The sequence below is a fragment of the Paenarthrobacter sp. NPDC089675 genome (assembly GCF_044749185.1).
GTDB lineage: Bacteria > Actinomycetota > Actinomycetes > Actinomycetales > Micrococcaceae > Arthrobacter.
Genome location: NZ_JBIVHM010000013.1, coordinates 1 through 54,708 on the forward strand (window position 1 = coordinate 1; position 54,708 = coordinate 54,708).

56 protein-coding genes, 4 tRNA genes, 1 pseudogene and 1 riboswitch (1 of these 62 only partly in view) are annotated in these 54,708 nt (G+C 64.0%); of the genes and pseudogenes, 30 read left to right on the forward strand and 31 right to left on the reverse strand.

The window, feature by feature from the left end; all coding sequences use genetic code 11:
* From ACIPY2_RS20050 to ACIPY2_RS20060, 3 genes and pseudogenes are all read left to right on the forward strand, one after another.
* Positions 1–672: pseudogene (locus tag ACIPY2_RS20050) on the forward strand (urocanate hydratase); the annotation flags it as partial.
* A gap of 4 nt (positions 673–676) precedes the next feature.
* Positions 677–2,269 (forward strand): histidine ammonia-lyase, encoded by a 1,593-nt coding sequence (gene hutH, locus ACIPY2_RS20055; RefSeq protein ID WP_400268160.1) that lies wholly within the window; start codon positions 677–679, stop codon positions 2,267–2,269.
* A gap of 189 nt (positions 2,270–2,458) precedes the next feature.
* Positions 2,459–2,707 carry a hypothetical protein gene (locus tag ACIPY2_RS20060; RefSeq protein ID WP_400268161.1) on the forward strand — a complete coding sequence of 83 codons (249 nt, stop codon included), beginning with the start codon at positions 2,459–2,461 and terminating at the stop codon, positions 2,705–2,707.
* A 115-nt stretch (positions 2,708–2,822) separates the two neighbouring features.
* On the opposite strand, the gene ACIPY2_RS20065 is transcribed toward ACIPY2_RS20060, so the two are convergent.
* From ACIPY2_RS20065 to ACIPY2_RS20090, 6 genes are all read right to left on the reverse strand, one after another.
* Positions 2,823–3,044: a hypothetical protein gene (locus tag ACIPY2_RS20065; protein WP_400268162.1), complete on the reverse strand. Its 222-nt coding sequence runs from the start codon at positions 3,042–3,044 to the stop codon at positions 2,823–2,825.
* 100 nt (positions 3,045–3,144) lie between these two features.
* Complete coding sequence (locus ACIPY2_RS20070; protein WP_400268163.1) at positions 3,145–7,956, reverse strand: NAD-glutamate dehydrogenase; 4,812 nt, start codon at positions 7,954–7,956, stop codon at positions 3,145–3,147.
* 130 nt (positions 7,957–8,086) lie between these two features.
* A tRNA-Cys gene (locus ACIPY2_RS20075) sits at positions 8,087–8,157 on the reverse strand.
* A gap of 84 nt (positions 8,158–8,241) precedes the next feature.
* The gene (locus ACIPY2_RS20080; protein ID WP_400268164.1) at positions 8,242–8,727 is read right to left on the reverse strand and encodes a hypothetical protein; all 486 of its coding nucleotides are present in this window, start codon (positions 8,725–8,727) and stop codon (positions 8,242–8,244) included.
* 80 nt (positions 8,728–8,807) lie between these two features.
* Positions 8,808–9,758: a formimidoylglutamase gene (gene hutG, locus ACIPY2_RS20085; protein WP_400268165.1), complete on the reverse strand. Its 951-nt coding sequence runs from the start codon at positions 9,756–9,758 to the stop codon at positions 8,808–8,810.
* A 74-nt stretch (positions 9,759–9,832) separates the two neighbouring features.
* The gene (locus ACIPY2_RS20090; RefSeq protein WP_400268166.1) at positions 9,833–11,275 is read right to left on the reverse strand and encodes an NCS2 family permease; all 1,443 of its coding nucleotides are present in this window, start codon (positions 11,273–11,275) and stop codon (positions 9,833–9,835) included.
* A 112-nt stretch (positions 11,276–11,387) separates the two neighbouring features.
* On the opposite strand from ACIPY2_RS20090, the gene ACIPY2_RS20095 reads away from it, so the two are divergent.
* A complete protein-coding gene (locus tag ACIPY2_RS20095) occupies positions 11,388–12,020 on the forward strand; it encodes a copper resistance protein CopC (RefSeq protein WP_400268167.1) in 633 nt (210 codons plus the stop codon).
* A gap of 150 nt (positions 12,021–12,170) precedes the next feature.
* Positions 12,171–12,363, forward strand: a riboswitch (cyclic di-AMP (ydaO/yuaA leader).
* A 3-nt stretch (positions 12,364–12,366) separates the two neighbouring features.
* Positions 12,367–13,149 (forward strand): NlpC/P60 family protein, encoded by a 783-nt coding sequence (locus tag ACIPY2_RS20100; protein WP_400268168.1) that lies wholly within the window; start codon positions 12,367–12,369, stop codon positions 13,147–13,149.
* 96 nt (positions 13,150–13,245) lie between these two features.
* On the opposite strand, the gene ACIPY2_RS20105 is transcribed toward ACIPY2_RS20100, so the two are convergent.
* Positions 13,246–13,869: an FAD-dependent monooxygenase gene (locus ACIPY2_RS20105; protein ID WP_400268169.1), complete on the reverse strand. Its 624-nt coding sequence runs from the start codon at positions 13,867–13,869 to the stop codon at positions 13,246–13,248.
* A gap of 413 nt (positions 13,870–14,282) precedes the next feature.
* Here ACIPY2_RS20105 and ACIPY2_RS20110 point away from each other — a divergent pair, with 413 nt between their 5' ends.
* Both ACIPY2_RS20110 and ACIPY2_RS20115 read left to right on the forward strand, forming a co-directional pair.
* Entirely contained in the window at positions 14,283–15,320 is a 1,038-nt protein-coding gene (locus ACIPY2_RS20110) for a universal stress protein (protein ID WP_400268170.1), read from the forward strand.
* A gap of 56 nt (positions 15,321–15,376) precedes the next feature.
* On the forward strand, positions 15,377–18,091 hold the full coding sequence (locus ACIPY2_RS20115) for a PEP/pyruvate-binding domain-containing protein (RefSeq protein WP_400268244.1): 2,715 nt from the start codon (positions 15,377–15,379) through the stop codon (positions 18,089–18,091).
* Here ACIPY2_RS20115 and ACIPY2_RS20120 read toward each other — a convergent pair.
* Complete coding sequence (locus tag ACIPY2_RS20120) at positions 18,088–19,008, reverse strand: cation diffusion facilitator family transporter (RefSeq protein WP_400268171.1); 921 nt, start codon at positions 19,006–19,008, stop codon at positions 18,088–18,090. The genes ACIPY2_RS20115 and ACIPY2_RS20120 overlap by 4 nt on opposite strands.
* 10 nt (positions 19,009–19,018) lie before the next feature.
* Complete coding sequence (locus ACIPY2_RS20125; RefSeq protein WP_400268172.1) at positions 19,019–19,549, reverse strand: metallopeptidase family protein; 531 nt, start codon at positions 19,547–19,549, stop codon at positions 19,019–19,021.
* 114 nt (positions 19,550–19,663) lie between these two features.
* Here ACIPY2_RS20125 and ACIPY2_RS20130 point away from each other — a divergent pair, with 114 nt between their 5' ends.
* Together ACIPY2_RS20130 and ACIPY2_RS20135 are read left to right on the forward strand one after the other, a co-directional pair.
* On the forward strand, positions 19,664–20,728 hold the full coding sequence (locus tag ACIPY2_RS20130) for a LacI family DNA-binding transcriptional regulator (RefSeq protein WP_400268173.1): 1,065 nt from the start codon (positions 19,664–19,666) through the stop codon (positions 20,726–20,728).
* The gene (locus tag ACIPY2_RS20135) at positions 20,725–21,648 is read left to right on the forward strand and encodes a carbohydrate kinase (RefSeq protein ID WP_400268174.1); all 924 of its coding nucleotides are present in this window, start codon (positions 20,725–20,727) and stop codon (positions 21,646–21,648) included. The genes ACIPY2_RS20130 and ACIPY2_RS20135 overlap by 4 nt, the downstream gene beginning before the upstream one ends.
* On the opposite strand, the gene ACIPY2_RS20140 is transcribed toward ACIPY2_RS20135, so the two are convergent.
* Positions 21,645–22,646: a DMT family transporter gene (locus tag ACIPY2_RS20140; RefSeq protein ID WP_400268175.1), complete on the reverse strand. Its 1,002-nt coding sequence runs from the start codon at positions 22,644–22,646 to the stop codon at positions 21,645–21,647. The two genes, ACIPY2_RS20135 and ACIPY2_RS20140, sit on opposite strands and share 4 nt — an antisense overlap.
* Positions 22,647–22,880: 234 nt before the next feature.
* Here ACIPY2_RS20140 and ACIPY2_RS20145 point away from each other — a divergent pair.
* The 4 genes from ACIPY2_RS20145 (at position 22,881) to ACIPY2_RS20160 (ending at position 23,647) form a co-directional block, all read left to right on the forward strand.
* Positions 22,881–22,953, forward strand: a tRNA-Glu gene (locus tag ACIPY2_RS20145).
* 84 nt (positions 22,954–23,037) lie between these two features.
* Positions 23,038–23,111, forward strand: a tRNA-Asp gene (locus tag ACIPY2_RS20150).
* 48 nt (positions 23,112–23,159) lie between these two features.
* Positions 23,160–23,235 (forward strand) — tRNA-Phe (locus tag ACIPY2_RS20155).
* A gap of 244 nt (positions 23,236–23,479) precedes the next feature.
* Positions 23,480–23,647, forward strand: a complete 168-nt coding sequence (locus ACIPY2_RS20160; protein ID WP_400268176.1) for a hypothetical protein — start codon at positions 23,480–23,482, stop codon at positions 23,645–23,647.
* A 1-nt stretch (position 23,648) separates the two neighbouring features.
* Here the strand turns inward: ACIPY2_RS20160 and ACIPY2_RS20165 are convergent, their stop codons facing one another.
* The 4 genes from ACIPY2_RS20165 to ACIPY2_RS20180 form a co-directional block, all read right to left on the reverse strand.
* The gene (locus ACIPY2_RS20165) at positions 23,649–23,948 is read right to left on the reverse strand and encodes a DUF4193 domain-containing protein (RefSeq protein WP_400268177.1); all 300 of its coding nucleotides are present in this window, start codon (positions 23,946–23,948) and stop codon (positions 23,649–23,651) included.
* A 146-nt stretch (positions 23,949–24,094) separates the two neighbouring features.
* Positions 24,095–25,015: a hypothetical protein gene (locus ACIPY2_RS20170; RefSeq protein ID WP_400268178.1), complete on the reverse strand. Its 921-nt coding sequence runs from the start codon at positions 25,013–25,015 to the stop codon at positions 24,095–24,097.
* 107 nt (positions 25,016–25,122) lie between these two features.
* A complete protein-coding gene (locus tag ACIPY2_RS20175) occupies positions 25,123–25,464 on the reverse strand; it encodes a DUF6318 family protein (protein ID WP_400268245.1) in 342 nt (113 codons plus the stop codon).
* The gene (locus ACIPY2_RS20180) at positions 25,464–25,715 is read right to left on the reverse strand and encodes a hypothetical protein (RefSeq protein WP_400268179.1); all 252 of its coding nucleotides are present in this window, start codon (positions 25,713–25,715) and stop codon (positions 25,464–25,466) included. The genes ACIPY2_RS20175 and ACIPY2_RS20180 overlap by 1 nt, the downstream gene beginning before the upstream one ends.
* Before the next feature lie 176 nt (positions 25,716–25,891).
* Between ACIPY2_RS20180 and ACIPY2_RS20185 the strand changes: the two genes are divergently transcribed.
* The 8 genes from ACIPY2_RS20185 to ACIPY2_RS20220 all read left to right on the forward strand — a co-directional run bounded on the left by ACIPY2_RS20185 (position 25,892) and on the right by ACIPY2_RS20220 (position 30,107).
* Complete coding sequence (locus tag ACIPY2_RS20185; protein ID WP_400268180.1) at positions 25,892–26,407, forward strand: hypothetical protein; 516 nt, start codon at positions 25,892–25,894, stop codon at positions 26,405–26,407.
* Positions 26,408–26,485: 78 nt separating this feature from the next.
* Positions 26,486–26,962: an Asp23/Gls24 family envelope stress response protein gene (locus ACIPY2_RS20190; protein ID WP_400268181.1), complete on the forward strand. Its 477-nt coding sequence runs from the start codon at positions 26,486–26,488 to the stop codon at positions 26,960–26,962.
* Positions 26,959–27,150, forward strand: a complete 192-nt coding sequence (locus ACIPY2_RS20195; RefSeq protein WP_021471114.1) for a DUF2273 domain-containing protein — start codon at positions 26,959–26,961, stop codon at positions 27,148–27,150. Before ACIPY2_RS20190 ends, ACIPY2_RS20195 begins: the two co-directional genes overlap by 4 nt.
* Positions 27,147–27,527: a hypothetical protein gene (locus tag ACIPY2_RS20200; RefSeq protein ID WP_400268182.1), complete on the forward strand. Its 381-nt coding sequence runs from the start codon at positions 27,147–27,149 to the stop codon at positions 27,525–27,527. Before ACIPY2_RS20195 ends, ACIPY2_RS20200 begins: the two co-directional genes overlap by 4 nt.
* The gene (locus tag ACIPY2_RS20205; protein ID WP_400268183.1) at positions 27,524–28,174 is read left to right on the forward strand and encodes a DUF6286 domain-containing protein; all 651 of its coding nucleotides are present in this window, start codon (positions 27,524–27,526) and stop codon (positions 28,172–28,174) included. Before ACIPY2_RS20200 ends, ACIPY2_RS20205 begins: the two co-directional genes overlap by 4 nt.
* Positions 28,171–28,782, forward strand: coding sequence for a hypothetical protein (locus ACIPY2_RS20210; protein ID WP_400268184.1), 612 nt, complete (start codon positions 28,171–28,173; stop codon positions 28,780–28,782). The genes ACIPY2_RS20205 and ACIPY2_RS20210 overlap by 4 nt, the downstream gene beginning before the upstream one ends.
* A 170-nt stretch (positions 28,783–28,952) precedes the next feature.
* Positions 28,953–29,255, forward strand: a complete 303-nt coding sequence (locus ACIPY2_RS20215; protein ID WP_400268185.1) for a hypothetical protein — start codon at positions 28,953–28,955, stop codon at positions 29,253–29,255.
* 141 nt (positions 29,256–29,396) lie between these two features.
* A complete protein-coding gene (locus ACIPY2_RS20220; RefSeq protein WP_400268186.1) occupies positions 29,397–30,107 on the forward strand; it encodes a DNA alkylation repair protein in 711 nt (236 codons plus the stop codon).
* 16 nt (positions 30,108–30,123) lie between these two features.
* Here ACIPY2_RS20220 and ACIPY2_RS20225 read toward each other — a convergent pair whose 3' ends face one another.
* On the reverse strand, positions 30,124–30,528 hold the full coding sequence (locus ACIPY2_RS20225; protein WP_400268187.1) for a multiprotein-bridging factor 1 family protein: 405 nt from the start codon (positions 30,526–30,528) through the stop codon (positions 30,124–30,126).
* Between the two features lie 257 nt (positions 30,529–30,785).
* Between ACIPY2_RS20225 and ACIPY2_RS20230 the strand changes: the two genes are divergently transcribed.
* From ACIPY2_RS20230 to ACIPY2_RS20250, 5 genes are all read left to right on the forward strand, one after another.
* Positions 30,786–32,078 (forward strand): ABC transporter substrate-binding protein, encoded by a 1,293-nt coding sequence (locus tag ACIPY2_RS20230; protein WP_400268188.1) that lies wholly within the window; start codon positions 30,786–30,788, stop codon positions 32,076–32,078.
* Between the two features lie 86 nt (positions 32,079–32,164).
* Positions 32,165–33,184: a carbohydrate ABC transporter permease gene (locus tag ACIPY2_RS20235; protein ID WP_400268189.1), complete on the forward strand. Its 1,020-nt coding sequence runs from the start codon at positions 32,165–32,167 to the stop codon at positions 33,182–33,184.
* A gap of 1 nt (position 33,185) precedes the next feature.
* Positions 33,186–34,070 carry a carbohydrate ABC transporter permease gene (locus ACIPY2_RS20240; protein WP_400268190.1) on the forward strand — a complete coding sequence of 295 codons (885 nt, stop codon included), beginning with the start codon at positions 33,186–33,188 and terminating at the stop codon, positions 34,068–34,070.
* The gene (locus ACIPY2_RS20245; protein ID WP_400268191.1) at positions 34,067–34,342 is read left to right on the forward strand and encodes a hypothetical protein; all 276 of its coding nucleotides are present in this window, start codon (positions 34,067–34,069) and stop codon (positions 34,340–34,342) included. The genes ACIPY2_RS20240 and ACIPY2_RS20245 overlap by 4 nt, the downstream gene beginning before the upstream one ends.
* A gap of 150 nt (positions 34,343–34,492) precedes the next feature.
* Entirely contained in the window at positions 34,493–35,545 is a 1,053-nt protein-coding gene (locus tag ACIPY2_RS20250; RefSeq protein WP_400268192.1) for a LacI family DNA-binding transcriptional regulator, read from the forward strand.
* A 21-nt stretch (positions 35,546–35,566) separates the two neighbouring features.
* On the opposite strand, the gene ACIPY2_RS20255 is transcribed toward ACIPY2_RS20250, so the two are convergent.
* The 6 genes from ACIPY2_RS20255 to ACIPY2_RS20280 form a co-directional block, all read right to left on the reverse strand.
* Entirely contained in the window at positions 35,567–35,932 is a 366-nt protein-coding gene (locus ACIPY2_RS20255; RefSeq protein ID WP_400268193.1) for a hypothetical protein, read from the reverse strand.
* Positions 35,933–35,997: 65 nt separating this feature from the next.
* Positions 35,998–36,894 carry a hypothetical protein gene (locus ACIPY2_RS20260; RefSeq protein ID WP_400268194.1) on the reverse strand — a complete coding sequence of 299 codons (897 nt, stop codon included), beginning with the start codon at positions 36,892–36,894 and terminating at the stop codon, positions 35,998–36,000.
* A 36-nt stretch (positions 36,895–36,930) separates the two neighbouring features.
* Complete coding sequence (locus ACIPY2_RS20265) at positions 36,931–37,737, reverse strand: exodeoxyribonuclease III (protein WP_400268195.1); 807 nt, start codon at positions 37,735–37,737, stop codon at positions 36,931–36,933.
* A gap of 58 nt (positions 37,738–37,795) precedes the next feature.
* A complete protein-coding gene (locus ACIPY2_RS20270) occupies positions 37,796–38,362 on the reverse strand; it encodes an HdeD family acid-resistance protein (protein ID WP_400268196.1) in 567 nt (188 codons plus the stop codon).
* A gap of 42 nt (positions 38,363–38,404) precedes the next feature.
* On the reverse strand, positions 38,405–39,025 hold the full coding sequence (locus tag ACIPY2_RS20275) for a response regulator (protein ID WP_400268197.1): 621 nt from the start codon (positions 39,023–39,025) through the stop codon (positions 38,405–38,407).
* Positions 39,022–40,230 (reverse strand): sensor histidine kinase, encoded by a 1,209-nt coding sequence (locus tag ACIPY2_RS20280; RefSeq protein ID WP_400268198.1) that lies wholly within the window; start codon positions 40,228–40,230, stop codon positions 39,022–39,024. The genes ACIPY2_RS20275 and ACIPY2_RS20280 overlap by 4 nt, the downstream gene beginning before the upstream one ends.
* A 186-nt stretch (positions 40,231–40,416) precedes the next feature.
* Here ACIPY2_RS20280 and ACIPY2_RS20285 point away from each other — a divergent pair, with 186 nt between their 5' ends.
* Both ACIPY2_RS20285 and ACIPY2_RS20290 read left to right on the forward strand, forming a co-directional pair.
* Positions 40,417–40,989 carry a heme-binding protein gene (locus ACIPY2_RS20285; RefSeq protein WP_400268199.1) on the forward strand — a complete coding sequence of 191 codons (573 nt, stop codon included), beginning with the start codon at positions 40,417–40,419 and terminating at the stop codon, positions 40,987–40,989.
* Positions 40,990–40,999: 10 nt separating this feature from the next.
* Positions 41,000–41,704 (forward strand): ankyrin repeat domain-containing protein, encoded by a 705-nt coding sequence (locus tag ACIPY2_RS20290; RefSeq protein WP_400268200.1) that lies wholly within the window; start codon positions 41,000–41,002, stop codon positions 41,702–41,704.
* Between the two features lie 9 nt (positions 41,705–41,713).
* Here ACIPY2_RS20290 and ACIPY2_RS20295 read toward each other — a convergent pair whose 3' ends face one another.
* Genes ACIPY2_RS20295 through ACIPY2_RS20305 form a run of 3 tightly spaced genes read right to left on the reverse strand, consistent with a single transcriptional unit; the run spans position 41,714 to position 44,381 of the window.
* Entirely contained in the window at positions 41,714–42,928 is a 1,215-nt protein-coding gene (locus ACIPY2_RS20295; protein WP_400268201.1) for an acetyl-CoA acetyltransferase, read from the reverse strand.
* A complete protein-coding gene (locus ACIPY2_RS20300; protein ID WP_400268202.1) occupies positions 42,925–43,629 on the reverse strand; it encodes a CoA transferase subunit B in 705 nt (234 codons plus the stop codon). The genes ACIPY2_RS20295 and ACIPY2_RS20300 overlap by 4 nt, the downstream gene beginning before the upstream one ends.
* A gap of 35 nt (positions 43,630–43,664) precedes the next feature.
* Entirely contained in the window at positions 43,665–44,381 is a 717-nt protein-coding gene (locus ACIPY2_RS20305) for a CoA transferase subunit A (protein WP_400268203.1), read from the reverse strand.
* A 173-nt stretch (positions 44,382–44,554) separates the two neighbouring features.
* Between ACIPY2_RS20305 and ACIPY2_RS20310 the strand changes: the two genes are divergently transcribed.
* On the forward strand, positions 44,555–45,319 hold the full coding sequence (locus ACIPY2_RS20310) for an IclR family transcriptional regulator (protein WP_400268204.1): 765 nt from the start codon (positions 44,555–44,557) through the stop codon (positions 45,317–45,319).
* A gap of 21 nt (positions 45,320–45,340) precedes the next feature.
* Here the strand turns inward: ACIPY2_RS20310 and ACIPY2_RS20315 are convergent, their stop codons facing one another.
* Positions 45,341–45,913: a GNAT family N-acetyltransferase gene (locus tag ACIPY2_RS20315; protein WP_400268205.1), complete on the reverse strand. Its 573-nt coding sequence runs from the start codon at positions 45,911–45,913 to the stop codon at positions 45,341–45,343.
* Between the two features lie 249 nt (positions 45,914–46,162).
* Here ACIPY2_RS20315 and ACIPY2_RS20320 point away from each other — a divergent pair, with 249 nt between their 5' ends.
* Positions 46,163–46,861, forward strand: coding sequence for a fasciclin domain-containing protein (locus ACIPY2_RS20320; RefSeq protein ID WP_400268206.1), 699 nt, complete (start codon positions 46,163–46,165; stop codon positions 46,859–46,861).
* Positions 46,862–46,947: 86 nt separating this feature from the next.
* Here ACIPY2_RS20320 and ACIPY2_RS20325 read toward each other — a convergent pair whose 3' ends face one another.
* From ACIPY2_RS20325 to ACIPY2_RS20350, 6 genes are all read right to left on the reverse strand, one after another.
* On the reverse strand, positions 46,948–47,130 hold the full coding sequence (locus tag ACIPY2_RS20325; RefSeq protein WP_400268207.1) for a hypothetical protein: 183 nt from the start codon (positions 47,128–47,130) through the stop codon (positions 46,948–46,950).
* 19 nt (positions 47,131–47,149) lie between these two features.
* Positions 47,150–49,117 carry a BCCT family transporter gene (locus ACIPY2_RS20330; RefSeq protein ID WP_400268208.1) on the reverse strand — a complete coding sequence of 656 codons (1,968 nt, stop codon included), beginning with the start codon at positions 49,115–49,117 and terminating at the stop codon, positions 47,150–47,152.
* A 291-nt stretch (positions 49,118–49,408) separates the two neighbouring features.
* Positions 49,409–50,215, reverse strand: a complete 807-nt coding sequence (locus tag ACIPY2_RS20335) for an IclR family transcriptional regulator (RefSeq protein ID WP_400268209.1) — start codon at positions 50,213–50,215, stop codon at positions 49,409–49,411.
* 42 nt (positions 50,216–50,257) lie between these two features.
* Positions 50,258–51,484 carry a molybdopterin molybdotransferase MoeA gene (locus ACIPY2_RS20340; protein WP_400268210.1) on the reverse strand — a complete coding sequence of 409 codons (1,227 nt, stop codon included), beginning with the start codon at positions 51,482–51,484 and terminating at the stop codon, positions 50,258–50,260.
* Positions 51,485–51,603: 119 nt separating this feature from the next.
* Positions 51,604–52,821, reverse strand: coding sequence for a formaldehyde dehydrogenase, glutathione-independent (gene fdhA / locus ACIPY2_RS20345; protein ID WP_400268211.1), 1,218 nt, complete (start codon positions 52,819–52,821; stop codon positions 51,604–51,606).
* A 218-nt stretch (positions 52,822–53,039) separates the two neighbouring features.
* Positions 53,040–54,708 carry the 3' portion of an FdhF/YdeP family oxidoreductase gene (locus ACIPY2_RS20350; protein WP_400268212.1) on the reverse strand. Its footprint extends 653 nt past the window's final position, so the window shows 1,669 of its 2,322 coding nt (coding positions 654–2,322); its start codon lies beyond the right edge, outside the window; it ends in the stop codon at positions 53,040–53,042.

The window sequence follows — 54,708 nt, forward strand, 5'->3', positions numbered from 1 at the left end:
TATGACCGGGCGTTCGAGTTCCCCGGCTTCGTCCCGGCCTATATCCGTCCGCTGTTCTGCGAGGGCCTGGGCCCGTTCCGGTGGGTGGCGCTCTCCGGTGACCCGGAGGACATCCGCGTCACGGATGAGGCGATCAAGGAACTCTTCCCGGAGAACAAGCACCTGCACAAGTGGATCGACGCCGCGGCCGAGCGGGTGGAGTTCGAGGGCCTGCCGGCCCGGATTTGCTGGCTCGGGTACGGCGAACGGCACCAGGCCGGGCTGTTGTTCAACAAACTCGTTGCCGAGGGCAAGGTCAAGGCCCCGATCGTGATCGGCCGTGACCACCTGGATTCGGGTTCGGTCGCGTCCCCGTACCGTGAAACCGAAGCGATGAAGGACGGCTCGGACGCGATCGCTGACTGGCCGCTGCTGAACGCCCTGACCGCGGCGTCCTCGGGTGCTACCTGGGTGTCGATCCATCACGGCGGCGGCGTCGGAATCGGCCGGTCCATCCACACCGGACAGGTCTCCGTGGCCGACGGCACCGACCTGGCCGCCGCGAAACTGACAGCGCTGCTGACCAACGACCCCGGCATGGGCGTCATCCGCCACGCCGACGCCGGCTACGACCGCGCCATCGACGTCGCCCACGAACGCGGCGTCCGCATCCCCATGAACGAAGGCAAGTAACCCCATGACCATCACCTCAAACGAACAGCTGACCGTCACCCTCGGCTCCAGCGGCGTGACCCCGGAAGACGTTGTCGCCGTCGCGCGCCATGACGCCAAGGTGACCATCTCCCAGGAAGCCCTGGACAACGTCGCCAAGGTCCGCGCCCACATTGACGATCTGGCTACCAGCGAGGTTCCGGCTTACGGCATCTCCACGGGCTTCGGTGCCCTGGCCAACCGCCACATCCCGAACGAACTTCGCACCCAGCTGCAGAAGTCCCTGATCCGCAGCCACGCTGCCGGTATGGGCCCGGCAGTGGAACGCGAAGTCATCCGCGGCATCATGTTCCTCCGTGCAAAGACCCTGGCCTCCGGCCGCACGGGCGTCCGCCCGGTGGTCCTGCAGACCATGGTGGATGTCCTGAACGCAGGCATCACTCCCGTGGTCCGGGAATTCGGCTCGCTGGGTTGCTCCGGCGACCTCGCGCCGCTATCACACTGCGCCCTGGTTCTCATGGGCGAAGGCGAAGCCACAGGGCCCGACGGCGAACTCTACGGCGTCCCGGGCAAGGCGCCAGTTGCTGAGCTGCTCGCGCAGCACGGCATCGAGCCTGTGACCCTGGCTGAGAAGGAAGGCTTGGCGCTGGTCAACGGCACCGAAGGCATGCTCGGCATGCTGCTCATGGCCATCGCGGACCTGCGCATGCTTCTGGCGACGGCGGATGTCACCGCGGCACTCAGCGTCGAGGCCCTCCTTGGCACGGATCAGGTGTTCCTGCCGGAGCTGCACGCGGCACTGCGTCCCCACCCGGGCCAGGCTGCCAGCGCCGACAACATGCTGCGCGTCCTGTCCAACTCGCCGATCGTCGCATCCCACCGGATCAACGACACCAAGGTCCAGGACGCCTACTCGCTTCGCTGCGCCCCGCAGGTTGCCGGTGCTGTTCGTGACACCGTTGACCACGCGGCATTGGTCGCTTCCCGCGAACTCGCTGCAGCGATCGACAACCCCGTGGTCCTGCCCGACGGCCGCGTCACCTCCAACGGCAACTTCCACGGCGCACCCGTCGCCTACGTGCTGGACTTCCTGGCCATCGCGGTCGCGGACCTCAGCTCCATTGCCGAGCGCCGCACGGACCGCATGCTGGATCCTGCCCGCTCGCACGGTCTACCGGCGTTCCTGGCTGCCGATCCGGGTGTGGACTCGGGCCTCATGATCGCCCAGTACACCCAGGCCGGCCTCGTCTCGGACAACAAGCGCCTCGCGGTTCCGGCATCCGTGGACTCGATCCCGAGCTCCGCCATGCAGGAAGACCACGTCTCCATGGGTTGGCACGCGGCCCGGAAGCTGCGCAAGGCCGTCGAGAACCTGCGGCGCGTGCTCGCCGTCGAGCTCGTCACCAGCGCCCGCGCGATCGACATGCGCACGCAGCTGTCCGACGGCGAACTCACCCCGGGTCCTGCCGGCGCGGCAGTGCTCGAGGTGCTTCGCAAGGTGGTCCAGGGGCCGGGTACGGACCGGTTCCTGTCGCCCGAACTCGAGGCAGCTGACCGCCTTGTTGGCTCCGGTGCCGTCCGTTCGGCCGCCGAATCCGCCGTCGGGATTTTGGCCTGACGTCGAATAAAAGCCTCATTTGAGGCGCAAATTTGTCACGTCCCGGAAATTGTTCGCAACGCAGTCTCCGGGACGTGGCAAATGTAGTAGAACTTATGGTGTACGTCACGTCCACGCCAATGTCGTCGTGGGCTTGACGGTCAAACTAAATAACGGCACAACGAACATCCACAAAGGGGTAGAAGTTCAATGAAGGCACGTGGAGCAGTCCTCTCCAGGCGAAACGCACACTCGGCAACGGTGTCCGACTGGCGGCAGCTTAAGGTGGGTGAACAAGTGGAAGTCATCAAGTACGCCCACGTGATCGCCGCCGGACAGATCGAGGAAGTCTCCAGCAGCGGGAACGTGGTGTGGCTTGAGCACTCAGGGCCCGGCGTCACCGAAGAGGGCAAGGAACTTTTCATGAAGTCCGACGGCGTCCTTCTCCGCCGCGCCTAAGCCGGAACAGATTAAACAGAAACCGGGGCCTGTCCCTTTCCGCGGGTAGTAGAGCGGAGAGGAACGGGCCCCGGTTTTTGGCTTCGCTGCCTGAAACCTGCCGTTATGGTGGCAGTTACGCAGCGAGGACTTCGTGGGTCTGGCCGAAGGGAACGGATTCGTCCAGGGCCACGGTGTAGGTGCCGGGCTCGTGCCGGGTCACCAGGATGCCGCAGTTAGCGTCTGCAGCGGCGCTCTCAATGAGGGCATCCACGGCGCGGTCGAGTCCGTCGTGGATTTCGTCCGCCTTGGAAAAGGACAGATGGATCTCTCGCTCTGCTGTCATAGCAGTGGTCATTTGGGGGCCTCCTATTACTTGCCGCATGCGAGGGCGACCCATCAATCATAGAACCCCCGTCAAATTATTTGTAAGATGACTGGCAGCCGTGACCTCTGTCTCATCGACGGACCATCGCCCGGAGCAGCTTCACCGCCACGGACAGGGCCGCGATGTCCATCGGTCCTGGCTTGATGGCCTCTTGGATGGTCTGTTGGATACGGGCGAGTTGTTCGATGTTTCCCCGTTCCCAGTCCATGATCCGCTCCACGGGGTCACTGACCGTTGACGAGCGCGGGGTATGGCGGACTACGGCCTTGGTCATGTCTGCTAACACCAGGTACATATCGTCGCGCAGTGCGGCCCGGGCCAACGACTCCCAGTGCGTGTCCCTGGAGAGCATGGTGATGTGCTCCAGCAGCGGGATGGCCGAAATGCGCTCAAACACGGCGAAGTACACCTCGGCCACGGCCTCCACCGGTTCCTGAAGTTCCTCGGCGATTGCCGAAATGTCCAAGAGGCCGTAACTCACCAAAAGCTCGGATGCCCGCACACCCAGTTCGTGCGGCAACCCCACTGAGTCAGTATGCGCCAGCCGCTTCAAGGAATGGGCAAGGTTGATACCGTGCAGGAAACCCGTGAAGTTGGCCCGCAACAACGCCATGGGCCGTTCGAGCCGGGCGAAAGCGTCGGCCACGGGCTTGTCCCGGAAGTCATGGGTCACGTACCAGCGAACGGACCGGTCCAGGAGCCGGCGCATGTCCAGTGCGACGGCGGCGCCGTGTTCGCTGGGAGTACTTGCGGGGAGCGCGGCAATGGCCTGCATCACGGAATCGAAGTCCCAGATGTGCCGCATGACAACAAAGCCGCGCGCCACGGCGACGGCGGACACTGTAGTTTCTTCCATGGCCCTGAAGGCGAAGGAAATGCCGCCCATGTTGATCATGTCGTTGGCAACCACCGTTGCCGCGATCTCCCTTCGGAGCGGATGCGTGGCGAGATGTTCGCCGAACCGCTCGGAGACCTGCTTGGGAAAGTAGGCGTGCAGAATCCGGGAAAACCAGGGATCGTCCGCCAAACCACCCTCGGTGAGTTCCCTGGCCAGTTCGATCTTCGCGTAGGCGGCCAGCACGGCAAGTTCAGGAGTCGTCAGCCCCTTGCCGGTCAGGACCCTGGCCCGTAGTTCCTCGTTGCCTGGAAGGCACTCCAAGGTCCGGTCCAGGTCGGTGGTGGACTCAAGCCAATCCATGGTCCTTTCAAAACTCGGGCTCCATTCCACGGCCAACTGCTTGTCATTGAGCAGGAGCGCGTTCTGGTGATCATTGGTCCGCAGGACGAGCCTTCCCACCTCGCCCTGGAGGGAATGGAGGAAGTCGGTCCGCTCGCCCGCAGTCATCCTGCCGGCGGAGATCATCCGGTCCAGGAAGATCTTGATGTTCACCTCATGGTCGGAACAATCGACGCCGGCGGAGTTGTCGATCGCGTCCGTGTTCACCAGGATGCCGGCCAAAGCTGCCTCGATCCGGCCACGCTGGGTCACGCCAAGGTTTCCGCCCTCGGCGATGACGTGGGCACGGAGTTGGATCGCATCCACCCTGATGGCGTCGTTGGACTTGTCTCCAACATCGGCGTTCGTTTCGGTTGAGGCTTTGATGTAGGTGCCGATTCCGCCGTTGTACAGGAGATCCACGGGCGCCTTGAGGACTGCGCGCAGCAACTCCGGCGGGCTCAGCGCCGTCGTGTCCTCGTCCAGCCCCAGGGCGAGCCGGACCTGCGCGGTGATCGGAATGGTTTTTTCCAGCCGGGAGAAGACGCCGCCGCCCGGGCTGATCCGTGCGGGGTCATAGTCGGCCCAAGAGGAGCGGGGGAGTTTGAAAAGGCGTTCCCGCTCCGCATAGGAAGACAGCGGGTCGGGAGCGGGGTCCAGGAAGATGTGCCGGTGGTCGAACGCGGCCACCAGCTTGATGTGGTTGGAGAGCAGCATGCCGTTCCCGAACACGTCGCCGCTCATGTCCCCGATGCCCACCACCGTGAAGTCCTCAGCCCGCGAGTCGATGGAGAGCTCGCTGAAATGGTGCCGGACCGATTCCCAGGCTCCCCGCGCCGTGATGCCCATCTGCTTGTGGTCGTACCCCACCGAACCGCCCGAAGCGAAGGCGTCACCCAGCCAGAATCCGTACTCTGCGGCCACGGAGTTGGCCAGATCGGAGAACGAGGCCGTCCCCTTGTCCGCAGCCACCACAAGGTAGTAGTCATCGCCGTCGTGCCGCACCACCCGCGCAGGCGCCACCACCGTGCCCGCGGGTCCGCCGTCGGGATCCGAAAGCAAATTGTCCGTGATGTCCAGCAGGCCGCGAATGAAGGTGCGGTAGCTTTCCTGCCCCTCCGCGATCCACGCAGCCCGGTTCTCCGCCGGGTCCGGAAGCAGCTTCGGAAAGAACCCGCCTTTGGCGCCCGTAGGTACGATCACGGCGTTCTTCACGGTCTGTGCTTTCACCAGTCCAAGGATCTCCGTCCGGAAATCCTCCCTCCGGTCCGACCACCGCAGTCCGCCGCGCGCGATGGGACCAAAGCGCAGATGTACCCCTTCCACCCGCGGCGAATAGACCCAGATCTCGAACTTCGGCCGTGGGGGAGGGGCCGCCGGGATGCTGGACGGGTTGAGCTTCACGCTGATATACGGCTTTCCCAGATAAAAATTCGTGCGCAGCGTACCTTCCACCAGGCTCGCCAGCGAACGCAACAGGCGGTCGGCGTCCAGGACGGGCACGGCGTCGATTGCCTGGTCGAGCGCGGTCCGTGCCGCGTGGATGGCCTGGGTGCGGTGGCTGAGTTCGCTGCCGCCTTCCTCGAACACGTCGCGCTCGCCGGAATGGGGGCCCGGTCCGGGTTCGAACAGATCGGGCGTAAACAGGTCGGGGTTGAACTTGGCCTCGAACAACTCCAGAAGGGCATGCGTGGCCGTGACGTTGGCCCGGAGCGTGTCGGCGATGAATCCGTATGAGTTGGTGCTGCCGAGCTGCCGGAGATATTTGGCGTATGCCCGGAGCATGGCCACGCGGCGCCAGTCGATGCCCTCCCGGATCACCAAGGCATCGAAGGCGTCCGATTCGGCATCGCCGCGCATCGCCGCGCAGAACGAGTCCGCCAGCAGCCCGGCCGTCGCGAGGGGGTCCACACCCCGGGGGTACCTCAGTCCGAGGTCGTAGAGGAAGAACTGCCGTCCATCGGCCCGCTGCACCTCGAACGGGCGCTGGTCCAGGACCGTCAGCCCCAGGTTGTGGAAGAAAGGAAGGATCTCCGTAAGGCTTTGCGGGCGGGTCAGGTAGAGGCGGACCCGGGCGTCCTCGGTGAGGACCGCCGTGCCGGCGCGCTTGTAAACCGCGAGCAGCGGGTCCTGGTCCCGGTTGCCGGGCGGGAAGCTGTCGAACCGGACGATGTCCTCAACCGCGTCCTCTACCTCGTAGTCGGCCTTGTAGCTTGCCGGAAAGGCCGCGGCCCACTGCGCGGAAAGGCGGGTGGCTTCCTCGCGCGGGTACCGTGCCTGCAGCGCCTCGTGGAGCCCTTGCGCCCATGACCTGGTGGCGGCGATGATGCGCTGCTCCAGCACCGCAGAGTCGACGACGGCGGCACTCGCCGCGCGTTGGCCCGCTGGCCCGCTTTCCGGCAGCAGGATCCGGAAGAAGACCCGGGCCATGGCCGATTCGCCCAAGCGAAGCTCAAACTCGATCTCTTCCGAGCCGAAAGCCTCCCGCAACTCACGCTCGATGTTGAGGCGGACCGCTGTGCTGTACCGGTGCCGGGGCAGGAAAACCAGTGCGGTCATGAACCTGCCGTACGAGTCCGGACGGAGGAACAGGCGGGTGCTGTGCCGCTCCTGGAGGCTGAGGATCTCCCGGGCGTGCAGTGCCAGTTGCCCGGCATCGATGTGGAACAGTTCGTCCCGCGGATAGGCGTCCAACACGGCAACGAGCTCCTTGCCGTGGTGGGACTCCGGCGGATAGCCGAAGCTCCGCAACACCTCGGACACCGTGTCCTGGATGACGGGGATCTGCAGTACGGACTGTGCCGAGGAACCGGGGGAGAACAGTCCGGCGAAGGTGTGCTGGTTTGCCCCTCCGTTGGCAGGGATCCGGACGACCATTTCGTCGAGGTAGGCGCGGCGCAGCACCGTGGACCGGCGCGTGGATTTGCTCAGCGTAAGCAGCGGGGCATCGGAAGGTGCTGCGGCGTGGTTAGTTTCCCGCAGGAGACCCAGGCCCTTGCTTGCCCCGCCCGTGTACCCAAGGAACACAAAGTTCCCCCCACCAAGCCAGCGCAGCAGCTCGCACGCCTCACCCGCGCCCCGGCCCGCCGGCTGTCCCTCCAGATCACCGATGACCCGGGCCAACACCGAGTGCATGGCCGCTGTGTCCTCCGCTGCGGCCCGAACGTCCCCCAGCACGGCCTGCAACCTGGCAATGAGCCGTTCCGCGCTCGCCTCATCCGGCAGGCGCGGGATGTCCAGCGCCAGCCACGCTTCGGTGCGGCGAGCGGCGTCGTGCGTTTCCGGCGAGGGTTCGACGGCGGCAGGTAACCCGACGCGGTGGGGGCCCTTGTGGAGGGCGGTGACGCGGTGGGTGGCCGGGTCACGCTCCACCCTGAACGTCGGATGGACCACGAGCCGGATGGAGGAGGTGTTCCGTGCCACCTCGGCGGTTACCGAGGGCAGGAGGCACGGAAGGTCGTCCGTGACGATTGCGAGCACGCTTGAATCGGCCTCATGCAGGATTCCTACGGTGGACTGGCCGGGTTCCCGGCGTTCGGCCAATGTTCGGTGGTAGCGTGCCCGCTCCACGAGGGTGCCGGGGGAGTAGTTGCGGACGTCATCGTCCGATACGTGCTCGTAGTAGTCGGTCAGGAACCGGTCGGCCGGTTCGATCCCGGGTGACATGCCACTGCGCCTCCGCTGCCTCCGGCTGACCAGGTAGCGGCCGTACATCGCGGCCTGGCGAAGTCCCTGCGCCTCCCTTCATGATCGTCTCAGGCGGCGTGGGGGTAAAGGCCTCGAGGAGGCGGCTGAGACGTGGTGGCGGGATTCGAACCCGCGTACGCTGCTTTGCAGGCAGCTCCCTGGCCTCTTGGGTACACCACGTGCCAACGACACTAGGCCGCCGCCAAGGACCCGATCAAAGTTGGTTGCCCCGGCTGACGCCCGGCTACGCAGGCAGTCGCCGTGCTACGTGAAGTTTGCCTTCTGTTGCGGCCCGTGAAGGCTGTGCCCGTGCCAGGACCGGCCCGCCAGCCTGGCAACCCCGGCACCGATGAGCAGCGTGAGGATCGCAGCGGCGGCATGGGTATAGAGCATCAGGTCCGCGGCGTGGACAGGGGTGCTTCCGGATGGGGACACCGGAAGGTCCGCCGGAACCTGCCCGGTTCCGTGGAAGTGATCGAGCGTGCCAAGTCCGGGGAAAGACCCTCCAAGTCCTTCAAAGCCAAAAAACAAGATCTGCTGCGTTGCGCCCGAAACCAGCAGCAGAAGGATGGGTCCGTGGATCCATCGGGACACCAGCTGGGCGCCCAGGGCAGCCAGTGCAACGAAGCCCAGCAGGACGGGGATGGCAGGGGCGCTGCCGCCGGAAACAACGTGGGCAGCCAGGCCCAATGCCACGGCCACCGGACCGGACACCCATCTCCACTTGTTCTCCACAGGAGTTGCGTTCATCGCCATCCTTCCCTCCACACAGGCTATGCGGAGGACGTGCCCACGAACAGGGTCGGCTAAACGCAGCCTGCCAAAAGCACCTAGGCCAGGAGTGTGTTCACCAGCCGCGCCGCCACCTTGGCGGTGCGGCCGTCGATATCGAACTCCGGGTTCAGCTCGGCCACGTCAAAGTGCAGCAACGCTCCGCTCGCTGCAACCTGCTTGCAAACGGCGGTGATTACCGGCAGCGGCACGCCGTAGGCAGCCGGGGCACTCACCCCCGGGGCAGTGGCGGCCGGCAGGACATCGAGGTCGATCGTCAGGTAGAGCACGTCGATCCCGGCCAGGAAATCGGTTACGAACGTCGTCACCGCTTCCGGCGAGCAGTCCTCATCGAGCAGGTACTTCACGCCGAGCCGGTCCGCTGTGTCGAAAAGGGTCCGGGTGTTGTTCGGTTCCGAGATGCCCACGACGGCGTACTGCAGTTCCCGTCCTGCGGCGGCTTCCTCCTGGGCCATTTGGAGGAAAGGCGTACCCGAGCTTGGCGTGGGTTCGTCGCGCAGGTCGAAGTGCGCGTCAAGGTTCAGGACGCCGAGCCGTTTACCGCTCCGTACGGCTTCCGATCCTGCCACGCCCAGGTAGCTGGCAAACGCGGTCTCGTGGCCGCCGCCGAGCACCACCGTGAGGTTTCCGGCGTCGAGCAGTGCGGAGACGGCGCGACCCGCACGCTCCTGGCCGGCTTCCAGGGCGTCCCCCTCCACCACAACATCGCCCGCGTCGAAGACATCGCGGTCCAGGTGGAACGCCAACGGTCCAAGGGCCTCGCGGATCGCGGCCGGCGCGGCAGCAGCGCCCACCCGGCCCTTGTTGCGCTGCACGCCGGCGTCGCTGCAGAAACCAAGCACGACGGCGGGACGCGCCGCTGAGGTGGAGCGCTCGGGGACGTGCGGCGTCACGGCCTGCCACCACCGGCGGTGTTGTTCACCGTCGCCGTCAAAGCGGCCGGTCCATGCAGTGGGGGTGACGTCTACGGTGGGGGTGCTGGTTTGCATGCTTAAAGCACACCGGACCCGGGCTGCCGAAAACAGCAGCTCCGGGCCCGGAGTGTCTGGAATACCGGAATGCGCTACTTGACCCCGAGCAGTTCCTCAACGGTGCCAATGCCGAAGAACAGCAGGAACGCCCCTGCCACGACCCACATGAGCGGGTGCACTTCGCGGGCTCGGCCCTGGAAAGTACGGATGAGGACGTAGGAGATGAAGCCCGCGCCGAGCCCGTTCGCGATCGAGTACGTGAACGGCATCAGGGCGATGGTGAGGAACGCCGGAATACCGACGCCCCAGTCCTGCCAGTCGATCTTCCCCACCTGGGAAACCATCATGAACCCCACCACCACGAGGGCGGGAGCAACGGCCTCAAAGGGAACCAGGTTGATCAGGGGCGTGAAGAACATGGCCACCAGGAACAGCACGCCGGTGACGATCGAGGCCAGGCCGGTCCGGGCACCCTCGCCGATTCCGGCGCCGGATTCCACGAAGATTTGGTTGGAGGACACGGACGAACCGCCACCGACGATTGCGCCCAAGGCATCCACTTGGAGCACTCGGTCCACGTTGGGGATGTTGCCCTGCTTGTCCACCGTTCCGGCCTCGTTGGCCAGGCCCACCATGGTGCCCATCGCGTCGAAGAAGATGCTCAGCAGGATCACGAAGGCCAGCAAGGCAGCGGCGATGAAGCCAAGGTGTTCGAAGGCGCCGAACGGGTTGGCCTTGCCGATGAGGGAGAGGTCCGGTGCGCCCCACTTCGAAAGTGTGGGGGCTACGAGGGACCACCCGCGGGGGTTGATGTTGGTGCCATCGTTGCTCGGGCCGATGTGGAGCGTGAATTCAAGGATCGCGGCGAGGGCGGTGGATACCACGATGCCGATCAGGATCGCGCCGCGCACCTTGCGGACCACCAGCGCGATGGTCAGGATCAGGCCCACGGCAAACACCAGCGTGGGCCAGCCCATGAGCTTGCCGTCCACGCCGAGGCCCAGTGGAACCGTCGTCTTTGCGACGTCCGGGATTCGGCGGACGAACCCTGCGTTGACCAGGCCGATGAGCGCAATGAAGAGGCCGATGCCCACCACGATCGCCGTCTTCAGCGCTTCAGGCACAGCCTTGAACACGGCGGTACGGAAGCCGGTGAGGACCAGGATCAGCATGGTCACGCCGGACAGGACCACAAGGCCCATCATGTCCGGCCAGGTGAGCCCGGGGTGCGAGGCAACGGTGACGGCCACAAAGGCGTTCACGCCAAGCCCGGTGGCAACCGCGAACGGATGCTTGGCCCAGGCACCCATGAGGATCGTCAGGATGCCGGCCACAAAAGCGGTGGTGGCGGCCACGGCGGTAAAGCCGAGTGACGCTCCGCTGGAGTCGGCGCCGGAGAGGATGAGGGGGTTCAGGACCACGATGTAGCTCATGGCAAAGAAGGTCGCGAATCCGCCGCGGATTTCCCGCGAATAGGTGGATCCGCGTTCGGAAATCTTGAAATAGCGGTCGATGGCAGAACCTTGTTTAAGCATGAAGGTCTCCGGAGATTGGGTGAGTGTGCTCTCAAATCCTATGCCCGGGATGTGGGGCGGCCGGACGATTCGCCTAGTCTGTAAGGAAGCCAACATTAGGAGAAACCGCCCCATGCGTACCGTCCGCCCGCTTCTGGCCGCCGTCGTAGCTGCTCTCGCTTTTGCTTCGGCTGTGCTGTTCGGCGCGGCCCCGGCGTCGGCGCACGACGTCGCTGAGTCCACGACGCCGGCGAACGGCGCCACGGTGGCGGTAGTTCCGGTGTCAGTGTCCATCACCTTCAACAACCGCCCCCTGGCCATTGGGTCCGGTGTGACGGTCACGGCCGGCGGCGAGAACTGGGCGGATGGCGCCGTCGAGATCATCGACAACCAGGCCGTGCAGAAACTGCGTTCGGGTGCGCCCGCAGGTGAGTACACGGTGACCTGGCGCGTGGTCAGCTCCGATTCGCACCCCATCGAGGGAACCTTCAAGTTCAAGGCCGCGGCCGGAAGCACGACGTCGGCTAGCGGCTCCGCGGGCTCGTCACCTTCAACTTCCGGATCGGCAGTCACGGTTCCGACGGCGGGAACAGCCGCTCCCGGAACTGCGACGGGAGAGTCGGCTCCGGCGGCGTCGCAGCCGTTCCCTTGGAGCATCGTCGGCCTGGCCGTGGTGGCTGTGGGCCTCGTTGTTTTCCTTGCCGTTACCGCGCGTAGGAAGCTGGCCGCCTCGAACGACGCCGAGGACGAAAGTTCCGCGGAATAACGCGATTTTCTACATACCTGCGAAAATCTCGAAACGGTTACCGCGACACGCTCACCAGGGCCTTCCCGTTACTTAAATGTGACTTTGCCGTGATCATCCGTTACGGTAGTACCTGTGCCCGATCCACACTTAGGGCACTTCCGGCCTGATTGCCTAGCTCTGCCGCAGTCCGGAATCCGTTCGCAGACAAACCTACGGCAGAGACGGGGAACCCAATTTAGGCCGCCGCTGAGCGTGCCTTGGGGTGAAGTCACGAAGCTTCCGCAGTTACAGCGGGAGATAGTGACCGGGTGACTCCCATCCGAATCCGACAGCTAACCTCGCAGGCATCGGGAGAGGCTTTTTCATGTCTTCACGCATTCTTCGCGGCCGTCGTAAGGCGGACAGCACGCGTCCCAATCCGTTCATCTCAATCTCCAAGGCAGTTGCCAGCAACGCTTCCGGTGCAGGCCGTCAGGCCGCGGTCATCGCAGCTGCTTCCGGCCTCGTGCTGACCGGCTCCATCGCAGCCCACGCAGCCGAGACTCCGGCCCAGGCACCTGTCCAGCGCGACTCCAGCCCGGCCACCGTTGCCGAGACCGCCGGCGAGGCCCCCAACAAGGTCGTCACCGCAGCTTCCACGGCTACCGTGAACTTCGAGCGCCCGGCCGTATCCTCAGTAGCTGCTCCGGTCATCGAGAAGCCAGCTCCTGTTGCTCCGGCTCCTGTTGCCAAGAAGGCTGCAACCACCGTTGCCGCCGCCCCGGCCAAGGCTGCAGCTGTTGCTGCTGCTCCCGCCGCCGCGGCCCCTGCCGCAGCCGCTCCGGCCGGCAGCATCAACGCGGCCATGGTTGCCTCGGCATACGCCCAGATCGGCATCATGCAGGACTGCACCGCCATGGTGGAGCGGGCCCTCGGCTCCGCAGGCATCCCCGTGGGTGACCTGGCTCCGATGCAGTTCCTGAACTACGGCAAGGTAGTCAGCGACCCCCAGCCGGGCGACATGATCGTCCAGTCGGGCCACGTTGCCATCTACATCGGCAACGGCCAGGCCATCAGCGGTGGCATCAACGGCAACCAGACCGGGATCCACCCGATCAGCTGGCTGACCGCAACCGGCCCCATCACGTACGTACGTGCGGGCGCCTAAGCTTCACCGCATCGCATAAACCAAAGGCCGGCACCCGGAGAAATCCTTCTCCAGGTGCCGGCCTTTGGCTTTGCCTAAAGCTTGGCTTTGTTGTTTCTAGGCGATCGCGATGCCCGGCCCTGCTGGAAGCGCCACCTTCGAGGAGATTGCCTGGCCAACTGCCTTGGCCTGACGGAGCACTTCCTTGGGCGTCGGCGTGATGAGTTCCCCTACGCCAACAAGGTGCATGCCCACTGCGCGCATGGCGGCCACCAGGTTCTGGCCAATTGCGATGCCCAGTTCGGCGAGCATCCGGCGCAACTGGCTTTGTGCGCAGCGGGTCACCACCACATGGTCGGCCAGGAGGATCCCGTTGGCTGTGTGGACGGCCCATTGCCTGTGCGGGGCGCCCAGGGCTTCAGGGGTGTTGGCCCCGATGAAGTCCAGCCGGACGGCCTTGGTGGTGTTCCGGACGTCCAGGTGATGGCTGGCTGCGTAGTTGCGCAAGTGCCGGAGTATTTCGTTGCGTTCAATCATCACCGCGGGATCGGCGGCATCACAGCGCTGGAGCATCCCGGTGTGCACGGAGGGACCGGCAGTGGATAACGAGCCGAAGCCGTCCACGACGATCGAGCCAACACCGTAGCGGCTGAGTTCGCTCGCCACGGCCAAGCCGGAAAGGCCGGCCCCGATCACCACTGTGGTGGTGCGCTCCGTGCCGGAATCAGGCGTGAATGACACTGCTTGCTTCCTCCTTGACGTGTGGGCCCGAAGGCGCTGCATGGTTCGCGTCCAAGCTCCCCAAGCGGCCGCACATAAATGGCCGGGTGTGTCCTGGAACACGCTTGCCGGCCATTCGGTGACTCGAACACTACAGAACTTTCGGTGCCATGGATAGCCTTCGTCACCGCGTGTTTTCACTTGTTCATCGGGCGTCCAAAACCGACACCAAAAAGCGTGCCCGGACCGTTACGGACATAGCACAAAGTCACCTTGATTCGGACTTGACAAACGAGAATAGTGAGCATTGGAAGAGGAAGCCGCAGGCTTCTTCGGCCCCGGACTTTCACAGCAGGCCGGAGGCGTCACTCCGCGGGGTGGAACCTCTGGCAGAATGGCCGGAACATCAAGCAGCAGGTGGAGAGGCGGGCCCCATGGACCAGCACGGTAAACACGTTGAAGAACCCCGGCGCGGTGGCGATGAAGCCGTCGCGCCCGGTGGAATCGTGGTCGGAGTCGACGGCTCGGAACACGGCCAATGTGCTCTTGTTTGGGCTGCGCGGGAAGCAGAACGCAGGCAGCTTCCCCTGCACATCGTGACCGCGTATTCCGTACCGATCTTTGCCGCTTCCGGCCTGGACGGCGGGTATGCCACGGTGGACGACTCCGTGATCCGTGAGGGCGCCGAGGCGATCGTCAAGCAGGCCATGGACAAAGTAGCCGCGTACGACATTGATGTGGATGCGTCGGTCGAGAACGGTGATGCGGCAGGCGTCCTCCTGGATCTTTCCGCGGAGGCGGCGCTCCTGGTCTTCGGGAGCCGCGGACGGGGCGGATTCGTGGGCCGTCTCTTGGGTTCTGTCAGCAGTGCCCTTCCCGCCCACGCCAAATGCCCTACCGTGACCGTGCCCCTCTACTGCGCCAACCGGCTCGGCGAGAACACCGAGGACAAGCACATCAAGGCCGAGCACGCCAAGGCCGGTCCCCGCACTGTGGAGAACGTAGTGGTGGTAGGCGTTGACGGATCCGAACAAGCACGGGTTGCCGTTCTTGAAGCCGCAGAGCAAGCAGAGCGGATGGGAGCCAAGGTGCGGGTTGTTTGCGCAGTTCCCCAATACAGCGGCTCGCTGGCGTGGGTTCCCGCGCCCTTGGACCGTGATGCATTGTTCGCGGACATCAAGGTCCAATTGGATGCCGGCGTTGCCTGGCTTCGCAGCCACTTTCCCAAGCTGACCGTGGAAACCGAGCTCACGGACGGCTCGCCCGTCGATGTCCTGGTGGAAGCCAGCAGGGGAGCGGAACTGGTGGTCCTGGGTACGAGGGGCCGCGGCGGCTTCGCCGGCATGCTCCTCGGCTCAACCTCGGACGGCGTGCTGCACCATGCCAAGGGGCCGGTCCTCGTGGTCCCCGACCGTGAGGACCCGAGGCTGGCAGATCGTCCCAACTTCGGTCCCATGCTCGGCGCTGCATAGGGCAAAGCCGCCGGTCCGTGGAAAGCCAGGAAGCAGGCGCGTGGGCGCCGGAGCAGATGCGGCCGCAACAGCAGGACGTTGACGGCCCTGGTTACATCCTGCGCCTTGACGAGATCCGGGCGGGGATGATTCCGGAGGTTGGCGGCAAAGCGGCAAACCTCGGCGAACTGACCGCGGTCGGACTGCCGGTCCCGCGGGGTTTCTGCCTGACGACGGCGGCCTACCGCCAGTCGTTGGCCTTGTCCGGGCTGGGTGAGGTGTACACGGGCTTGGCGGATGCTGCCGGCTCCGAGCCGGAACGGCTGAACTCCCTTGCCGCCCGGGCACGGTCCCTGGTCCTTGAAACCGGGATTCCTCCTGAGATTGCTTCGGAAGTACGTGCGGCCTACCAGGCTTTGGGCTCGGACGTTCCCGTTGCCGTGAGGTCCTCGGCCACTGCCGAGGATTTGCCGTTCGCGAGCTTCGCAGGCCAGCAGGACACATTCCTGAACGTGGTGGGGGTCGAAGCCGTCCTGGAAGCGGTGAGCCGGTGTTGGGCCTCGCTTTGGACAGATCGGGCCGTGAGCTACCGGACCACCAACGGCATTGACCATTCCAGCGTGGCGTTGGCCGTGGTGGTGCAGGAGATGGTCCAGTCCGCGTCTGCCGGGGTCATGTTCACGGCCAATCCTGTGACGGGCAGGCGGCGGGAAGCAGTCATCGATGCCAGTCCAGGGCTGGGCGAGGCAGTTGTTTCGGGAGCCGTGAACCCGGACCAATACGTGGTGGATGTCCAAACGGGAAGTATCTTGAAACGCACGCCGGGTGACCGGCAGGTGGAAATCCGTTCACTGCCGGGTGGCGGGACCGAACGGATCGAAGGGGGACATGGCGGACAACCCGCCGGACCTTGCCTGAGTGATGAACAGGTCCGCTCCCTGGCCGCGCTGGGACGACGCGTAGAGGAACATTATTCTTCCCCGCAGGATACGGAGTGGGCCATTGACGGGACCGGGAAGCTTTGGCTCACACAGGCGCGGCCCATCACCACGCTGTATCCGCAAACCACCAGGAACCCTGCGCTCCCGGGCGAACACGCATTCCTGAATTTCAGTCTGGCGCAGGGCCTCACCAGGCCGCTGACTCCCATGGGGTTGGCGGGGATCCGGCTGATCGCGTCCTGTGTGGCGCGGACCGCGAATTTCGAGGTTCCTGATCCGCGTTCAGGACCTTCGCCCTATTACGAGGCCGGTCAGCGGATCTTCTTCGACGTCACCGCTGTTCTTCGCAACAAGGTGGGCCGCGGGATCGTTCCACGCGTTTTCGACATCATGGAAGCCCGCTCTGCCGCCCTGATCCGCGGCCTGGGTGAAGACCCGCGTTTTTCCGTGACCAGCAAGACTCCCTTGAAGCTGCTGCGGCATGTGGGCCCGGTGGCGGCCAAGTACAGGGTTCCCGAGACGCTTCTGCGGGCACTCTTCAGGCCAGACGCAGCAATGCGGCGCGTGGACAAACTCAACCAGCAACTCGCGGCCACCTTGGAGGTGCCTGCCAACGCGCCAGTGCGCGAACGCCTGCGGTTTGCCGAGCAAATCCTGGGCAACGGAATCTTTGCCACCGTCCCCCAAGTCCTGCCGCTTCCCGCCTTGGGCTTCGCCTTGCTGGCATTGGTCCGCAAGATCCTTGGACCGGAGGTGTCCTATAACGAGCTCCAGACCGTGATCCGGGGGCTGCCCAACAACGTCACCACGGAGATGGACCTGGCTCTTTGGGATTTGGCCTCCAGGATCCGCCGGGACCCTGAAGCCGTGGACTTCTTCGGCGCAAGGACCGCAGCCGGACTAAGCGACGCGTACAAGGCCGGTACCCTGCCGCCAAGGTCCCAGTCCGGCGTCGAAAAGTTCCTGGCCACCTACGGCCACCGGGCCGTCGCCGAGATTGATCTGGGCATGCCGCGTTGGTCGGAGGACCCCACCCACATTCTGGGCGTCATTGCCAACTACCTTCGACTGGAGCCCGGTGCCGCGGCACCGGACCAGCAGTTCGAAAAGGCGGCCACCGAAGCCGGGGAGCAAGTTTCCCGCCTGGTGGCCCGTGCCAGGTCCAAGAGCCCCGTCCACGCAATGATCGTCCGTGCAGCACTGGACCGGACGCGCCGCTTCGCCGGATTGCGGGAACTGCCCAAATACAACCTGGTCCTTGGCCTGGCCGCGGCCCGCGCACAGTTGCTTGCCATAGGTGCCGAACTGGCGAAGGAAGGCCTGATTGACGGGGAAGGTGACATTTTCTTCCTGGATTTCAATGACGTTGAGCTTGCCCTGGCCGGTACGGGCCTCCAGCCGTTGGTGGCCGAACGCAGGGAGGCGTACCAATTGGAACTTCGGCGAAGGCACATCCCCAGGGTTCTCTTGTCCGACGGAACCGAACCGGAAGCCACGGGGATGCTTGGCGGCAAGGGCAACGTCTCAGGCGGCCTGGCCGGCAGTCCGGCTTCCGCCGGGAGCGTCACGGCGCCAGCCCGCGTGATCCTGGACCCGGTGGGCGCGCATCTGGAACCCGGCGAGATCCTGGTGGCGCCATCCACGGATCCAGGGTGGACGCCACTCTTCCTGACTGCCGGCGGGCTGGTCATGGAAATGGGAGGCCCCAACTCGCACGGAGCCGTCGTGGCTCGTGAATACGGCATTCCGGCGGTGGTTGGCGTGCCGGATGCCACTGTCCGCTTGGCTACCGGCCAGACGATCACGGTGGATGGCGCCGCGGGTACGGTGGTCCCGGCAGCAGGATCCTAGGCGTGCTGGTGTGACTCGTGCTCTGAATGGCTGACGGGCTCCAACTGGAATGTGCAGTGCTCGGTGTCGAAGTGGCGGCCCAGGCAGGAGCCCAGTTGGTCGAGGATGCTGTCTGCCCCGGTGGCATTCAGGACGTCGTCCTCCACCACCACATGTGCCGAGAAGACGGGAACGCCGGACGTAATGGTCCAGATGTGGATGTCGTGCGCCTCCACCACCCCGTCCACGGCCAGGATGTGCTCGCGGATCATGTTCACGTCCACCCCCTTTGGAGTGGCCTCCAGCAGTACGTCCACCACGTCGCGCAGCAAGTGCCAGGCGCGGGGAATGATCATGAGGGCAATCAGGACCGACGCGATGGGGTCGGCCGCGCTGAACCCTGTGGTCATGATGACTATCGCGGCGATGATGACCGCAATGGAGCCGAGCAGGTCGCCGAGGACTTCGAGGTAGGCGCCGCGGACGTTGAGGCTCTCCTTCTGCGCCCCTTGCAGGATCAACAGGGAAATGAGGTTGGCTACGGCGCCAAGGATGGCTGCCCACAGCATGATGTCCGTGTGGATTTCCGGGGTTTCACCAAAGCGCCGTATAGCCTCGATCATGATCACCACTGCAATCACGATGAGGATCAGGGCGTTTGCCAGTGCGGCCAGCACCTCCGCGCGCTGGTAGCCATACGTTCGCTGGTCGCTGGCGGGCCGGGTCGCGATCCAGGCGGCCATGAGTGCGATAAAGACGCCGGCTGCGTCCGAAAGCATATGACCGGCGTCGGCGAGCAACGCAAGCGAGCCGGAGACGACGGCGCCGATCACCTGGATGCCGACCACCCCCAGGGTGATGCCCAGGACGGCGATAAGGCGTTTGCGGTGTTTGCCGGTTGCTGTGATTCCGTGCGAGTGGTTGTGGTCGTGCCCCATGCTTACAAGGCTAGCCCCACCCGAGTTCATGAAGCCGGTCGTCGTCGATCCCGAAGTGGTGGGCAATCTCGTGGACCACGGTTATGGCCACCTCATCGATGACTTCGTCGCGGGTGGTGCAGATGTCCAGGATCGGCTGGCGGAAGATAGTGATCCGGTCAGGCAGTGAGCCGGCCTCCCACCAGGAGTCGCGTTCGGTCAGTGGTACACCCTCGTAAAGTCCCAGCAGCACGGTGTCCGGATCTTCGCCGGGTTGCGGGGTGTAATCGTCTTCGATGAAGATCGCTACATTGTCCATGGCGCCGGCCGCCTTCGGCGGAATCATTTGCAGGGCATCGGCCACGGCTGCCTCGAATTCCTCCGGCGACATTTCGAAAGGTGCGCCGTCAGGGAGGCCGGATTCTTCCGCCGGGCTGTGCACCGGTCCGCGCGTCACGTTCGACTCATCGGCAGTCCCTTCCGTGGCGCGCCCGTGCAGCGGTGATGAAGGGCGGTCGCCGCCAGGAACGATCGGGAGGCCGGGAGGAAGATTCACGGGCATGGTCCGACTCTAGCGGCCGATGGAACCATTGACGCCCGTGGAGAGGACAGATACTGTTTTCGAGGTCGGTTATGCGTATAACCAACCGTCGAAAATCTCACCTAGGACAGGCCCATGACCCGCTCCGGCACAAAGGCCGGCCCCACGATGAACCATGTCGCGGCGGCCGCCGGAGTCTCCCAGGCAACCGTCTCCTTGGTCCTGAACGGCGCCGGCGGTGTCCGCGTCTCCGAGGAAACCCGCCTGCGCGTCCAGCAAGCAGCCCGCGAGCTCGGCTACCGCACCAACGCCCACGCAAAAGTGCTCCGCGATGGCGTGGCAGGAATGATCGGCTTCGTTGGCGACCACGTGGCCACAGCGCCTTTTGCCGGCAAGATCATCGAGGGAGCGCAAGCCCGCGCGTGGGAAGCCGGCATGCTGCTCCTCACCGTCAATACGGGCGGAGACAAAGACCTCGAAGCCGCCTCCCTTGAGGCCATGCTCTCGCACAAAGTAGCCGGGGTGGTCTACGCCTCGATGTACCACCAGCTGGTGGACGTCCCGGCAGCCTTGGGTGAGGTTCCCGCCGTCGTGCTCAACGCCCGGGACCGCAGCGGCACTTTCGCGAGCATCGCGCCCTCGGAAGTGCTCGGCGGCTACGCCGCCGCCCGGAAGCTCATCGATGCGGGCCACCGAAGGATCGGATTCATCAACATCGGTGAGGTGCAGGACGGACTGCCCGCCGTCGTCGGGCGCCTTGAAGGGTACCGGAAGGCGCTCGCGGAGGCGGGCCTGCCTTACGACGGCGGACTGCACCGCCCGGGCGACGGACAGGAAACGGGCGGCTACCGGGAAACGCTCAACCTCATGTCCACGGTGGAACCGCCAACAGCGATCTTCTGCGGCAACGACCGCACGGCGTGGGGTGCCTACCAGGCGCTCGCGTCCCTCGGGTTGTCCATTCCGGACGACGTTTCCGTGGTGGGCTTCGACAACCAAGAGTCCCTCGCACCGCATTTGAGGCCGGGGTTGACCACCCTGGAACTTCCCTTCATCCACATGGGGAGGCGTGCCGTGGAGTTGATCCTTGCCGGTACGCCATCTCCGGGCCACACTGAATTGTTCGAATGTCCGCTCGTCGACCGGCATTCCGTGGCTGCACCCCCGCACCTCCCCATCCAACGAACAGGAACCGCATGACCGCCAACCCTTCCCTCGCGCCTGAGCCACTCGACGTCGTCGTTGTGGGCGAGGCGCTGATCGACATCGTGCAGTCGCCTGACGGGCAGACCGAGTACCCGGGCGGTTCACCCGCCAATGTTGCCTATGGTCTTGGCCGCCTGGACGTGAAGGCCGGTTTGCTGACGGCCATTGGGCGCGATGCCAGGGGAGACGCCATCGCCGAGCACTTGCAGAGCGCCGGAGTGGTGCTGCTGCCCGGGTCCAAATCGCTGGGCCGAACGGCCACTGCTACGGCGCAGATTGCCGCCGACGGTTCCGCTGAATACACATTCGAGATTGACTGGGCGCTATCGCCGATCGTCCTGCCGTATGCTCCGAAAATCCTGCACACGGGTTCAATCGCCACGTTCCTCCAACCCGGAGCGAGCGTGGTCCGGAGCCTCCTGGAACAGGCCCAAGGCGGCTGCATGGTCACCTACGATCCCAATATCCGCACTGATCTGCTCGGCAGCCACCACGAAGCCCTCAGCCTGTTCGAAGAGCTGGTTCCGCTGACCGACGTCATCAAGATGAGCGACGACGACGCCCGCTGGCTGTATCCGGGCAAGGCGCTGGAGGACACGGCCAGCCACCTGCTGTCCTTGGGCACGGGCCTGGCCGTGGTGACCCAAGGCCCCAACGGATCGCATATGGCCACCCGCCACATGCAGCTGAACGTGCCCGCCATTCCGTCGGAGGTCGCCGACACCATCGGCGCCGGCGACTCCTATATGTCCGCCCTGATCATGGGATTGCTCCTGCGCGGCAGCGACGGCATGGCTCCGACCGTCCTGGAGCGGATCGGCACCACGGCGTCCATGGCGGCCTCGATCACCGTTGGTCGCCCCGGGGCCAACCCGCCCACGCACCGCGAGCTCCTGGCGGGTATGGCGCGTTAGTTCGCCGTGTTCTCCGCTTTTGAGCTGGGCCGTTTTGGGCTGGGCTGTTTTGAGTTGCGCCGTTTTGGGCTGCGCCGGGTCAGCCCCACGCCCACCAGGCAGATGAGGCCACCCAGAAGTCCCCAGATGGTGGGGACTTCCTGGAGGACGGCCCACGAGATCAGGATGGTTGTGCCCGGGACCAGGTACGTCGTGGCGGCCAGCTTGCCGGCGGAAATGAGGGATAACGCGTAAGCCCACGTGGTGAAGGCGATCGCCGTGGGAAAGACACCCAGATACACGAGGCCGGCCGTTGCCGCCGGCGGGGCTGCCTGGATCTCGCTGATCAACTGGCCCGTCCACGGCAGGCAGCAAACGGTGCCCACCATGATGCCGAACCAAGTTGCTTGCCCGGCGGTGAACTTGCGCAGTACGGGCTTCTGCAGGATGGCGCTCACTGAGGCGAGCACAGCGGCAAGCAAGCACAACAACACGCCCGCCACGTCCGCCGTCGAGCGTTGCCCGGAACCGAGGGCGATCATCGCGACGCCGCCGAAAGCCACCGCACTGCCGATCAGCAGCCACCGCGGAAACCCCTCCTTGAGGACGACACCGGCCAGGATGGCGATCAGGATCGGCGAGACGTTGATCAGCATGGCGCTGGTGCCGGCGTCGAGCATGTGCTCTGCCGCATTCAGGGCCACGTTGTAGCCGCCGAACCACATCACTCCGTAGGCCACGATCGGCAGCCACTCGCGCCCTTTGGGCCACACCTTGAGGCTCGGGAGCACCACGATTCCAAGTACGACGGCGGCGACCGCCAAACGCCCGAGCGTTAGGGAGCCGGGGGAAAAGCTGGGGCCAACTGCCCGGATCCCAACGAAGGCGGAAGCCCAGAGGACGACCGTTACGACGACGGCGGCGATGCCGGCTTTGCTGATGGGAGCTGCCGGCGCAGGGATGGTGCGCTGCAAGTCCTCGGAAGGCTGGCCGGGTTCGGCCGGGGTGGTGGTTGTCATAGACCAAATCTAGTCGTGGGAACCCCTGCCGGACTGGCGGTTTTCGGACGCTTCACGGCAAGAAGCTGCCAATCTTCGAGGGCTCCGGGATGCACGTGTCCGAGGTCACCCTGGCCTCGATTTTGGAATCCGGCTATCTATGCTCTAAAGTTTTAGAGTCCAGTTCGGACGAGCGAGAGCAGAAAAGAACGCGTAAAGCGTTGTGTCCTGTTGCGAAATTCGAATTGAGTTCAGGCCCCCATCGTCTAGCGGCCTAGGACACCGCCCTTTCACGGCGGCGGCACGGGTTCGAATCCCGTTGGGGGTACGCAAGGCAAGTGGTAAATCGGACTGAAAAAGTCTGGTAAGCTGGAAGCCTTGAAAAAAACGCGGTAGCGATACCGCAAAGCAAGGCCCTGTAGCGCAGTTGGTTAGCGCGCCGCCCTGTCACGGCGGAGGTCGCGGGTTCAAGTCCCGTCAGGGTCGCTCTGAGCGCCGGAAGAAATTTCGGTTCTCAAGGTGACAAGTCACCTAGGCTCTGTAGCTCAGTTGGTAGAGCGTTCGACTGAAAATCGAAAGGTCACCGGATCGACGCCGGTCGGAGCCACCACTGGGAAGCATCAGTTCTTCGGAACTGGTGCTTTTCTTCTTTAACACTAAATCCTCGTGTTGGTCCGGCCGCTTTCTTGGCAGGCAGGCGTTTCCGTGAAACGAAATGCACTGCAAATGCACTCATTCAATGGAAACGTCGAACATCAGCGCATTGGGGAAACATTGATGATTGAAATTCGGGGTCACCGGGGAGTGCTGACCACGTAGCACGGGAACACCTTGGCGGGTTGCAAGACACGGCGGTGGAACAGCACCCGCTCACCCTGGCGACGGGTGCTGCCGCGGTTGCGCCGGAAAATGTACTTTTGGATGCTGCGCTGGCGCGGGAGATCATGGCCTCGATGGAACGGGAACTGGCGGTGTCCCGTCCCATCGTTCTGCCGATGCTGGAAGCCGGAATCCGTTGGTGAGTCAGCCTTCGCATTCCGTGCAGTAGGCTAGGCCGTCCTTTTCGCGGGCGATTTGGGATCGGTGGTGAACCAGGAAGCACGATGAGCAAGTGAACTCATCCTCCTGGGGAGGGATGACGTTGACGATCAGTTCTTCCGCGATGAACTCACCCGCGGGGGTGCTGGAATCCGGCTCGTCGCTCTCTTCCACTTCCAGCACGGCGGTCATGGCCGTGGGTGCTTTGGCCGTCTGCAGAGCCTCAAGGGACTGCTCCTGGGCTTCCTTGACCTCTGGACGCAGGTCGTCATAATCCGTTGCCATGACTGCGCTCCTTCACGAAGTATCGAGCGAACCAACATAGTTCGGTGTCTTATTGTAAGCATGCTGATTATTCATGCAAGCCCGGGTGCCTTCAAATGACCCGGGTGCCTTCAAATGAAAAGCAGGCTGCTGCGGTGTTCAGGGCCTCAACGGTCTGCGCCCGGGCAGCCCCAGGATTTGGGGTTTTGTTCGCAGGTGTCGGCGACGAGGGCTGTTTCTGTTTTCCAGACTCGGATGGTTTTGGGTGGGGTGGTGAGGTTGAGGGTTCCGTTGATGGGCAGGGGTGGGCCGTTGTTGACGGTGTAGGTGCCGGTGAAGGTGGTGGTGGCGGTGATGGGGTAGTTGCCGGTGGTGGTGTAGGTGTGGCTGGTTCGGGTGTCTTGGGTGAGCCAGGCGGTGTCCGGGAGGGTGTAGCCGGGTGCTGGTGTGGGTTCGAGGGTTTGGCCGTCGCCGTAGGTGTAGGTGTGGGTGGTGGGTGTTGCGGCGAGGTGGATGTGTTGGCCGAGGATGGTGAGGTCGAAGGGTTGTTCGGTGGTGGTGGTGTAGAAGTTGGTGGGTCCGCCGGTGAGGGTGTTGGGGAAGGGTTGGGCTTGGAGTGTTCCGGGGTTGATGGGTAGTTGGCGGAAGTCGGTGAGGATGCGGGCTGCGATGTTGGCCAGGACGTCTTGGGGTTCTGGGCCGTAGAGGCAGGTGGGGCCGCTGACGGGAGTCCAGTCTGTCCATCCGGGGTTGGTGATGGCTTTGGGTGCTTCCTTCCGGATCACGGGGGTGCCGTCCTGGCCGCTCATGCCGTTGGGTGGGCAGGTCAGTGCGAGGCAGCCGGGGTCCACGGTGTCCGGTCCGTCGGCACGGCAGTGCGTATCGGCCATGTACTGATTGGGATCCTCAGTTGCGCTTGCCGCCTCGTTGCCCGTTTGGAGCGTGGACGTGAGTTGGCCGGTCTCAGGGTTGATGGTGAACCGGGCGTTCAGGTCAATTCCCCGATCGCCCGCATTATTTTCAGCCCATAAGTCGTCGGCAGCTACCGCCGTTTGGGTTCCGAAGGCCAGGAGTACGCCGACCCACAACGCCGGATGGCAAAGACAGGACAAAGGCCCCGGTCTATGCGATGACGCCAAGGTCCACTACTTTCCAAGCGTCGTCCGAAAAGCTGGCAAAGAGCGCGAAGGCATCATTAGAGGCTTCTGAAGCAGCTCGTCCGTTCGTTCCATCGGCATTGTGGTAACTTGATGGCCTCCTGGACGACCTGCACTTTAGTTGCAAGCGGGCCAGACATGGTTTTCCATTGAACTTCGACGGACGGAACGCTTATGCGTCCTCCTTCCAGCCATCTGCCTTTCGTGTAGCCGTCTTCGCCCGACTTTCGGAGGCCGACGCAAAGCCTGCAATCCTCCGTGAACAATGGAAGCCATCCCGACATCTCGCCGGTTTCATCAACGTATGAGAGTTGCGCGTACCAATACCGGACAAACGCCTCCAGCCCTTCCTTCGAGTTCTCCTTCGCCAGCGCCGGCATCACAGGAACAGGGACGTTCTGCGCTTTCCCTTTGAATCGGCCGGCTTGTAGACGCCTGACGGGGTGGTGATTGTCAGGCTGGGAATTCCGGGCCCTGAGGCAGTTACGGTGGGTGTCGCCGTCGTCGTGCCTGGCGCAGAAGGCGGATTGCCGCCCTGGCAACCTCCCAGGAACAGCATGGTGCCCACCGCGAACGCGGCGGCCGCGAAGCGGGCAGAGAGAAATAGGCGGGCAGGCGAAAAGCGCGGCATGGTTGCTCCCCCAGAAGCTGTTTGGCGTAGTGCCCGTCAGTCTAGGCAGGGGGCTTCCCCGATTTCACGGCGAAGAAAGCCATATGTGGATAACTCACACTCTGTTCAGCCGGGGCTCCGCGGCGTATTCTTGCCCTCGCCTGCTCGTCATCGCACATATCCAAACGGGGGGAAACATGCCTACGACCAGTCATTCACGCACGTCCACAATGCTCGGAATGCTGATGGGAGCGGCAATTGTGCTCAGCGCCTGTGCGTTCCCGCTTCCCGCCGCGGCACCCGCCCGGACCAGCGAGGCGCAGCCGAGTGCCGAGATCAGCGCCGGTCCTACAAGCATCGCGGCACCCACCCGAAGCGCAGGCCCTTCGACCAGCTCCACGCCACGGGCCGGAGGAAGCTACGGCGCGTTCACGTCGATGTCCGAGGCCTGTATCTCCGTGAGCGCCACCATGCTCAGCGTCACCATCCTCCCGTTGTCTGCGCTGGTTGGAGGAAATCCTGAAGACATTGAGAAAGCGAAGCAGGAACTATCGCAAATGCAGGGCAAAGTGCCCGAGGAGCTGAAACCGCATTTTGAAAAGCTCCGGGCCTTCACGGAAGCGGCAGGAACAGACTTCAGCAAGTATGGCGACCCGGAATTCGAACGTTTGGTCCAGCCGATCCAAGACTGGATGGACAAGAACTGCAAGTAGCGCGCCGCACACTCCCCTTCTCTCACAAAGCGTCGGAGGCAAGCGTTAGGGTGGTAGTCAAGAGAAGGGGAGTGCTCCATGACGGATCAAAACTTGCCAGGTCAAAACGTTCCTGAGCAGGACGTCCAGCTCAATCCTGTGCCTGAAGGTGCCGTCCTCGGTACCGGGCGCACCATCATCTCCGAAGCAGCAGTGGCCAAGGTGGCAGGCATCGCCGCACGGGCAGTTCCGGGTGTCTACTCCCTCGGTTCAGGCCCATCCCGGGCCTTGGGCGCAATACGCGATGCCGTGGGCAGTTCGGACCACTCGGCGGGTGTCCGTGCCGAGGTCGGCGAAACCCAGGTGGCAGTGGACATCAACCTCGTCGCCGTCTATGGACACCCCCTCCACAGCGTCGCCAACCAGGTCCGTGCCGCCGTCTACGGGGCAGTTGAGCAGCTGGTTGGCCTCCAGGTGATCGAGGTCAATATCGAAATCACCGACGTATATATAGCTCCGCCACCCAAGCCGGTAGGTGCCCGGACAGTCGCGGTGGAGAGGGAGGCGTTGCAGTGAGCATGACTGTAGTAGGTATAGCGATCGGCGCTTTCGTAGCGTTCATGTCCTTCCAGTTCGGCTTCTGGGGCTTCGTTATTTCGTTGTTGTTCATGGGCATCGGCGCCCTTTTGGGTCGGGCCGCTGACGGCAAGCTGGATCTCCGCAGCGTCCTCGACGCCATTACGGGCCGGCGCTCGTCCTCATGAGCGTGGCTGAGGCTGTGGAGACCACCACCAGCCTGGCCGGCCACAACCGGATCAGTACCCAGGCTTTGACTTCCTTGGCCCAGGCCGCGGCGGCCGAGGCGCTCGGCGTCGCCTCAAGCGACATCCGGGCGGATTGGTCGGACGACGACGGCCTGCTGGCCTTGTCCATCGTCGCACCGATCAGTATCCCCGCCTTGGGCGACGTGCTGCGAAATCCGCTAAGGGTGCAAGCGCTGGGCGGTTCCATCTGGGAGCGCGCCGTCGCGGCCAAGGCCACTGTGCTTGAGACTGTGACGCGGCTGAGCGGCTCGCAGCTGAGCCGCGTGGACATCCGCATCAGCGGGGCGCAGGTCACCGAAGGAGGGCGGGTACAGTGACCCAGGATCAGGAGACAGGAGTGCCGGCTCAGGGCTTCGGAGACGCTGTGGAACCCAACCCGGTGGCCGGCGAGGAACCCGGCATGGCCCGCATCCTCCGCAGGGAAACACATTCTTCCCGCGCCGGAGCGGCAGGAATCGCAGCGGTGCTGGTGATCGTTCTTTGCGTCTACGCCCTTCTGGAGTCCGCGGTCCGGGCACTTGGCCAGCCCCCGTGGCTTATCGATCCGGGGACCGCGGCTGAGCGCATCATTGCACTGCCGGCCGGAATATCGCCTTTGCTGCTCGGGGCATCCGGCGCGGTCATCGCCATGTTCGGACTGTTCTTCTTCCTTCATGCCGTGTTGCCGGGCAGGCGGGCGAGGCATCTGCTGCGCGACCCGCGCATCGCCGTCGTGGTTGACGACGAAGTCCTCGCCTCCGCGCTGGCGCGTCGTGCGCGCCTTGCAGCCAACGTCACCCAGGAACAAGTGATGGTGGTGGTTTCGCAGCGCCAGGTGGTGGTTAACGTACGTCCGACGTCGGGCAGCCCGGTCAGCGAGGAAGCCGTCCTTGCCGCGGTGCAGGCGGAATTGGAGGAAATGTCTCCGGTGCCCCTGCCGGAAGTGCGGGTCAATCTGGGTACGTCGGGGGTGGTCGGCGCGTGAACGGAACTCCGCGGGTACTGAACCGGGTGTTGCTTTTCATCATCGGAGTGAAACTCCTCGCCGTGGGGATGCTGCTGGTATTGCTGGCCGCCGTTCCTGCGGTAGCCGCCTGGTGGCACGGATGGGCCGCTTCGGTATGGGCAGACGCCGAGGAAGCTTTCCGGCGGACACGATTCCCCGGGCGCGAAGAAAGCTGGCTCTGGATAGTGGCGGGTCTGGTGCTTGTACTGATCATCGTTGCGATGGTCGCCTGGCTATCCCAACAAGGCAAGGGCAAGTCCAACCTGCTCGTTGCCAGCGATGATGACAGTCGCGTGGCCGGCGAAGTGCGGATCGGGGGCGGTGTGGCCGAGCAAGCCCTTCGTGCGGCCCTGTCCGAGCGTCCCGACTTGGCGGGGTTCTCCGTGGCCACTTACGAGGTCCAAGGGCAGCCCGGGCTCCGAATACGGGTGCAGCCCCGGCAAGGGGTGGCTCCGCATTACCTGGCCGCCGAGGTCTCGCAATTGGTGGAAGCCTTGGACCTGGTCATTGGGAAAAGGACACCCGTTTTGGTGCACATGGTCTCAGGCGCACGGGCTAAATTGACCAAAGCCGAGCGGGTTCGCTGACTTTTACCCCTGTTTGCCGATGTTGCGCACGTGATCGTCAACATTGCCAAGCAGCTCCACAGGGCAATAGTTTGAAACGAGGGGAAGTGTTCCCCTTTGCACGTCCGGACCGCTGACGGCGGGTACAGCAGCTGTCACGGTCTCCGTCCACCGTTACAGAGGAGAACACCATGAGTGAAGACGCCACCGGAGCGGGAGCCGCAGAAAACGCAGCAGGCAATGCGAAGGAATTTGCCGGCGAAGCTTTGGAGAACGCCAAGGAATTTGTTGGTGAAGCCGCAGAAAACGTGAAGGAGTTCGCGGGCGACACGGCGGAGAATGTAAAGGAATTCTCCTCCGGCGATGTCGGGGAAAACGCCAAAGAGCTGGCAGGTGATGTGGCTGAAAAGTCCAAGGAAATCGCTGGAGACGTAGCTGGGAACGTCAAGGACCTGGGCTCGAAGATTGCCGGGCTCTTCAAGGGCGGGAAATAGTTCCAAACAACCGAAATACGGCAGCCCGTCATGGTCGGACTCCACCGGCCGCGGCGGGCTGCTGTCCTGCTTCGGGAGTGCCCGATAGGCTGAGAATCCATACCGCACCCGCATGTTCCCCATGCCAAGGAAGGAAGACTCATGGCTGCAACCACGGTCACCGAAGCAAGCGCTGAAAGCCTGGCCTCGGGGACGACCCTGGCCGAGGTCATGGCGGAGCTTGCTGCTTTGGAGGACCCCCGCTCGCGCGAAGTCAACGAAAAGCATGGTGATGACCACGGCGTGAATCTCGGCAAGTTGCGGGCGTTAGCCAAGCGATTGAAGACCCAGCAGGTCCTGGCGCTGGAACTCTGGGCCACAGGGGACACTGCCGCGAGGCTCCTGTCATTGCTGGTTTGCCGGCCCAAGTCATTTGATTATGGCGAGCTCGACGCCATGCTGCGGGCAGCTCGCACGCCCAAGGTCCAGGACTGGTTGGTGAACTATGTGGTCAAAAAGAGTCCGCATGCCGAGGAACTCCGGAGGGCCTGGTTCGCTGACCCGGACCCCGTCGTGGCCAGCGCCGGTTGGGCGTTGACGTCGGAACGGGTCGTCAAGAAGCCGGAGGGCCTGGATCTGGACGGCCTCCTGGATATCATCGAGCTCCGGATGAAGCAGGCTCCGGAGCGGCTGCAATGGGCCATGAACCAATGCCTGGCGCAAATCGGCATCGAACACCCCGGGGATCGCGCAAGGGCGTTGGAGATCGGCGAAAGGTTGGAAGTGCTGAAGGACTACCCGACACCGCCGAACTGCACGTCGCCGTTTGCGCCGACCTGGATCAATGAGATGGTGCGCCGCCAAGCCCTCTAGGCCGGCTGCGGTTGCTTTAGGCCCGGTTGCGCTCCATCATCCGGTAGGTCAGTTCCGCCAGGAGTTCCTCGTCGGAAAGATGTGCCGCCCTTGCGATCGGAGCAGCGGGAACAGCTGCCCGGGCGTTTGCGTGAGGCCGTGCGTCGTCGCCGGTGCGCATATCGTCCGGCGTGATTTGGTCCGGTGCAAAACCGGATTTTCCTTTCAGGACTTCCGAGACCGAACCCGCCCTCCAGCCGAGGGCATGCTCAAGTTTGCGCTGGTTGATCTCCTGCGTCCGCCGCGTGCCTGATTCCAGGGTGCGGACGGTCTTGATGGCAGTCCCGGCCTGCTTGGCCAGTTGTACTTGGCTCAGCCCTTGGGCCAACCGTTCTTCTTTGATGAGCCGGCCGATGGTTTGCAGTGCTTCGAGTTCATCCACGCTTCCCACTGTTCCATAGGCAACCTTAGGCAATCAAATCGAATTGTGGTCCAAAGGGCCCGGACGGGCCATTCTATGGAGCGCCGATGTGCGCCCAAACACCCCGCAAAAGTACGAATAGACAGCTTACTTGGTATCGTTGTGATTAACTTCGGTGTAAGCGCTTGCATTCTGTTGGGGTAGCTCGCTAGTGTGAGGCTCACCACATCAACCGCATCGCGGAAATTACCTGGTCCACTCACCGAGGAGTTCCCAGCATGAAATCGAAGAAGTACCTTCTTCCGGCAGCGATCGCCGGAGTCCTGGCTATGTCCCTCAGCGCATGTGGCGGCGGGGGTGGCGGCGGCAACTCGAGCACCGGCGGCGCCAGCGGCGACGCAGCCAACAACCTTGACGGACGCGGGCCGATCACGTATGTCCAGGGCAAGGACAACAGCAACGTTGTCCGTCCCCTCATCGACAAGTGGAATGCCGCACACCCGAACGAGAAGGTCACGTTCAAGGAGCAGTCGGACCAGGCTGACCAGCAGCACGACGACCTCGTCCAGAACTTCCAGGCCAAGAACGCCAACTACGACGTCATGAGCGTCGACCTCATCTGGGTGGCTGAATTTGCTGCCAAGGGTTGGCTGCAGCCCCTCAAGGACAAGACCGCCATCTCGACCGACGGCATGCTGGATTCGACTGTAAAGAGCGCGACGTACAACGGCACGCTTTATGCAGCTCCGCAAAGCTCGGACGGCGGCATCCTTTACTACCGCGGCGACCTCGTCTCCACTCCGCCCAAGACCTGGGACGAAATGATGAAGATGTGCGATATCGCCAAGCAGAACAACATCGGCTGCTACGCCGGCCAGTTCCAGAAGTATGAAGGCCTGACCGTCAACGCGGCAGAAGCCATCAACTCCGCAGGTGGAAAGATCGTTGACGATTCCGGCAAGGCTGCCGTGAACTCGGCCGAAGCAAAGGCAGGCCTGAACAACCTCGTCCAGGCGTACAAAGATGGCAACATCCCCACTGAGGCCATCACCTTCCAGGAAGAGCAAGGCCGCCAGGCGTTTGAAGCCGGCAAGCTCCTCTTCCTGCGCAACTGGCCGTACGTCTACAACCTCGCCAAGACCGACGGTTCTTCCACGGTGAAGGACACCTTCAAGATGGCTCCGCTCCCGGGCAAGACCGGCCCCGGCGCCTCCTCGCTTGGTGGCCACAACATCGCCATGAGCGTCTACTCCAAGAACAAGGCGACCGTTGCGGACTTCATCAAGTACATCACCAGCGAAGAAACCCAACGCTTCTACGCCACGCAGGGCTCCCTGGCTCCGGTCCTGACCAAGCTTTATGACGATCAGGAACTCGTGACCAAGCTGCCTTACCTGCCGGTTCTGAAGACGTCCATCCAGAACGCAGTCCCGCGCCCCGTGACCCCGTTCTACCCGGCAGTCACCAAGGCTGTCCAGGACAACGCCTACGCCGCACTTAAGGGAGAGAAGTCCGTTGACTCGGCCATCTCCGACATGCAGGCGGCAATTGAGTCGGCCGGAGCCAAGTAACCAACCGGGCCACCGTCCGGCCGTCCGCACCGAGGTGCGGACGGCCGGACTCCGGCCTCGGCCTTCTCCCTGACAGGAGTCTTGTCATGTCAACAGAATTACAAAAACCGCAGACGACGACGGCTGCCGAACACAAGATGCCCGGGCGCGAAAGCGCCGACCGCAAGCAGGTGACACAGGGCCGCTGGGCCTATACCCTCCTCGCTCCCTCCTTGATCCTCCTGGCGATCGTGATTATCTACCCGGTGATCAACGCCATCATCATGTCCTTCCAGAAGGACTCGGGCCTCGATCCGGCCACCGGGTTCTTCTCCGACGGCGGACCGGCAGGTTTCGACAACTATGTGCACTGGCTGGCCCAGCAATGTACTGCTCCTGCCGGCGGTGCCGTGGCTTGTCCTCCCGGTACCTTGGGTTCCCAGTTCTGGGATTCCATGGGCACTACGTTCTTCTTCACGGTAGTAACCGTCGCTTTTGAGACTGTCCTGGGATTCTGGATGGCCATCATCATGGCCCGCGCTTTCCGCGGCCGGAGCCTCATCCGCGCAGCAGTCCTGGTCCCGTGGGCCATCCCCACCGCAGTGACGGCCAAGCTCTGGTTCTTCATCTTCGCTTTCGAAGGCATCGCCAACAAACTTTTCGGCACCCAGATCCTTTGGACCGGTTCGGAGTGGCCGGCCAAGTGGGCGATCGTCATCTCCGACGTTTGGAAGACCACACCGTTCATGGCACTGCTGATCCTCGCAGGCCTTCAGCTGATCCCGGACGAGGTCTACGAGGCCGCGAAGGTGGACGGTGCTTCCACTTGGCAGCGGTTCCGCCTGATCACCCTTCCGTTGGTGAAGCCGGCACTGATGGTAGCCATCCTGTTCCGCGTGCTTGACGCCCTCCGTATGTACGACCTCCCGGCCATCATGACCGGTGGCGCCAACGGCACCACCACATTGTCCATTTTGGTGGTCCAACAAATCCGGCAAGGCTTCAACTCAGCTGCGGCGCTATCAACCATCACCTTCATAGTCATCTTCCTTGTGGCCTTCATCTTCGTCCGCTTCCTGGGAGCGAACGCAGTGGGTGCAGCCACATCTTCGGGAAAGGCCAAGTGAGATGAGCACAGCTACAGCAACGAGGGCCACTTCGGCCCCCACCGAACGTCCAAAGCGGCCTTTCAACTGGGGAAGCTTCCGAACGTACATCAGCGCCATTATCATCCTGATCTGGTGCCTGGCACCGTTCTATTGGATGATCGTCACCGCGTTCCGCGATGTCGGCTACACCTTCGATACGACGCCCTTCTTCACGCACGTCACGTGGGACAACTTCGCCACGGTGTTCGACGAGAGCCTGGGCAACCACTTTGGGCGCAACCTCGCCAACAGCCTCATTGTGGGTGCCGTGACCACGATCGTGGCCCTGCTCGTGGGCGTGTTCGCGGCCTACGCGCTGGCCCGCTTGAACTTCCGGTTCAAGTTCATCGTGCTGGGCTTCATCCTCGGAGCCTCGATGTTCCCGGGCGTTGCCTTGGTGACCCCGCTTTTCCAGCTGTTCACCAACATCGGCTGGATGGGAACCTACCAGGCGCTGATCATCCCGAACATCTCCTTCGTGCTCCCGCTGACGGTTTACACGCTGACTTCGTTCTTCCGTGAAATGCCATGGGAGCTTGAGGAAGCGGCCCGCATTGACGGTTGCACCCAGGGACAGGCTTTCCGCAAGGTGATCCTGCCGCTGGCGGCGCCGGCCACCTTCACCACGGCTATCCTGGCGTTCATTTCGGCTTGGAACGAGTTCCTCATCGCCAGCCAGCTCTCGAATGACCAGACCAAGACGGTCACCGTGGCTATCGCATCGTTTGCCGGTGCACAACCACACCAGGAGCCGTACACGGCAGTCATGGCCGCCGGAACCATCGTCACGATTCCGTTGGTTATCCTCGTGCTCGTATTCCAGCGCAAGATCGTCGCCGGACTCACGGCAGGTGCTGTGAAGTGAGCAGCTCAGCCAGCCGACGGCAGGAAGCCGCAGCCGCGCGAAGGGCCGATCCCGAAACCAAGCGGGTGCGCTCGGGTGAGGACTTCGACATCATCATCGGGCTGCTGGGTTTCTGGACCCTGGTCCTTCTGGCCGTCACTGTCTACATGGAACTCACGGCCCAGCCCGCATTGGGCTGGGCCCTGGGCCTCCTCGCTTCGGTTCTGGCGCTCTGGGGCATGATCCGGCTCCGGCGCAAACTTCCCGAAAGGACCTCACGGCGCCTCAATTGAGGCCAAATCAGCAATCCAACAGCACCTCAACTTAACAGTGGGTCGAAAACAAGCTTTGCGAAATGGCGACGGGCACACGGACGGATAGGCTGGAAACGCCGTCTGGGAAGGAGCCCTCGGCCTTCGGCATGCACCTATGAGGGGGCTTAAGTGGCAAAAACGAACGAACGGTCCCAGCGCGGTGGCCATACGGGCGTCAGCATCGAGGACGTCGCAGCCGCTGCCGGGGTATCCACCGCGACGGTCTCCAGGGCTGTGCGGGGACTGCCACGGGTTTCACCGGCCACGCGTGAAAAGATCCTCGACGTCGCTGCGTCGCTTGGGTACGTTGCTTCATCCTCGGCTTCGGGCCTGGCAACGGGGCGGACCCGCACCATCGGGGTTCTGGCGCCTTTTGTCAGCCGGTGGTTCTTCTCGAAGGCGATTGAGGGTGCCGACAGGGAGCTCCATTCGCGCAAGTACAACCTTTCCCTGTTCAACCTGGGCGGCCACGGCAGCAACCGCGAGCGGCTGTTCAGTTCCACCATGGTCTACAAGCAGATCGATGCCCTCCTGGTGCTGTGTATGGCCTTGAGCGAGGAAGAGTTGGAGCACCTCCACAAGATCGACATCCCCCTGGTGGTGGTTGGCGGGCACGTGGAGGACTGCCCCTACATCGGGATCAACGATTACGACGCCGCGTCCACCGCCGTGCGGCATCTGCTGGATCTCGGACATAAGGACATTGCGCTGCTTCACGGCGACGACGAGACGGACCTTAATTTCGACGTCCCCCGCGTCCGCATCCGCGCCTTCCAGGAAGTGATGTCCGACGCCGGACTGGAAGTTCGCCCGGAATGGGACGAATGGGGGGATTTCACAGTGGCCAGCGGGCAGCAGGCGTTCAACCGGCTCTGGAGCCAGCCGGGACGGAAGCCGACGGCGATCTTCTGTTCGTCGGACGAGATGGCCATGGGCGTAATCTTCGAAGCGGCACGCCATGGGGTGCGTGTGCCCGAAGACCTTTCCGTGATCGGCATCGACGACCACGACTTCTCCGAGTCGCTCGGCCTGACCACTGTTGGCCAACGGCCGGACAACCAGGCCGAATTGGGCACCAAAATGCTTCTCGACGAACTGGACGGTCATGCGGGGGCTGTGCGTTCGCAGACAGCCCCGCATGAGCTCATCATCCGGGAGACCACGGCCCCACCCTGCCGCTAGGGTTTTCCAAGGGTTCCCTGGTCACGCCTGCTCGCCGTGGTGGTACTTTCCATAGCGGCTCAGGAACCACAACATTCCACCAAAGCCAACCAGACTGAGCAGAGGTATGGCCCAGAAGGCTGCTGCGTCGCCCTTCAACAGGATCGCCACAGCACCGCCGGCCATCGCCAGCAGGCCCACACCTGGCGTTGCAGTGGAGAACCGCTGTTTTCCGCTGACCACCTGCCCGCTGGCAAACGCATGGACCACGATGAATGCCAAGGTTGCCGCAGGAAACAGCAGCATCCACACGCCTTGGCCGAAGCCGATGGCGCTCAGGGATAGCCCGTACACGAGACTGAGGACAAGCCAGTACCTGCGTTCCGCACGTTGCTTTGAGCGTTCCATGCCTGACATCCTCTGTTGAAATCCATATCCGGGCTTTGTCCCCCGGCGGTTAGGTAACCCGCAGCCTACGAAGCCCTCGCCAGCTGCCTGATGGGGATCCATCGCGAAGCCAGGCGACGGTAGGCTGCCGCGGCCCCTGTCATATCCCCTTCGGCCAGGCACTCGATGCCCAGGCGCACGTCCATGGGTGACTCATCGGGGTAGACCTTGTCCGCCACAGCCCCGTAGTCCAGCTCCACCATGGACTGGACATGGAAGAGCTCCAGCCACTCGGTGAGTTGCGTCAGGTCGTCCAGCATGTCCAGGTCCGGAGCAGCCAGGGCAAGGTGGGCGACCGCGAACCGCGCGCGGTCGAGGGCTTCGGTTAGCGGGGTCCAGACCCTGACGGTAACGATGTGGCCATCAGCCTCCACAACGTCCTTGCGGTCGGACTCGGCGAAGAGCGAGAACCAGCTGAAAGGGATGCCCCACGTGGAGGCCCTGGTGTGAACGCGCTTCGCGTCGTCCCCTGCGTTGATGCGATCGATCCGGAGCTGGTGCTTGTCCCGCTGCGAGACGGGAATGAGCAGATCCGCCAGCGGGCTGTGCACACCATCCATGAGGGCATTTGCCGCCAGGCCGGCGCGAACCACCAGTTGGCTGGGGCAGTAAAGCAGCCGACCGCCGTCGTCCGCAGTTCCTTCCTTGCCCGGCTCCGGGGCGGCATGCCGCCCCGTGGGGACGCGCGTCATGCGCACCAGGTCTGTCCGGCCGGTAGGGAAGGGGTCGCCGCCGGAGCGGGTGATGCGGCCAAGTGAGGCCTGCAGCTCCGCGTTTTCGACGGCGGCCCGGGAACCGACCCTGCCGCTGTCCGCCACGAGCTGGCGCTGCTGTTCGGGCGGGAAGGCCTCCAGGGGTTCGTAAATGCGCAGGGATGACGAAAAGGGCAGGCCGGCCTGGCCCCTGTACAGGTTTCCACTCATGTCCGGCCAGCCCCTTTCAATCGAGTCAGCGGTTGACTAGTCTGCGAGCTCCACGATCACGGGAGCATGGTCCGAGGCGCCCTTGCCCTTGCGTTCCTCGCGGTCGATCGAGGCACCCGTTACCCGGGCGGCCAAGGGAGCCGAGGCGAGGCAGAAGTCGATGCGCATGCCTTCCTTCTTGGGGAAGCGCAACTGGGTGTAGTCCCAGTACGTGTAGACGCCCGGGCCGGGGGTGTAGGGGCGGACGACGTCGGTAAAGCCTGCGGTTTCAAAGGCGTGGAACGCGGCGCGCTCGGGTTCGCTGACGTGCGTGAAGTTGTTGTCGCGGAACAACTGGATGTCCCACACATCGTCGTCGAAGGGTGCGATGTTCCAGTCGCCCATGAGCGCGATCTGGGCATTGGGATCGGACTGGACCCATTCGGCGGCTTGGCCGCGGAGGACCTCAAGCCACTTGATCTTGTACGGCATGTGTTCGTCGTCAAGGGAACGTCCGTTGGGGACGTAGAGGCTCCAGACGCGGATTCCGCCGCACGTTGCAGCGACCGCACGGGCTTCCTGGGCAGGATCCTTGCCGGCTTTGCCGAACGCGGGCTGGTCCGGGAACGTGCGCTCCACGTCTTCGAGGCCAACGCGTGAGGCAATGGCCACGCCGTTCCACTGGTTCACGCCGAAGTGGGCCACCTCGTAGCCCATTCGCTCAAACAGCTCCCAGGGGAAGTTATCGTCCTTGCACTTGGTCTCTTGGATGGCCAGGACATCACAGTCGCTGCGCTCGAGCCAGGCTTCCACGCGGTCGGCGCGGGCGCGGAGGGAGTTCACGTTCCAGGTAGCTATCTTCACAGCCACTAACTTACCGAACTTGGGGCTGCGCGCATCCCCTCCTGACTGATTGCTACCGTCAGTGGGCGTAAAGCGCGGTGGTTGCCGAGCCCCTCCGCAGCCTGATGCCGCAGACGATGAGCAGCAGGCCGGCGATGACCGCGAACGCGGCCAGGAACCCTGCGATTCCCAGGAAACCCAGGCCCGGATTGACCAACAGGAGGACGCCGAAGAGTGCCGTCACCGCCCCGGTCAGCAACCACACCGGCCACCCGTTGATCGCCTCCCGGGCAGCGAACGCGAGGATGATTTCGGAAACGCCGAGGACCAAGGCCCACAGCCCGATCACCACTCCGAGGGCGGCTGCCGTCATGCCCGGCCATGCAATGGCCACCAGGCCGGCCGCGATGGAGATAAAGCCGCCAATCAGCGACCACCGTGAATGACGGGATGGATCGTAGAAGTAATGCGCGATGTTGGTGAGGCCATCCGCGATCGCGAAGACGGCGAACACAAAGATGAGGGCGAACAGCGTGGCCACGGGCAGCGCCGCGATGATGAAGCCGAAGAGCACGGCCAGCACTCCACGGAACAGCAAAGCCGTTCCGGAATGCTTGAACATCTTGCGTCCTTGGGCGTCGGACATAGCGTCAGTTTAAACCAATGCCCTCGCCGGAGATATAGAAACTCAGCGCATTCCTTCACGCCTGATGGCGGTGGCAATGGCAGCCGCCCGGGTCTCGACGCCGAGCTTGGCGTAGATGTGCGCGAGGTGGGTCTTGACGGTCGCTTCGGAGATGAAGAGCCGTTTGCCGAGGTCCCGGTTGCTGAGGCCCTCGGTCAGCAGGCTCAGCAGTTCCGCTTCACGGGGCGTGAGGATGTCATCGGGGTTTCGCAGTTGCTGGAAGAGCCGTGATGCCACCGGGGCGCTCATGACGCTCTTGCCCTGGACGGCGCCCCTGACCGCGGCGAAGATCTCTTCCGGTGCGGCGTCCTTGAGAAGGTAACCCATGGCGCCGCCGTCCACGGCCCTGACGATGTCGGCGTCGGAATCGTAGGTGGTGAAGACGATGATGGCCTGTTTGGGTCTGCGTTGCCGGACCTGCTTGATGGCTTCGATGCCGTCCATGGCCGGGCCCATGTCCAGATCCATCAGGATCACCGCTGGTGAATACTCTTCCGCGGCTTGCACGGCTTCCTCCCCGGAGGCGGCTTCAGCTACGACGTCGATATCGTCCTGGGTGCCGAGGAGCGCCTTGAGTCCGCTCCGGACAACGGTGTGGTCGTCCACGAGGAGCACGGAGATCATGGGGTCCCTTTCGCTGCGGCATACGGCTGGTTGCTCGCGGGGGGCAGGGGCAGTTGGGCAGCGACGATGGTGCCCTCGCCCGGCGTGCTCTCCACGGACAGGAGGCCCCCAAGCTGCTCTATCCGCTGCCTCATGGCCCTGAGCCCGTACCCTCCGGCTTCCGAGGGGGAAGGGACCGCCGAGGGATCAAAGCCGCGTCCGTCGTCGAACACATCCAGGGTGACGGCTCCGGGGAGGTAACCGAGCGTCACGCTGGCGTGTTCCGCCTGCGCATGGAGCCCGATGTTGGCTGCAGCGCTCTGCGTCACGCGGAGCAAGGCATGCCGGACCTCAGGCGGGACCCGTCCTGGGTCTCCCGTGACGTGGACCGTGACGGACGGTACGTACTGACGGGCAGCGTGTTCCAACGCTTCCGCCAAGGGTCCGGTTTCGAGTCCGGGCGCTGATAATTCGTGGACGAGGCTGCGGGTGTCGGCGAGGTTCCGGCGGAGCAGCCCGGTGGCCTTGGACAGTTCATCCAGGGACGAGGGCTGCGGCCACGACCGTTGCGCCGCTTCCAGCATCAGCAGGCTGCTGGCCAGGCCTTGCGTGACGGTGTCGTGGATTTCGCGGGAGACGCGCCCGCGCTCTGCGGCCACACCGGCCGCGCGCTCGCTGGCGGCCAGTTGTTCCTGGGTTCTTGAAACTTCCGCGAGGAGCCTGCGCTGGAGGGCGGCGTCGCGCTCGATCTTGTCATAGATCAACGTGAGCAGCGCCCCTGCGGCGAGCGGGCCCAACAGCATGGCGACGTCGGTCCACTCGCTCATGCGGAAGAGCCCGACGGCGGTGGCGGCCGCCGTCGCACCTCCCGCCACATACGCGGGCCAGCCGCGGAAAGCGCTGCGGCTGAGGAAGAAGATGGCGAAGGAGCACCACGCGAAGCTGGGCGCCACAACCACCAAGGCAGACCATGCCGCGAGCAGTGCGACCATCCAAGGGAGCCATTGCTTTTGGCTACGACCTCGGCGGGCCAGGACGGCAGTGGCGGCATAGAGGACGCAGACCGCGGCGGCCAATGCCACGGTCCAAAGGTTGTCCGCGGGGGAGTGCCGCATGACATACCTGACGCCCGAAGCGACCATGAGCACTGCGAATCCAAAGTGCACCACCACATCGATACGGCCGTCCTTCCGGTTGTCGATGGGCGGCCTGGTGCCTGGTGTCATGGATGCTTCCCGTTCGGTTGATGACGCTCTTTCCATGCTAGGTCCCTGGCCGCTGCAGGTCTCTCCACCTTTTGGCTGATACCGGTGGCGGAAAGGCTGACACCTGAACCGGCGGCTGGCCGATGTGGGCTTGGGGTGTGCGGCGGAAGCATGGAGTCGTAGCCCATTACGTCCCAAGGAGAACCCATGAAGAAGCCCAACAAGACGCTCGCCGCCGCCGCTGCCGGAGCGTTGTTGCTCACCGGCGGCATCACAGCCGTGGCCAACGCCGTGGCACCGTCCACTGCACCTGAGGCCGTTGCCGCAAAGGCTCCCGCGGACGTGCAGCCCGCGCCGGAAAATGTCATAGCCCAGAACCGCATTACCGTTGGCGCATCCAGCAAGGCCGTCAACGCCGCGCTCGCAAAGTGCCAGGCGGACAAGCTGCCGTTCGTGACCGTTGCCCTGGTAGACCGCTTCGGTACTGTCCAGGCGATCCTCCGTGGCGACAACGCCGCCGAGCACACCATTGAAGCAGCAAAGCAGAAGGCTTACACCGCTGCGGCCTTCGGTGCTCCCACCAGTGAGCTGGCGAAGCGCATCAACGGCAATGGCCCGTCCATCGCTGACCTCCCCGGCACCCTCTTCCTGGCTGGCGGCGTCCCGCTCAAGGTGAACGGTGTCTCGGTGGCGGGTATCGGCGTCGGCGGCGCTCCCGACGGTGCACTGGACGAAGCCTGCGCCACCGCCGGAGCCGACGCCCTGGCCGCAGCGAACTAGTCCCGGCTTCATGAATCCAATGAAGGTTCGCGGCGTGGCCGCGGGTGCGGCGCTGGTGCTCGCCGCGCTCGTGGCCGGCTGCGGGCCTGCTGCGGCACCTGGCCCGGCAGGTTCGACGTCGACGGCCCCACCTTCCAGCGTGGGCGGGCCGGGCAGCGCGAGCCCGGCACCGGCGTCGTCGTCCCCTGCCGTGGTGACCCCAACCCCACTGCCACCGGAGGCACAAATGGAAGCCGACCGGCTGCTCATCCTCGCAGCCAAAGCCAACGATCCCGTCCGGGTCCGCGAGCTGATCGCGGCAGGAGGGAACGTGAACGCGAAGGACGATATCCAGGACTCCGCGTTCCTCTATGCGGGCGCCGAGGGCTTCAACGAGGTCCTGCAGTTGACGTTGAACGCCGGGGCCGACGTCCGCGCCACCAACCGGTACGGTGGCACCGCGCTGATCCCGGCGAGCGAGCACGGGCACACTGACACGGTGCGGATCCTGATCGCGGCCGGCGTGCCGGTCAACCACGTAAACAACCTGGGCTGGACTGCTATGCAGGAGGCGATCCTGCTCAACAACGGCGGGCCGAAGCAGCAGGACGTGGTCCGGCAGTTGCTCGCGGCCGGGGCTGATCCGGACATCCGTGATCCCGAAGGCCGAACCGCCCTGCGGAACGCAGAGCGGCTCGGATTCACGGAGATCGCGGCCCTGATCCGGAACCGCTGAGCGACTTCACTAGAGGGATTCGAGGACGCTCACGTAATTCGCGATGCCCACACCGCCCATGTTCTGGACCGCTCCGCGCCGGGCATTCGGGAGCTGCATGTCTCCGGCGGTGCCGCTCAGTTGCATCGCCGCGATCACGTGCTGCGAAACCCCCGTGGCGCCGACCGGATGGCCCTTGGCCTTCAACCCGCCGGACACATTGACGGGAAGCCTGCCGTCCTTGTAGACCCAGCCTTCCTTGATGGCCCGTGCGCCCTCGCCGCGGGGGACCAGGCCCATGGCCTCGTACATGATGAGTTCGGCGATGGTGAAGCAGTCGTGCACCTCCGCGAAGTCCAGGTCGGTTACCCCGACGCCCGCCATGCCGAACGCCCGCTCCCACGAAGCCCGCGTTGCCGCGAATTCGGTGGGGTCGCGCTTTTCGGCCGGGAAGAAGTCGTTCGCGTGGCCAAAACCGGCCAGGCGCACGGCTGCGGTTGCACCGTTGCTCGCCTGGCTGGAGAGTACGACGGCGGCAGCACCGTCAGAAACCGGCGAACAGTCAGTGCGTCGCAAGGGTTCAGCCACCATGGGGTTCTTGTCCGAAATGGTGCGGCAGAATTCGACACCGAAGTCGCGGTGCATTTGGGCGTACGGGTTGTCCATGCCGTTCTGGTGGTTCTTGGCCGAGATGGAACCCAGAACGTCGCCGAGGCCTGCCTCGAATCCCGGGCTGCTGATCGACGCGCCGTAGCGCTTGTCGTAATGCTGGGCTACCTCCGCGAACAAGCCTGTGAAACCGGTGGTCGAGGGCTTGCCGGCCATCTCATAGGACGCGCCGAGGAGCGCTGCTCCCACGACGTCGGCACCGGCGTCGGTCATCTTTTCCGCCCCGATGACCAGGACATTCCGGGCCGTGCCCGCGAGGAGTGCTTTCACTCCCTGTTGGAAAGCCGCGGAACCCGAAGCGCAGGCATTCTCGGTCCGGGTGGCCGGAACGTTGGCCAGATCCGCCGAGAGCTGCAGCGCCAGCGACGACGTGAAACCCAGGGGCTGCATGCCGGAGTTGAATTGGCCAAGGTAGATCTCGTCGATGTCCTGGGGATCCAGGCCTGAGTTGTTGATGGCCTCACCGGCAACCTGGACGATCAGCGTCTCCAGGGTCTCGTCCGTGAGCTTGCCGAACTTGCTGTGGCCCCAGCCCGTGAGCAGGATGTCCTTGCCGAACTGTTCTTTGAGGCTCATGCCGTGGCTCCTTCCAGTGCTTCTGCTTCTGCAGCCGCGCTGTCCTCCAGCGCGACGTCGAAGGCCGCTTCTGTCTTCTCCCGGATCTCTTCCACGGTGACGCCGGGGGCCAGCCGGGTCAGCAGCAGGCGCGTGCCGCCGTCGTGCGTTTCGTCGGACTCAATATCGAAGACGGCGAGGTCCGTGATGATCCGGTCCACGCACTTCAGGCCCGTGAGCGGCAGCGTGCATTCCGTGACGATCTTCGCGGAACCGTCCTTGGCGTTGTGCTCGGTCAGGACCACCACGCGGGGTGTCCCCGCGACGAGGTCCATGGCCCCGCCCATGCCCTTGACCATCTTCCCGGGGATGGTCCAGTTGGCCAGGTCCCCGCTGCCGGACACCTGCATGGCGCCCAAGATGGCAACCTTCACGTGGCCGCCGCGGATCATTCCGAACGACGTGGCCGAGTCGAAGATGCTGCCGCCGCGGGTGATGGTGACGGTCTGCTTGCCGGCGTTGATGAGGTCGGCGTCCTCCTCGCCCTCGTAGGGGAACGGGCCCATGCCGAGCAGGCCGTTCTCGCTCTGGAGGACCACCCGCACGCCGTCGGGCAGGTTGTTGGCCACCAGTGTGGGGATGCCGATGCCGAGGTTGACGTAGTCGCCGTCGTTGAGTTCTTCGGCCGCGATGGCAGCCATCTGGTCACGTGTCCATGCCATGGTGTGTGCTCCTTGGTTCTTCTTGGGCGGCTGGGTTAGACGGCCGCGGTTGCGAGGCGCTGGCGGACCGTGCGCTGTTCGATGTCCTTGACGCGGTCGGTGGCCTGCACCAGCCGCTGGACGTAGACCCCCGGAGTGACGATGTGGTTCGGGTCCAGTTGGCCCGGCTCCACGATGACCTCGGCCTCGGCGATGGTCACGTTGCCCGCCGTGGCGACCACCGGGTTGAAGTTCCGCGCCGTGTAGCGGTAGATCAAGTTGCCGTCGGTGTCTGCCGTGTGGGCGTGGACCAGGGCGATATCCGCCGTGATAGCGCGCTCGCGGACGTACGTGACGCCGTCGAACTCTTCCAGCGGCTTGCCTTCGGCCACCAGGGTTCCCACCCCGGTGCGGGTGTAGAAGGCGGGGATCCCGGCGCCGCCTGCGCGGAGGCGTTCAGCGAGCGTGCCCTGCGGCGTGAATTCGACCTCCAGTTGGCCAGCGAGGTAGTGCTCGGCGAACAGCTTGTTCTCTCCGACGTACGAGGCAATGACCTTGCGCACCTGGCCCGCCTCGATGAGGACGCCCAGGCCCTTGCCGTCGATGCCCATGTTGTTGGAAACGATGGTGAGATCCTTGACGCCCGACTCGCGTACGGCGTCAATCAGGTCGGCGGGGATACCGCTGAGGCCAAAACCGCCGACGGCGATGGTCTGGCCGTCTGCCAAAAGGTCATGGAGCGCTTGGGCTGCGCTCGCGTGGAGTTTGGACATGCTGGGCTCCTCATTGAGTTCATATCCACTTTGTGGACGGATGCTTGTTCTCCTTTGGAGCCTAGGTTTGCGGCGGTGCGGGCGTCAATGGTAGGTGTTATTGGCTACTCACGGTATGGACGCTACGCTGTGACTTGTCCATATTGTGGATGAAATCTTGGTGAGGGGTTGTTGTGGCAGTACAGGGAGCCCAGGTGGTTGGCCGCGTGGCGTTGCTGCTGCGCTTGGTGGGACGAAAGCCGGAGGGGACCTCGTTGGCTGGCTTGGTCCGGGAGTCCGGATTGACCAGGCCCACGGTCCACCGGCTCCTTAGTTCCCTGGCCTCCGAAGGCCTGCTGGAACACGACTCCGGCACGGGAAAGTGGGTGCTGGGACCGGAGGTGTTCCTCTTGGGATCAGTGGCCGCCGCGAGGTTCCCCATGGAAGACATAGCCCGGCCCTCCCTTCGACGCTTGGCCGCGGAAACAGGGGAGAGTGCCTTCTTCTCCATTCGCCGCGGCAATGAGACCGTTTGTGTGTTGCGTGAGGAAGGCTCATTCCCCGTGCGCTCCTTCGTGCTCCATGAAGGGGTGCGGTTCCCTTTGGGGGTAGCCTCTGCCGGGACTGCGATCATGGCGTTCCTGCCGGATGAGGAGCAGGAGTTGCTGTTCTCCGATTGGGCCTCCCACGCCGGCGAGTTTGAGGTGGGGCATCCAGCCGACGTTGTGCGCAGAAACCTGGAGAAGACCCGGCTTGCCGGGTACTCCGTGAATCCCGGGTTGATCCTGGAAGGCAGTTGGGGGATGGGCGCGGCTGTGTTCGACACCCAGGGGCGGCCGGCGTGGGCTCTTTCGCTCACGGGAATCGAACCCCGGTTCCGCCCGGATCGCCAGGAGTTCCTCGGCAAGTTGTTGCTTGAGGAAGCGCACCGGATGACGGCCCGATTGCAGGGAACCTGACCAGTCCCTTGGTTTGGGGTGTCAGGTGAGGTTGAGGCGCATCAGGACCCTCGGGAAGCCATTAAGTACTGACGTCGTTTCCGCGACCTTGGTGAAGCCGGCCTTCTCGAAGAGCCTCCGCGTTCCGACGTACGCCATGGTCAGATCCACTTTGCTGCCCTTGTTGTCCACGGGATAGCCCTCGATGGCCGGAGCGCCGTGGCTCCTGGCGAAGTCTATGGCGCCTTGCAGGAGTGCGTGCGAGATGCCCCGGCCCCGGTGCCCCGGCCTCACCCGGATGCACCACACTGACCAAACCTCCGAGTCGTCCACATGCGGGATTTTCTGGTTGCTTGCGAAGCCGGTGTCGGCACGGGGGTGGACGGCCGCCCACCCGACTACCTCGCCGCCGTCGTACGCCAAAACACCGGGAGGCGGGTCTTCGGCGACCAGTTTCTCGACGTACTTGCCGCGATCTTCCCTTTGCAGGCTCAGGTTGAGCTTGGACGGAACGCGGTAGCTCAGGCACCAGCACACGTTGGAGGCCGGGTTCTTGGGGCCGACCATGGTCTTGACGTCATCGAACACCGTGGCCGGGCGGACTTCGATAGCCATCCGTCCATCCTGTCATTGAGTCGCTAGGCAAGGCGAGAGAGGGTCGGGATAAAAGGGGTGGGATGTGAGCGAGGATCGGCAGCGACGAGGCGGTTAAGAAACTTTTTTAAATCCCACCCATCCACCCCCCGCCATCCTCCGAATAGCTGGTGAGACACAAACAAACCGGCCGAGCGAGAGCAACGCCGGGCCGCCCGTGTCCCACACCCACCGGACCCAGCGCCCTGGTTCCAGAACAAGGAGAATGACATGTTGTCCACAAAGCGCCCCGCCCTCGCCTTCGTTGGCCTCACTGCAGCCGCCCTTCTGGGACTTACGGCTTGTGGTGGTTCAAGTGGCTCCAGCTCTTCCGCATCCTCGTCCGCCGCTCCGTCGGCTTCTTCCTCCGCTTCCTCCATGGCATCGTCGCCATCGGCCTCCTCAAGCTCCGCCACGGCATCGGCTGCCATGGATCCGGCCCGCGACCTTGTGGGCCCCGGCTGCGCAGGTTACGCCCAGCAGGTTCCCAACGGTGCAGGCTCGGTTGTTGGCATGGCACAGGATCCCGTGGCTGTTGCCGCGTCCAACAACCCGCTCCTGAAGACTCTCACGGCGGCTGTCTCGGGCAAGCTGAACCCCAAGGTGGACCTCGTATCCACGCTGAACGGCAGCGAGTTCACGGTCTTCGCGCCGGTTGACGCCGCCTTCGCCAAGATCGACCCCGCAACGATCGAGGCGTTGAAGACGGACGACGCGACGCTCAGCAAGATCCTCACCTACCACGTTGTTCCCGGCCAGATCACCCCGGACAAGATCGTGGGAACCCACAAGACCGTCCAGGGTGGTGAAGTGACGGTTGCAGGCACCAAGGATGCCCTGACGGTTAACGGTGCCAACGTGATCTGCGGTGGCGTCCACACCGCCAACGCAACGGTCTACCTCGTCGACACCGTGCTGATGCCCAAGTAAGAGCACCCATACACAACAAAGCAGGCGCCGGATCTCCGGCGCCTGCTTTGTTGTGCTTTGGTGATTAATGTCCGACGGCGGGCAGCTTACCGCCCGAGGTCGCTGTCCACGTAGGAGCCGGGCCGGTTGTGCTCCGAGCCGCAGGGGCAGCCACCTTTCAGCTCGATCCGGACCGTTACGGGGTTGGTGCCCTCCACAGTGAAGGAGACGTGCTCCGTGGATTCATTGATGACGCGGAGGGTGCTTTTCTCTGCTGGGATAGTGGTCATTGTTGAGCCTTCCTGGGATCTACTTGGCTTCCGGCCGTGCAGGGGAATCGTCGACGATCGGGATGCTTCCGGTGGGCGTGCCGCCGGGACAGTCCGAATCGGCGCACTTCCCCGCGCACTCGTGCTTGGTGACGAGATCGAACTGCACGCCCCGGTGCTGCTCGACGCCGGCGCGGATGGCGCGGTCCACCACGGAGGTGGCAAGCCGCCTGTGCAGTGAAAGCGGATCGCGTCGGAGGTCCTTGGTGAGTGCGAAGCAAAGCAGGAACATCACGATGATGAACGGCAAGGCGGCCACGATGGTGATCCTCTGGAGCCCCGACAGTGCCTCGGATGGCTCATCACCACCGGCGAGGAGCATGACAGCAGCCACTGCTCCGGTGAGGCTGCCCCAGAAGATGACAACTGCCCTGCGCGGATGCTCGGCGCCGTTGGAGCTGAGCGATCCCATGACGATCGACGCAGCGTCCGCGCCGGTGATGAAGAAGATCGCCACGAGCACCATCGCCAAGACAATAACGACGGCGGTGAACCAGTCCGGCATGTGGAGGTTCTTCACCAGGTCGAAGAGTGCGCCGTCGAAGTTCACGGTCGGTGCTCCGTTGACCACAGTGACCAGGCCGGGGGTGCCGGCCTTGTCAGCTTCCTGCTGGACGTTGAAGGCCGCGCCGCCGAAGATGCCGAACCAAATAACGCTCACGACGCTCGGCACCAGCAGGACGCCGGTGACGAACTGGCGGATGGTGCGGCCGCGGCTGATGCGTGCAATGAACAGGCCAACGAAGGGCGTCCAGGAGATCCACCAGGCCCAGTAGAAGATGGTCCAACTGGTCAGCCAGCTGCGGAGGGCTTCGTCTCCCACGGCCTCGGTCCGCGAGGACATCTCGGCAAGGTCCCTGGCGTAGTCGCCAATGGCGGACGGGATGAGGTTGAGGATGAACAGCGTGGGGCCCGCCACGAAGACGATGAGTGCCAGGACAACGGCCAGGACCATGTTGATGTTGGAGAGCCACTGGATGCCGCGGCTGATTCCCGAGACGGCGGAGGCCACGAAGCAGAACGTCAGGATGGCCACGATGACCACCAGGACCGGAGTGCCTACTTCACTCATCCAACCGTTGGAGGTCAGGCCGCTGCCAATCTGCAGGGCGCCGAGGCCCAGGGAAGCCGCGGTGCCGAACAGCGTGGCGAAGATGGCCAGGATGTTGATGAACTTCCCAACCGGTCCTTCCACCATGCGGATGCCGAACAAGGAAGTGAACATGGTGGAAACCAGCTGCCTGCGTCCCAGCCGGTAGGTTCCGTAGGCCATGGCGATGCCCACTACGGCGTACATCGCCCAGGGATGCAGCGTCCAGTGGAAGATCGAGGTGGCCATGGCGGTCTGGATGGCGGCAGGTGTCCGGCCGTCCACGGTTCCCGGAGGTGGCGAGATGTAGTGGTACAGAGGCTCGGCCACTCCGTAGAACATGAGGCCGATGCCCATGCCGGCGGCGAACATCATTGCCACCCAGGAAACGGTCTTGTATTCCGGCTTTTCGCCGTCCTTGCCAAGGGGGATATTTCCGAACTTGCCCAGGGCGAGCCAGAGGACAAAGACAACAAAGAGGGAGGCCAGCACCATGAACAGCCAGCCGGTGTACTCCATGACCCAGTTCAGGGCGCCCTTTGAAGTGTCTGCGAGGCTGTCACGCCCGGTGAAACCCCAGATCACGAAGGCGACGGCGATGGCGCCCGTGATTCCGAAGGTTACTTTGTCGAGGGTGAGCTTGCGGTTGCGTCGTTGGGTGACCGCTTGCTCAGTTTTCCGGTGGCGCAGTTCTTCGAGGATCTGCTCGTATTCTTCGGCGTCGGTCAGTCCTGCTGGAGGGGCATCCTCAGCGTCGGGAAGGGTTTGGTCGGGGGAGATGGTGGCCTCCACGGGTGGCAATTCTTCGGGCGGTAAGTCCTCAGGTGTTAGTGGTTTGGTGTCACTGCTTATAGCCATGAGCGGGTCCTTTGCTCAGCGTGTCATGGGCTTGTTTTTGGGGATGGGCGTGGTGCCTGGCAGCGGGTAACGGTTGGGGGCTTCGTCTGGCCAGGACACCTTTCCCTTTGTTCTGGGACCGTCGGCTTACGCCGAGCGGTCGTTCCGCATGAATCAACAACAATCGCGGTAAGCAACAGAGTGCGCCAGCTCACACTCGAAAGTCAAGGCTTTTATATTATTTAACGTCTAATTGATATATCAGCAATCCGAATGAAGTCCGCCTGTTACAGAGGCTCTCAGGGAGCTGCCCTAGCGGTGCCTGTAACCCATCCGGGTGCTGATCGCCAGGCCCGCCTCCCGGAGGCCCCCGATAAGGCCGGGCTGCTCCCTTGGATCAAACCGGAACGCGGGACCGGAGATGCTGACGGCGGCGATAACTGCCCCCAAGTGATTGAAAACCGGCACGGCGACGGCGGTGAGGCCGATTTCGAACTCCTCGTGCACTATCGCGTACCCGTTCCGGGCGACGTCCAGGAGTTGCTTCTCCAACTCTCCGCGGTTGGTTACGGTGCGGGGCGTGCGGGCAGGAAGTCCCACGGCCTTGAACACCTGGCTTCGCTCGTCAGCTGTCAGGGCAGCCAGGAGCACCTTGCCGCTCGATGTGGCGTGCAAGGGGGTGAGGCTGCCGACCCAGTCATAGGTGGCAAGCGTGGAAGGGCCCATGGCCTGGTCCACATTCACCGCATAGTTGGAGCGAAGCACGGCCAGGTTGACGGTTTCCTTGTATTCGGACGCGAGGTCCTCAAGGATCTCCCTGGCCTCGTGCACCACGCTGAGCCGGCCGGGTATGGCGGAGGCCAGGCGCAGGATGCCGAAGCCCAGCCGGTATTTGCCCCTTTCACTGTTCTGCCGGACCATGTCACGGTTGACCAGCGACCCCACCAGCCTGGACACAGTGGACTTGTGCACACCCATCTCCTCGGCGATCTCGCTGACGCCGGCATCGCCTTCGCGGGCCAGGATTTCGAGGATCTGGAGGGCCCGGTCTACCGATTGAACTCCTCCGCCCTGGGCGTCTGCGTCCTTGTCGAGGTCCGGGGTGCTGCGTGCGGCCATGGGTCTCATCCTAGACGGAGGCATCCCATGCCCATTAGGTGGCTAGTGCGAAGCCGGGGCCGTCCACGGCAGCGGCATGACGGAAACGGCTTGACCGGCGTCGAGTCCTTCCGGCGGAACCGCCATCAATCCGTCCGCCCACGCCAGGCCCCGCATCATTCCCGGGCCGGTATGGGAGACGGGGATGGCGAGTCCGTGGGCCAAGGTGCAAGGAATCAGCCTCGTCCTGCCATGGTCCGGTTCAAAATCGGCACCGGAGGTCAGCTGCGCCGGTTCGGGCAGGCTTCCATTTCCCAGTGCGGCGAGCAGCGGTTCACCAAGGGTCTGCAACGCCACCATCGCCGCCAGCGGATTTCCCGGCAGGCCGATGACGAAACGTCCGTCGGGGAGTCCCGCCAAGACGGCCGGGTGGCCGGGGCGCATGGCGATCCCGTCAACCAGGAGGCGGCCGCCCAAAGCAGCAAGCACGGCGCGGAAATGGTCCGTTCCGGATTTCCCGGTACCACCAGTGGTGATGATGACATCCGCCGAGGACCCGCTCAGCGCGGCCAGCCATTCCCCATACGAGTCCCCGATCCGGCGCTGCCCGGCCGGCGTGCCCCCGAGCTGCGAAATGACGGTATCCAGCTGCGGGCCGAAGGTATCGCGCACCTGTCCAGGTGCGGGGTTGCCGGACGTCACCACCTCCGAGCCGGTAAGTACGACGGCGACCTGCGGCTTGCGCTGCACGCTCAGCTGATCGTGGCCTGCTACCGCCGCCAGGGCGATGTGGGCGGGGTTCAACCGGGTCCCTGCCGGGATGAGGACGTCCCCGGCGGTCGCTTCTTCACCGGCGGGCCGGACGTGGCGGCCAGGGAGTGTTTCGCCGGCTTTCGCGTCCGGCCGCAGCGTCAGGAGGCCGTCGCCTCTTGCCACGCCGCTTTCCTTCCGGAGGATGCCGGCAGCGCCGTCGGGAACCAGGCCTCCCGTGACGATGAGGCTGGCTTCACCGTGACCCAACCGGGTTCCGGAGCTGACGAGGGTCCAAGGTCCGCTGCCGTTGATGGCCCAACCATCCATGGCGGACGACGCATAGTGGGGGATGTCCTGGCGGGCACGGACATCGGAGGCCAGTTCACGCCCGATTGCGTCCCGGAGCGGTACTCGCGCGGACCCGAGCGGCCGCGCAAAGGCAAACGCCAGCCGGCGCGCTTCGGACCACGTGGGCGCATGTTCTTTTCCACAGGACGAGCTGAGGGCGGGAGCGTCAAGGACTTCTTGTGCGAGCATGGATGCCCATTTCCTGGTGTTGTTCTTGGGGCCGTTAAATGCGGATGCCGGGGCGGCAGGCCTTCCCGTAATGCTTGCCTGCCGCTCCCGGTATCCGGTCTTGGGTACTGAGGGTCGAATCAGGCCTTTACGTAGCCGTTGGGGTTCAGTACGAACTTTGTTGCAGCTCCGGCGTCGAACTCAGCGTAGCCGCGGGGTGCGTCCTCGAGCGGGATCGCCTTGGCGTTCACGGCCTTGGCGATCTGGACCTTGTCATGGAGGATCGCCATCATGAGCTGGCGGTTGTACTTCATGACGGGGCACTGCCCGGTGGTGAAGGACAGGGACTTGGCCCAACCGGTACCCAGCGAGAGCGAGAGGGAGCCGTGCTTGGCGGCCTCGTCGATGCCGCCCGGATCGCCGGTGACGTAGAGGCCCGGGATGCCCAGGGCCCCGCCGGCTGCCGTGATGTCCATGAGCGAATTCAGGACGGTGGCCGGCGCCTCGTGGGAAGCGTCCTTGCCGTGTCCGCGGGCCTCGAAGCCCACGGCGTCAACGCCGCAATCCACTTCAGGCACGCCGAGGATCTGCTCGATCTGGTCCTTGGGATCGCCCTTGGACACGTTGACGGTTTCGCAACCGAAGGAGCGGGCCTGCGCCAGGCGGTCCTCGTTCATGTCGCCAACAATCACGACGGCGGCACCCAGCAGTTGGGCTCCGACGGCCGCGGCGATACCTACGGGACCGGCACCTGCAACGTACACAGTGGAACCGACTCCGACGCCGGCAGTGACGGCGCCGTGGAAACCGGTGGGGAAGATATCCGAGAGCATGGTGAGGTCCATGATCTTTTCCAGGGCCTGGTCGCGGTCCGGGAAGCGCAGGAGGTTCCAGTCCGCGTACGGAACCAGGACGTACTCGGCCTGGCCGCCGACCCAACCGCCCATGTCCACGTAACCGTAGGCGCTGCCGGGCCGGTCCGGGTTCACGTTGAGGCAGATGCCGGTCTTCTGCTCCTTGCAGTTCCGGCAGCGTCCACAGGAGATGTTGAACGGCACCGAGACGATGTCGCCCACCTTGATGAATTCGACGTCGGGTCCAACTTCAACCACTTCGCCGGTGATTTCGTGACCCAGGACGAGGTTTTGCGGTGCGGTGGTGCGTCCGCGGACCATGTGCTGGTCCGAGCCGCAGATGTTGGTGGTCACCGTGCGGAGGATGACGCCGTGGGGCACCTTCCTCCCCACGTTGGCGGGGTTGACGCCCGGTCCGTCCTTGAGTTCGAACGTCGGGTAGTCAGTGTCGATGATCTCGACGACACCGGGTTCCTTGTAGGCGACTGCTCTGTTTCCTGACATGGCACTCCTTGGACTTGGTGCGGAAATGAAGGCCGGCCATTTGCCCGAAAGCGATGCTTCGATGAGGAATACCTCCCCAGGTTTCAGGCCACCGAAGCACCGTTCACGGGCAAGTGGTCAGCTGTGTATCTGATCCTGCCACTGATATCTTCAAGAAAGCTTTAAAGATATATCAGCCACATACTATGGCACTCGTCACACTCTGTACAGCCTTCCCCCTAGGCCTTTTCCAAACGGATGATGACGGACTTGGAGGTAGGTGTTCCGCTGGTGTCGGCCACGGAGTCCAAAGGCACCAGAACGTTGGTTTCCGGGTAGTACGCGGCGGCGCAGCCTTTGGGGGTGGAGTAGGAGACGATCCTGAAGTTCTCCGCGAGACGCTCCGTGCCTTGGAACTCGGAGATGAGGTTGACTATGTCCCCGTCCGCGAATCCCAGTTGCTCGATGTCTTCGGCATTGACCAGGACAACGCGGCGGCCGTTATGGATGCCCCGGTACCGGTCGTCCTTGCCGTAGATGGTGGTGTTGTACTGGTCATGCGAACGCAGTGTCTGGAGCACGAGCCTGCCCGGCGGGATCTTGATGTATTCGAGTTCATTGCCCGTGAAGTGGGCCTTCCCGGAAGCGGTGTCGAACTTCCTGGCGTCCCGTGGCGGGTGGGGCAGGACGAAGCCGCCAGGGTGCGCGATGCGGTCTTCGAAGTTCCCGAACCCGTCAATGACCCCTTCGATGTGCTTGCGGATCAGGGTGTAGTCGTCGCGGAGCGCGAGCCAGTTGGCGCGCGGAGCGCCCGGCAAGGGACGGCCTTGCCCGTCGGTGAACAGCCGGTGGGCGAGGTTGCACACAATGGCCACTTCCGAGTGGAGGTGCTCGCTGGCCGGCTTGAGGCGACCACGGGAGGCGTGGACTGCGCTCATGGAGTCTTCCACTGTGACCCGCTGGTCGCCCGAGGCCTGGGTGTCCTTCTCGGTCCGTCCCAGGGTTGGCAGGATGAGCGCCCGCCGGCCGGTGGAAAGGTGGGAGTGGTTCAGCTTGGTGGAGATCTGCACCGTCAGGGCGGTGTTGGCCAAAGCGTCTTCGGTCACCAGCGAATCCGGGGCTGCCCGGACGAAGTTTCCGCCCATACCCATGAAGAACCGGACCTTGCCGTCCCGCATCGCACGGATGGCCGCAACGGTGTCGTAGCCGTGTGCCCGGGGGGAGAGGAAGCCGAACTCGTGGTCCAGGCGGTCGTGGAACTTCTCCGGCATCTTCTCGAAGATGCCCATGGTGCGGTCGCCCTGCACGTTGGAGTGGCCGCGCACCGGGCACACGCCTGCGCCGGGTTTGCCGATGTTGCCCTGCAGGAGGAGCAGGTTCACCACGTCCCGCAGGGTGGGAACGGAGTGCTTGTGCTGCGTGAGTCCCATGGCCCAGCACACAATCGTGGCGTTCGAGGCCAGCAACCTTTCGCCCGTGGCGTGGAGCTGTTCCAAGGTGAGTCCGGACGCTTCCACGATGTCATCCCATTCCACCTTTTCCAGGTAGCGCAGGTACTCGTCAATGCCTACTGTGTGGTCATTGATGAAGGCGTGGTCCAGCACCGTGTCCAGCCCGGGTGTGCTGCGTCCGGCGGTCTCGGCCTCGAGCAAGTACTTGCCGAGGCCCTGGAAGAGTGCCTGGTCGCCGCCGGCACGGATCTGGAGGAAGTCATCGGTCAGCTGGGTGCCGGTCAATACTCCGGAGACGTGCTGCGGATTTTCGAAGTGCAGCAGCCCGGCTTCGGGAAGGGGGTTGACGGAGACAATGACCGCGCCGTTCTTCTTCGCCTTCTCCAGGGCGCTGAGCATGCGGGGGTGGTTGGTGCCCGGGTTTTGACCGGCGACGAAAATCAGCGAGGCAGTTTCC

Excerpts from the sequence above, each read along its gene's own strand:
- hutH (WP_400268160.1), top strand. The coding sequence starts at position 677 with ATGACCATCACCTCAAACGAACAGCTGACCGTCACCCTCGGCTCCAGC.
- ACIPY2_RS20060 (WP_400268161.1), top strand. The coding sequence starts at position 2,459 with ATGAAGGCACGTGGAGCAGTCCTCTCCAGGCGAAACGCACACTCGGCA.
- ACIPY2_RS20065 (WP_400268162.1), bottom strand. The coding sequence starts at position 3,044 with ATGACCACTGCTATGACAGCAGAGCGAGAGATCCATCTGTCCTTTTCC.
- ACIPY2_RS20070 (WP_400268163.1), bottom strand. The coding sequence starts at position 7,956 with ATGTCACCCGGGATCGAACCGGCCGACCGGTTCCTGACCGACTACTAC.
- ACIPY2_RS20080 (WP_400268164.1), bottom strand. The coding sequence starts at position 8,727 with ATGAACGCAACTCCTGTGGAGAACAAGTGGAGATGGGTGTCCGGTCCG.
- hutG (WP_400268165.1), bottom strand. The coding sequence starts at position 9,758 with ATGCAAACCAGCACCCCCACCGTAGACGTCACCCCCACTGCATGGACC.
- ACIPY2_RS20090 (WP_400268166.1), bottom strand. The coding sequence starts at position 11,275 with ATGCTTAAACAAGGTTCTGCCATCGACCGCTATTTCAAGATTTCCGAA.
- ACIPY2_RS20095 (WP_400268167.1), top strand. The coding sequence starts at position 11,388 with ATGCGTACCGTCCGCCCGCTTCTGGCCGCCGTCGTAGCTGCTCTCGCT.
- ACIPY2_RS20100 (WP_400268168.1), top strand. The coding sequence starts at position 12,367 with ATGTCTTCACGCATTCTTCGCGGCCGTCGTAAGGCGGACAGCACGCGT.
- ACIPY2_RS20110 (WP_400268170.1), top strand. The coding sequence starts at position 14,283 with ATGGACCAGCACGGTAAACACGTTGAAGAACCCCGGCGCGGTGGCGAT.
- ACIPY2_RS20115 (WP_400268244.1), top strand. The coding sequence starts at position 15,377 with ATGCGGCCGCAACAGCAGGACGTTGACGGCCCTGGTTACATCCTGCGC.
- ACIPY2_RS20120 (WP_400268171.1), bottom strand. The coding sequence starts at position 19,008 with ATGGGGCACGACCACAACCACTCGCACGGAATCACAGCAACCGGCAAA.
- ACIPY2_RS20125 (WP_400268172.1), bottom strand. The coding sequence starts at position 19,549 with ATGCCCGTGAATCTTCCTCCCGGCCTCCCGATCGTTCCTGGCGGCGAC.
- ACIPY2_RS20130 (WP_400268173.1), top strand. The coding sequence starts at position 19,664 with ATGACCCGCTCCGGCACAAAGGCCGGCCCCACGATGAACCATGTCGCG.
- ACIPY2_RS20135 (WP_400268174.1), top strand. The coding sequence starts at position 20,725 with ATGACCGCCAACCCTTCCCTCGCGCCTGAGCCACTCGACGTCGTCGTT.
- ACIPY2_RS20140 (WP_400268175.1), bottom strand. The coding sequence starts at position 22,646 with ATGACAACCACCACCCCGGCCGAACCCGGCCAGCCTTCCGAGGACTTG.
- ACIPY2_RS20165 (WP_400268177.1), bottom strand. The coding sequence starts at position 23,948 with ATGGCAACGGATTATGACGACCTGCGTCCAGAGGTCAAGGAAGCCCAG.
- ACIPY2_RS20175 (WP_400268245.1), bottom strand. The coding sequence starts at position 25,464 with ATGCCGGCGCTGGCGAAGGAGAACTCGAAGGAAGGGCTGGAGGCGTTT.
- ACIPY2_RS20180 (WP_400268179.1), bottom strand. The coding sequence starts at position 25,715 with ATGCCGCGCTTTTCGCCTGCCCGCCTATTTCTCTCTGCCCGCTTCGCG.
- ACIPY2_RS20185 (WP_400268180.1), top strand. The coding sequence starts at position 25,892 with ATGCCTACGACCAGTCATTCACGCACGTCCACAATGCTCGGAATGCTG.
- ACIPY2_RS20190 (WP_400268181.1), top strand. The coding sequence starts at position 26,486 with ATGACGGATCAAAACTTGCCAGGTCAAAACGTTCCTGAGCAGGACGTC.
- ACIPY2_RS20200 (WP_400268182.1), top strand. The coding sequence starts at position 27,147 with ATGAGCGTGGCTGAGGCTGTGGAGACCACCACCAGCCTGGCCGGCCAC.
- ACIPY2_RS20215 (WP_400268185.1), top strand. The coding sequence starts at position 28,953 with ATGAGTGAAGACGCCACCGGAGCGGGAGCCGCAGAAAACGCAGCAGGC.
- ACIPY2_RS20220 (WP_400268186.1), top strand. The coding sequence starts at position 29,397 with ATGGCTGCAACCACGGTCACCGAAGCAAGCGCTGAAAGCCTGGCCTCG.
- ACIPY2_RS20230 (WP_400268188.1), top strand. The coding sequence starts at position 30,786 with ATGAAATCGAAGAAGTACCTTCTTCCGGCAGCGATCGCCGGAGTCCTG.
- ACIPY2_RS20235 (WP_400268189.1), top strand. The coding sequence starts at position 32,165 with ATGTCAACAGAATTACAAAAACCGCAGACGACGACGGCTGCCGAACAC.
- ACIPY2_RS20240 (WP_400268190.1), top strand. The coding sequence starts at position 33,186 with ATGAGCACAGCTACAGCAACGAGGGCCACTTCGGCCCCCACCGAACGT.
- ACIPY2_RS20255 (WP_400268193.1), bottom strand. The coding sequence starts at position 35,932 with ATGGAACGCTCAAAGCAACGTGCGGAACGCAGGTACTGGCTTGTCCTC.
- ACIPY2_RS20260 (WP_400268194.1), bottom strand. The coding sequence starts at position 36,894 with ATGAGTGGAAACCTGTACAGGGGCCAGGCCGGCCTGCCCTTTTCGTCA.
- ACIPY2_RS20270 (WP_400268196.1), bottom strand. The coding sequence starts at position 38,362 with ATGTCCGACGCCCAAGGACGCAAGATGTTCAAGCATTCCGGAACGGCT.
- ACIPY2_RS20275 (WP_400268197.1), bottom strand. The coding sequence starts at position 39,025 with ATGATCTCCGTGCTCCTCGTGGACGACCACACCGTTGTCCGGAGCGGA.
- ACIPY2_RS20280 (WP_400268198.1), bottom strand. The coding sequence starts at position 40,230 with ATGACACCAGGCACCAGGCCGCCCATCGACAACCGGAAGGACGGCCGT.
- ACIPY2_RS20285 (WP_400268199.1), top strand. The coding sequence starts at position 40,417 with ATGAAGAAGCCCAACAAGACGCTCGCCGCCGCCGCTGCCGGAGCGTTG.
- ACIPY2_RS20290 (WP_400268200.1), top strand. The coding sequence starts at position 41,000 with ATGAATCCAATGAAGGTTCGCGGCGTGGCCGCGGGTGCGGCGCTGGTG.
- ACIPY2_RS20295 (WP_400268201.1), bottom strand. The coding sequence starts at position 42,928 with ATGAGCCTCAAAGAACAGTTCGGCAAGGACATCCTGCTCACGGGCTGG.
- ACIPY2_RS20300 (WP_400268202.1), bottom strand. The coding sequence starts at position 43,629 with ATGGCATGGACACGTGACCAGATGGCTGCCATCGCGGCCGAAGAACTC.
- ACIPY2_RS20305 (WP_400268203.1), bottom strand. The coding sequence starts at position 44,381 with ATGTCCAAACTCCACGCGAGCGCAGCCCAAGCGCTCCATGACCTTTTG.
- ACIPY2_RS20315 (WP_400268205.1), bottom strand. The coding sequence starts at position 45,913 with ATGGCTATCGAAGTCCGCCCGGCCACGGTGTTCGATGACGTCAAGACC.
- ACIPY2_RS20320 (WP_400268206.1), top strand. The coding sequence starts at position 46,163 with ATGTTGTCCACAAAGCGCCCCGCCCTCGCCTTCGTTGGCCTCACTGCA.
- ACIPY2_RS20325 (WP_400268207.1), bottom strand. The coding sequence starts at position 47,130 with ATGACCACTATCCCAGCAGAGAAAAGCACCCTCCGCGTCATCAATGAA.
- ACIPY2_RS20330 (WP_400268208.1), bottom strand. The coding sequence starts at position 49,117 with ATGGCTATAAGCAGTGACACCAAACCACTAACACCTGAGGACTTACCG.
- ACIPY2_RS20335 (WP_400268209.1), bottom strand. The coding sequence starts at position 50,215 with ATGGCCGCACGCAGCACCCCGGACCTCGACAAGGACGCAGACGCCCAG.
- ACIPY2_RS20340 (WP_400268210.1), bottom strand. The coding sequence starts at position 51,484 with ATGCTCGCACAAGAAGTCCTTGACGCTCCCGCCCTCAGCTCGTCCTGT.
- fdhA (WP_400268211.1), bottom strand. The coding sequence starts at position 52,821 with ATGTCAGGAAACAGAGCAGTCGCCTACAAGGAACCCGGTGTCGTCGAG.